This is a genomic window from Fundidesulfovibrio putealis DSM 16056 (assembly GCF_000429325.1).
Lineage (GTDB): Bacteria > Desulfobacterota > Desulfovibrionia > Desulfovibrionales > Desulfovibrionaceae > Fundidesulfovibrio > Fundidesulfovibrio putealis.
Genome location: NZ_AUBQ01000005.1, coordinates 1 through 57,671 on the forward strand (window position 1 = coordinate 1; position 57,671 = coordinate 57,671).

The following is a 57,671-nucleotide window of genomic DNA, read 5'->3' on the forward strand; positions in this document are numbered from 1 at the left end:
AGTAGCCCTGGCGGACTGGGCGGAACAACGTGGTGTGGTGTTGGAATTCATCCAGCCCGGCAAGCCAACGCAGAACTCGTACATCGAGAGATTCAACCGCACCTTCAGACACGAGGTGCTGGATTTCTACGTGTTCAGCAGGCTGAGCGAAGTCAGGGAGATCGTGGAGGACTGGGTGAAGCAGTACAATGAACAGAGGCCCCATGAGTCGCTCGGAGATCTCACGCCCTCCGAGTACCTCGTCTTCAACTCACCGGAGGTCTCAACTTTCGACTGGCACTAACCAGGGGAGGTTTACACGATTATGTTCTGGATGCTCCTGAATGACCGTGACGAAGACCGAGGGAAGTGAATTTCAGTGCCGACTTGTGCGGACTATTTGCTGGGATAAATAGTAATGAAATTCATGGCTGCGTTTCGTAAGGAAACATCGTGAAGTGTGCAAGAAGATATTGATTTGAATTTGGCGCGCAAAAATCAAGATTGATATCTATTACAAAATCAATTTCAAACAAAAAACTTTAAGCACACATCACGAAACCGCCGGATGCGGGAAAACCGCTTGTCCGGAAGTAACTGGGCGCTGGTGCCGGTGACGGACATCTTCGACCCCACACGAGCAGCTCTGGCAGGAGCGGAGTAAATCCAAACCTGTTGGGGCTGTTAGTCCTGTATATGAAGGAGATCGGCTGCATTTGCGGCTGGTCTCCTCTTTTTACGTCAACTTAATGCATTATTTCAGACATTTGAATGTCTTCAGGGTCCGGCATCAGCGTCCCGGGGAGACCTTGCCCCATATCTGCCCCCAGACCAATCTTAGGGGGGGTGCGAGGGGTTTCCCTTCCCCGTGACCTTGGGGGCGTCCTAGGGCAAATATGGACCAAAGACTGTTTTTACACAGAAAATCAACTGCTTATGCTGATGACTTTCTTCGTTTATTCGTTCTTTCGCGCGATTTTACGCAATAAATTGAACTTTCAGCGCGATAATAGAGAAATATCATCATTAGATTCAAATCTTCATAACATGGAGTGTAACATGGGCAAGAGAAAGAACACTGAAGACGGTGAAGGATCAACAGGGATTCCAGAGTCTCGTTACGATGCAAGAGCGCTTCGTCATCTCATAAACGCTGGAGACAGCGCGAGCGAGATCATGGAGAAGCTTTCCATCAAACACAAGCAGACTTTGCGTCAGCACGTTTTGAAGCTTATCAATGATGATAAGCAATTCTACGAAGTGCGTGGCTTGTACATGAAGACGTCATCGAGGCCGAAGGTCAAGAAGAATGGAGTCCTGTGCATCAACCTGAAGGGAGTTAAGTTCGATGGCCGAGAGGTTGTCGAAGGCGATGAGTTCGTGGTGAACATCGAAGATGATCACATCATGCTTCGGATGTCGTGATGATTTGAATAGTGACGGGGTACGTTTAATCACGTGCCCCTTTTCTTTTGCAAGTGATGTTTCGCGACTTTCATATTCATCATTTTCATAGAGAAATCATCATAACAGGAAAGTACGTTTTTACATAAAAACGTGCATTCAGAATTATTGAGGCTGCTAGTCCACGTATTTCAACGAGTTAACTGCCGAGCCCGTGTTGGGCAGGCAGGCGGAGCTGTTTTGAAAGTACGTTTTCGGTAGTTTTACCAATAGAAACATTCTTCGGAGGTCATGATGAAGGTCGAACCATTCATAGACTTGAAGGACGTGAAGAGCATCAGGAAGTTGCTCAAGGACAATCCGCGAGATCGGTTGCTCTTCATCATGGGAATCAATTCAGGGTTGCGAGTTCAAGACCTACTTGAACTCAAAGTCGCAGACGTCCTTGGCGTGAAGGTCGGAGACCGGATCACCGTGAAGGAGAAGAAGACCGGCAAGGAGAATGTCCTGATAATCAACAAGGAGATCATGGACGCTATCACCGGCTACGTGGCCGCAGTGGCTCCAGAGCCTGAACACTACCTGTTCAAGTCCCGCAAAGGGAAGAACTACCCGCTCACGACCTTTGCGGTCACCAAGGCTGTGAAGACCTGGGCGGCGGCGCTGAACCTCAAGGGCAACTTCGGCGCGCATACCCTTCGGAAGACGTGGTGCTATCACCAGCGCAAGACCTTCGGGGTGTCGTGGGAGGTCATCGCGAAGCGGTTGAACCATTCCAGTCCGGCCATTACCCGGCGCTACCTCGGAATCCAAGAGGAAGAAGTAGAGGAAATTCTGATGAATACCATCTAGTCCAAGGGCCGCGAGGCCCTTTTCTTTGCTGATCGCTTGACGAAGTGGGCGGCAAGAACTAGAAAGATATCACCTTCCGATTGGCCGACGTGGCCGCCAGATTACCCCCGCATTAGAAGCCATATTGTAAACCCTACTGGGGATTTATATGGTTTTTTCTTCGTTCCTGACGACGGCCCAGGCTGCCGCTTACCTCGGCTATGGCCTCCGCGCCTTTCGCGACCTCCACAAGAGGTATTTCATCCCGACCTATGGCCCTCGGCGTAACCGCTTTCGCCGGGAGGACCTGGACCTGTTCATGTCCAGCCCCGTGATTTTTCTGGACAAGCCGGTGACTATCCGGCGGGCCAGAAAGTTCATTTCTTAGAGAGGGGGTGTGGCATGGTGCGGTGCAAGGGACACAGCTGGTTCTGTCGGTGGCGCGAGAACGGAGTTCAGCGCCAGAAACACTTTGGCACGGGGCCAGAGGCGAAGATGAAGGCTGAGCTTTACGACGCCGAGATCAAACTCGCCAAGAAGCGCGGCCAGAGCGTTTCGGAGAACAAGCCCAGGACCGGTCTCTACTTCGACGAACTGGGGCAACTCTATGTAGAGCAGCTTCGTGCCTCCGGGCGGTCGACCGGGCACATTCGGAACATGGTCACGCTCCTGAACGGCATCTACGTTCCAGGCCTTCCGGATAAGCCCGTGGCCGAGTTCTCCTTCGAGGACGTCCTGTCCTTCGCGGGCCGCTTCGAAGGCAAGGCTCAGAGCACCAAGAACAGATATATGGACTACCTCAACGCCATTCTCAACTTCGGGGTGTCAGCCAAGTTGATCCCGGCGAACCCCATGTCTGGCTGGAAGAAGCCTCGGGAAGCGAAGCGGGATGTCCAGCTCACAGTTGAGGACCTTGGCCGGATCATCGCTGCCGCCGAACCCCATCTTGCCTTGGCTCTGGACGTGGCTTTCAACACCGGTGTCCGGACCGGCGAGAGCGAACTTCTGGCCCTGAAATGGAGCCAGGTCGACTTCGTCCAAGGGGAGATCAAGGTGTACGCACCCAAGACCAGGACCTGGAGGGTCATCCCTTTGAAGCCGGAGTTCCTGGAGCGGCTGAAGAACATGAAGGCCGAGGCCGCGACGGCCTTCGTGATCGAATTCAAGAGCCGTCCCGTGAAGTCCTTGCGGAGGTCCTTCAAGACCGCGTGTGACAAGGCCGGGATAGATTATCCCGTGCGATTCTATGATGTGCGTCACTTATACTGCACGACACTGTTGAACAACGGCGCGGATTTGGCTGCTGTTAGTAAACTTATGGGGCATTCCACGATCAAGATGACCGCCGATTCCTACTACCATTACAGCCGTATTGAGCAGGCTCGTGCAGTGGGCCTCCTCCCGAACATTTCCAGACGGTCCTAAGGAGGACGCCATGCTTAACTGGGAGTTTTACACCGGAAGTACTCGCGCAAAGAAGGCTGCTGAGCTTGTCATGACGATCAGCAAGGGTGGAATTATCTACCTTGGAAAGGGGCCTCTGGAGCAGTTCGGCATCTCACCGGGGTATATCATGATGGGCATCAGCAAGGAGGCGGGGACGATCGGGTTCAAGATGGTGGACAAGAGTGCTCCTGGCGCATTTGAACTCAAAGCTGTTATGTCTGATGGGGAGATGACTGCCTGTAACGCGTCGATATCGAGCTTCCTCAGGAGGCACGGCCTGAAGTTCTCCGCCGTCACCAAGTTCGCTCTCCACGAGGATCAGGCCAGCGGTGTTTACTACGCCTACCTTGACTCCGGGGTTGCTGCTTCGCGCAAGCAGAAGTCCACGGCCTCCGACGAGGTCAAGAAGGTTCTTGATGCCAGTGCGGCTAGCCCCGAGTCCGACAACGAAGGGGCCGAGGAAGTCGGCGCGTAGGACGCTTGGCAGGGTATCCGTAACCGGGGCCGGGGGGGAACCTCCGGCCCTTTCTTTTTCCGCTGGCTGGCACCGGAAGTTGTATTCATAAATACTATGTCATGGTTTTCTGGGTGTTTGGCCAAGTAGCCTCACATTGTTTGGGGGAAATTGTCTTGAGCCATTGCCATAATTGGGCGGCCTTGGTATTTGAATGACCAATCAGTCAAGGATGGGTTATGGCAGAGCACACTGTCGAGAACATCATTGAAGCAGCTACCGCCCTTTTCGCTCGGCGTGGGGCCGAGGGCGTCACTGTGCTTGATATCGCCAAGCGGTGTAATGTTGCGTCCGGCACGGTGATCTATCACTTTAAGTCCAAGGACAACTTGCTGTTCATGGTCTCACGCAACATATTCGTGAGGCTACACCGTGACGCCCAGCAAGCAATGCTTCAAACGTGTACTCCCCTCGAAGCCATTCATGCATTCATTGATGCGTTCTTCTCTTTGGCGGATCAGAACCGTGACTGCGTCGTTTTCCTCGCGAGATTCGATCCGTTCACCCGGCTCGACCTCGGCTGTTTTCCCAATACAGACCTGCTCATGCTCAAGGAACAGTATCTTGGATTGTTTGAGAACTGCGTGAAGACGGGAGTCGCCGAGCGGAGTTTCAATCCTGTGGATCCAAGCACACTTCGAATGTTGATATGGGCGACATTACAAGGACTCTGCCATAAGTATTGCCAGATTTCTTCGCTCCAGGATCTCTCCCAGGAGTTGAAGCGCATGATCACGTTTAGACTGACGGGTTCACTGGGTGGTGCGCAGTTCTGCCCCCCGAGTGCAGGAACACTTTAACCAAGGGTGTTGCGATGAAAAACTTGAAGCTTGGAATGAAGATCGGCCTTGGCTTTGGTATTCTCATCCTAATTGCAGCACTGCTTGGTGGCATGGCCATGGTGAACATGCTCTCCGTAGGTACTCAAGCAGAACGCCTGGCCCAGGAGATCGCCCCCGAGGTGGCCATCGCCAACGAGGTGGAGCGAAGCGCCCTGCACACCATGTACGCCATGCGGGGCTACGCCTACACCGGCGACGAAAGTTTCTACTCGCAGGCGAGCAAGGAATTGGCCGACGTGGAAAAGGCCCTGCAGCAGGCGAGGGATCTGTACCAGAAGCATCCGAGGCTCGTGAAGCTCAAGGACAACGTGGAGAAGGCCACCGCCGCCGTGGCCGAGTACAAGAAATTGGCCCAACAGACCCATGACCTGGAAAAGGCCATCGACGAGAACCGGAAGGCCATGGATTCCGGCGCCCAGGCCTTCATGAAGAATTCCTACGAGTACATTGAATCGCAAAACAAGGCCCTGCGCGATCTGCTTGTCCAGCCCAACGTCGAGTCCGCCAAGGTCAAGGACCGCACGGACAAGATCGAATGGATGAACGACATCATCGACGCGGGCAACGCCATCCGGCTGGCCAACTTCAGAGGCCAAACCCTGCGCGATATCAAGATCATCCAGGACGGAATGAAGAACTTCGAGACCGTCGCCGCCAGGGAGCAGGCCATCCGGCCCATCACTCGCCAGGAAGCCAACATACGGCAGCTCAATGAAATCCGCAAATCTGGCGACGCCTACCGGGAAGCCATGCAGTCATTCATCAAGAACTACCAGGCGATGGAGGAGACGGGGAAGAAGCGCGGTATAGCGGCCGAAGCGGTGCTCAAGGCCGCCGAGGAGACCTCGCAGTACGGCGTGAAGACCACCGAAGAGCTGACCGCCGAGGCGTCCCACAGCCTGTCTTCCTCATCCACGGTCATGGCCATCGGCCTTGTGGCGGCGCTGATCATCGGCGTGGTCGTAGCCATCTTCATCACCAAGGGCATCACCGGCCCGGTGATCAAGGGCGTCACCTTCGCGCAGCGCATGTCCGAGGGCGACATGACCCTGGACCTGGACGTGGACCAGAAGGACGAGATCGGCGTGCTGGCCGAGGCCCTTCGCGAGATGACCCGCCGCCTGAACGAGGTGATGGGCGAGGTGGTGGAAGGCGCCAACAACGTTGCCTCCGGGTCGCAGCAGCTCTCAGCCACCTCTGAGTCGCTCTCCCAGGGCGCCAGCGAGCAGGCCGCCAGCGTGGAGGAAGTCTCGTCCTCCATGGAGGAAATGGCCTCCAACATCCAGCAAAACGCCGATAACTCCGTGCAGACCGAGTCCATGGCCATGAAGGCCGCCAAGGATGCCGAAGAGGGCGGGCGCGCCGTCTCCCAGACCGTGGGGGCCATGAAGCAGATCGCGGAGAAGATCTCCATCATCGAGGAGATCGCCCGTCAGACCAACCTGCTGGCGCTGAACGCGGCCATCGAGGCTGCTCGCGCGGGCGAACACGGCAAGGGCTTCGCGGTGGTCGCAGCTGAGGTGCGCAAGCTGGCCGAGCGCTCTGGTCACGCGGCTGCGGAAATCTCGTCCTTGTCTTCCGAGTCAGTGGCCGTGGCAGAAAAGGCGGGCAGCATGCTCACAGCCATCGTGCCTGACATCAAGAAGACCGCCGAGTTGGTGCAGGAGATCGCAGCTGGTTCGCGGGAGCAAAATGCAGGAGCCGACCAGATTAACAAGGCCATCCAGCAACTCGACCAAGTCATCCAGCAGAACGCTTCCGCCTCGGAGGAAATGGCCTCCACCTCGGAAGAGCTCTCTAGCCAGGCCGAGCAGTTACTCTCCACAGTGAGCTTCTTCAGGCTCAAGGGCTCTCACGGAAGATCGCGACAAATGGCTCCCAAGGCCCTGCCACAGGGTGGCTCCTTCGCTTCTGCTCACTCTAATGCCAGACCTGCCCTCAAGAAGGCAGGAAAGACCGGTAAGGGAATTGCCCTGAACATGGGGACTGGGGATCATGAAGACGATTTCGAGAAATTCTAGCCCCGGGAGACGTCCATGAGCGAAAGCACAAACCAATACTTGACCTTCACGCTGGGCGATGAGGTGTTCGCCCTGGACATCGCCTCGGTCCGCGAGGTTCTGGAATACACCACCATAACCAAGGTTCCGCGCACCCCGGAGGCCATCCGGGGGGTCATAAACCTGCGAGGACGCGCCGTGCCCGTGGTGGACGTTCGCCTGAAGTTCGGTATGCCCGAAACCCAGCGCACGGTGAACACCTGCATCATCATCGTGGAAGTGAGCCTGGGCGGGGAAGAAACCGTGCTCGGAGCCCTGGCCGATTCGGTGAAGGAAGTCATGGACATCGAACCTAAGGACATCGAGCCCGCGCCCAGGATGGGGACCTCCATCCGCGCAGACTTCATTCAAGGGATCGGCAAACACGGGGATGACTTCATCATCCTTTTGGATATCGACAAGGTGTTCACTGAGGACGAGTTAAGCGTGGCCGAAGCAGTGGCAGAGGACTCCCAGGGCGCTGCCTGATGTGACTATGGGGCGGAGGACAGCGTGTTGCGTACCAATTCTTCCGACAGGCGCTCAAATGTTACTGTTTTTGCGTGTAACATTTCAGGGTACAACGCGGCTGATCATGTGGAAAGCGAATACTAAAGAAGGTGCAGCACAAGGCGTTCCGAAGCGTTAAGTTGGTAGGGCCGGGGGGAAACCTCCGGCCCGTTCAATTTGGTGGAATGAAGCGGATGACGTTGGACCGTCGACAGCTTTTGATACGTAAGCCGATCTTGGGCTGTCAAGAAAGTTCAAGCTCTCGTTAGGTTTCTGCTTCCAGTTTGTCTGTCCTCGAGAATTCACATCAGCCGCGTTTGCTTTTTGGTTGTCCTAGAAAGAGAGCTGCTTGAATGTATGTTGATTTTATATTATAATTATGCCTCGAAAAGATTGCATATATGCATCCTGATTCCGATTTGTGTTGTGTAGATTGCGTTTACAATTTCCATTTTTGTGTTTGCCAATGTCAAGGTGTTTTAAATCAATCTATTTTTTATCTGGGTGAAGTGTGATGTAAATGTTTCGTTTTCCGCATTCAGTCAAGGGAAATCTTATAATCGTCGTTCTCGCTGGAGTAATGCCAGTTATGGCGGTTGTGCTTGGCAACGGGTGGGAAAGGCGACAGCATGAACTGGAACACGCCAAGCAGACAACACTCCGGCTGGCAGAATATTACGCACATCTACACGAAATAGAAGTTGACAGGATCGAAGGCGTGTTGAGGACGCTTGCAAAAAATCAAGTTGTCCTCAATATGAACTCGACTCTCTGTAGCTCTCTTTTCAGGGACTATCTGGGTGCAAATCCGCATTACGTTAATTTCGCTCTAATGGATGGTCACGGCGACGCTGTGGCCTCAGCACTACATTTTACTAAGCAGAACCTGTCAGACCGCAAGGAATTTCAAGATGCCCTGAGGGACGGCTCATTTTCTGTAGGAAAATATTCCATCGGAAAGGTGAGCGGGGTGCAGGTCCTTCCCTTTGCTTACCCAGTCACAGGGGGCGGTGGTCAGGTGTCGGGGGTCCTTGTCGCTACGTTGCGATTGCAGGACATGGCGACGGCTTTCGAGCTGGCCCATCTCCCGACGGATTCTTATGTCGGTCTCGTGGATGCCCGTGGGCGCAGGCTCTATCGTTACCCAGCCCTCGATACCGCGCCTGTCGGCAGTCCGGTGGCTCAGGCAGTGTGGGACCGCATTCAGTCCGTGGATCGTGAACAGATTTTCACTGCGGCCGGGGGCGACGGAGTCAGGAGGGTTTATGCCGTCAGGCGGGTCGCCCTTGCCGGGGGAAAGCCCTACCTGAATATTGTCTTGACCATTCCCGAAGGCGTCATCTTGGCCCAGGCTGATGAGATTACCAGGAATTACCTGTGGTGGTTGGCCGCTTCACTCTTGTTCTCGATTGGCTTGGCGGTTCTGGTCGGGAAGTACGGCATCCTCTCCCGGGTCAATCTTTTGGTAAAGGTTGCCCGCAGGCTTGGGGCGGGTGAACTTTCTGCGCGCACGGGCATATCCACTGCTAAAGGATCATTGGGGCTCCTTGCCAGTGCAATGGACACTATGGCCCAGGCATTGGAGTGTGACCGTGCAGAGCTTGTGCACGCCAGGGCGGCAAGAGACAAGGAGATATTGCGGCATTCAGCCTTAATGGATCTAAGTGGTGACGGGATTGTGGTGATAGATACCGAACACCGCATCGTGGAGGCTAATAGGCGCTTCTGCGAAATGCTAGGCAGGAGCCTGGAAGAGGTCATAGGGCTGTACATCTGGGAATATGAGTCCATGATGAACGAGGCCGACATCAGAAGCAGTTTCATGTTTCCGGAGGAAGTATGCGCGGTTTTTGAGACGTGCCACCGCCGTAAGGACGGGACGATGCTGCCAGTTGAAGTGAACGCCGTGGGCAAGAGGATTTGGGGCGAATCCTTGATCATCTGCGTGGTCCGCGACATCAGTGAACGCAAGAAGAGCGAGGAGGCGCGTCGGCAATCCCTGAACATGATGCAGACCATTATGGATGCCATACCTGCAGACATATACGTCATGGACCCGGCATCATACGAGATCCTTTTCATGAACAAGGGGATGCAGCGGCGATTCCGGAGCGACCTGACCGGGACAGTCTGCTGGAGGGCGTTGCGAGGCAGAAGCTCACCTTGCCCAGACTGTACGCTCTCCAAACTTCTCGGCGAAGATGCCAAGCCGAACAGCATATGGGAAGAGTATGATACGGTAACCGGGCGAAGTTATGTGAACTGCGACACCTTGATAACCTGGACCGACAATCGGCGGGTCATGCTTCAGGTCGCCACGGAAGTGACCGAACTCAAAGAGGCTGAGCTTTTGATTCAGCGATCCCTGGAAGAGAAGACGGTCCTCCTGATGGAGATTCACCACAGGGTCAAGAATAATTTGCAGATCATATCCAGTCTCATCAGTCTCCAGGAGATGGGCGTCACTCACCCGGTCGCGTCGCGGGCCCTGAAGGATTGCCAGGGGCGAATCCTCTCCATGGCGCAAATTCATGAGCAGCTTTATCAATCGCAGGATTTTACGGGAATCAACATTGAGAGTTATGCCAGAACGCTGCTCACGAGGGTTTGCTCCTCTGTAGAAAGCGAGGTTCCGGTCGATGTCGTAGTGGATAGCGACGATATCAAGCTTTCCCTAGAACAAGCAATTCCGCTTGGTCTGATACTCAACGAACTCGCGACGAACGCAATGAAGCACGCCTTCAAAGGCAGATCGCATGGGCAAATGATCGTGAGTGCCAAGATCGATAATGGAATGGTCAAGGTGGTTGTGGAGGATGATGGGATCGGAATGCGGGGGGGAATGGCGTCCGACGCGTTTGGTTCCTTGGGGCTGCAAATCGTGTCTGCGCTTTCGAATCAACTTGGGGGCTCACTTTCATGTAAGTCCAACGACGGAACACGGTTTATGGTGGATTTTCCCTTGAAGCCGTGCCGAGCACTACAGGTTGACAAAAGCATGGCAATGATCGCTGTAGAATCCATGTAAATGCAGCTACATCCGAATGATGCACATTTTTTGGAAATGGTCCCAATGGTGTCCGAAGGTATAATGCTTGAGTAGCGCAATTTGAGTTGTTTGAGAGTGCACACTTATAGCGATGAAGGAGTTTTGCGATGAAAACCAAATGCGCAACTCATTATGCCCCTGGCAAGCGGTTGTCGATCCAAGAAGTCCAAAGCGAGTTCGCTAATCTCTCTGAGCACCTTTGTTCAAAGTATTTTGACTTTTTCCCACTCCCCTTGATGGTCGTAAATTCACATCGCCAAATTGTCTTTAGCAATCAGGCGTTTTTAAATGCTTTCGGGGTTGATACCCTCAGCAGCTTTCTTGCCAAGCGCCCTGGGGAAGCCATGGGCTGTGTTTATTCCGACAAAGAGGAGGGTGGCTGCGGGACATCAATGAATTGCCGAGAGTGTGGAGCGGTTCAGGCTATCATGGAGAGCATCCTTGGGAAGATGCAAACGGAACATGACTGCCAGCTTCTTTTGAAAATTGGCACCGACACAGCTGCAAGGGATTTGCGCGTTTTCGTCTCGCCGTGGAAAGCAGGGAGAGACACATATTACGTTGTCACCCTCATGGATATTGAGGATGAGAAACGCAGACGAATTCTTGAGCGGATATTTTTTCATGACATCCTCAACTCAGCAGGTGGAGCAAGTGGACTTATCGATATGCTTCTCGACGAAGTGCCTCAGGAGTCCAAAGAAGTTGTCGGTATTGTCAAGGCGTCACTGTTTGCGATGGTAGAGGAAATTCAAAAACAAAAGCAACTTCTGTCTATGGAGCGCAAAGAGTTCACAGTATCAAAGATGACGTTGCAAGGGTTGGAGGTCGTTAGGGCAATTGCTGCGGAGTTTCTCTCGCACCCCAAGGCGATAGGGAAAATAATAATTTTAGATGAGAAGGCTGTTAATGTTGCTGTGTATGCTGACTTTGCCCTTCTGCGAAGAGTGATCGTTAACATGCTTATGAACGCGCTTGAGGCGACTCGGGAAGGGGGGTGTGTTACGTTGGGCTTAAAAGAGGAGGATGAGAAAGCTGTTTTCTGGGTCAAGAACAGCACGGTTATGTCCGAATCGGTCAAGCTCCAAGTGTTCAAGAGATCGTTCTCAACTAAGGGGCAGGATCGAGGATTAGGGACGTATTCAATCAAGCTGCTCACAGAGAACTATCTCGGTGGAGAAGTGGGTTTCTCTTCAGATAATTCCGAAGGTACGACCTTCTGGGTCAAACTGGAGCAGTCAGAATCGATACCGGCACGAGTCTCTAATGCATTCTAGAAATGAGTGAAAGGCAAAAGGTCTGAATTTCTTGCGGGATGATTTCGTTCGAACGTGTCAAATCCGTGAGTATTAACTTTGAATGTATAAATTTAACAATAAGTAGGTTTAAAGTGTCAGAGTGTAAAATATCTTCTGGCGAAATTCCTGACGAATTCACTTCGATCGCTCAAGTGGCTCAACAAGACGAAGGACTGTTCCATGCTGTTTTGAGATGTTTGCCGATGCCATATTTGCTTGTAGATGGATGTGAGCGGGTATTGCAGACCAATGCAGCCTTGCTTCAAATGCTTCAAGTCGAGTGTTCTGTAGATGATTGTGTGGGTAAAAAACTTGCTGAAGTTTTCTACGGTGACATAGAGCATGAAACAATCATCAGCAAAAGTATCCAGTATGGCAAAGTTTTTAAAAATATTGAGGTCCCAGTATCTGGCAGGCGTGGGAAAGTCTTGCAAATCATCGCAAATGTATTTCCATTGTACAATCTAGATGGTGTTTGCATTGGTGGGATGTGTATATATGTCGACCATACACAGTACAAGCATGCCAACGATGCCCTTTTAAAGAGCGAGCAGAGAAATTTGCAGCTTATTCATAACCTGAGCTCTGGCGTCGTCGTTCATGCGCCAGATTCAAGTGTAATAATTGCAAACGAACAGGCTTCGAAATTGTTAGATTTAACTTTCGAGCAGATGAAGGGTAAGACTGCCATCGACCCGGCTTGGTGCTTTGTGAAAGAAGATTGCACACAAATGTCCGTGGACGAATACCCAGTATCAAAAGTGCTAGCCACCCTGCAACCCGTCCGAAACTTAACGCTTGGGATTGTCAGCCCACATAGAAATGGTCCTGCATGGGTTTTGGTGGATGCATTCCCTGAGTTTGATTCTGGAAATAAATTGGTCCAAATAGTAGTTACTTTTGTCGACATAACTGAACGTAAGCGGGGTGAGGATGAAGGTCGACTAAATGAGGCACGTCTGTTGAGTCTTGTTAATTTATTACAGCGCCCATTTTCGTCAGCACAGGATTATTTGGATTTCGCGCTAGAAGAAGCTATTAAGCTTACCAATAGTAAGGTTGGATACATTTATCATTATGACGAAGACAATGAGCACTTCATTCTCAATACTTGGTCCAAGGAGGTGATGCAGGAGTGCCGTGTCGCCAAGCCGTTGCAGTGTTATGAATTGGGTAAGACCGGCATATGGGGTGAGGCTGTGCGGCAGCGTAGACCAATAATTGTAAATGATTTCCATGCAATGAATCCACTTAAGAAAGGTTACCCTGAAGGACATGTTAAACTGAAGTCATTCATGACAGCCCCTGTATTTAAAGATGAAAAAATCATTCTTGTCGTTGGCGTCGGCAATAAACCTTCTGAATACACCAGTACGGACGTATATCAATTGACACTAATGATGGACTCCGTTTGGAAAGTCCTTGCGCAAAAGGAATCAGAGCGCGCTTTGAAACACAGTGAAGAGGTGCTCAAATCCGTTATTGATCAAACACCGATTGGTATGCACCTCTACGAGCGGAAAGAAGGACGCCTAGTGTTTGGCAGTGCGAACCAAGCAGCAGACACCATTCTTGGTATCAATCACTTTGAATTGAATGGACAAGAAATTTGTGAAGCATTTCCGATGCTTGTTGAGACAGACATTCCTGCTCGTTATATGGAGGTGTTGGATACGGGAAATAACTGGCATGCAGAACAAATAGGCTATGAAGATGCTAGGATTGCTGGTGTTTTTGAACTGTTATGTTTTCGTTTGTCGTCAGATCAGCTCGCCGTCATGTTTATGGATGTTACGTCGAGGAAGAATGCTGAGAATGAAATGCGACAGGCAAAAGAACTCGCAGAGTCCGCGAACAAGGCGAAATCCGAATTTCTTGCGAACATGTCTCACGAGATCCGCACACCGCTTAACGGAATTCTTGGCATGCTCCAACTGCTTCAGTCTTCTACTCAAGACAGGGAGCAAAAGGAGTACGTCCTGACGGCCATCCGCTCCTCTAAACGGTTGGCCAGTTTGCTCTCGGACATACTTGACCTATCGCGCATCGAAGCGGGCAAGATGAGTCTTCTTGAAGAGCGATTCGAAACGAGACTTCTTAAGGAAGCCGTTCTCGACCTTTTCTCTCTTGCTGCCAAGGACAAGGGACTTGACCTTGGGTTTGTTGTTGACGAGCGACTGCCGCACGTCTTGGTGGGAGACGAAGCAAGGGTCCGGCAGATTCTCTTCAACCTCATCGGCAACGCCATCAAGTTCACCCAGAAAGGACGCGTGCTGACGGAAGTCTCGCCTCTCCAGATATCCCCGGATGGCATCTGTCGTGTATTATTCACGGTGAGCGATACCGGAATCGGTATTGATGACCTCCATGCCAAGAGCATATTTGAGCCCTTCGTTCAGGCGGAGAATAGTTATGTCAGGCGTTACCAAGGAGCTGGCCTTGGACTCTCCATCGTGGCCCGACTGATGAAGTTGCTCGGGGGGGAAATCGCTATCGAAAGTGAAGTCGGTACCGGGACTACGATTTATTTGTCCATCCCATTCAAGATGCCGCCGATGCACGTCCCGACACCAGTGGCACGGACACCGTCAGCCGCCGCAGGAACAAATCTGCGAATTCTCATCACGGAAGACGACGCCGTGACGCGTGTCTCCCTCAAGCGGCTTCTGGAGAAGGCTGGACACAGCGCGAGCGTGGCTGAGCATGGGGCAGAGGCGTTGCGGATTCTTGAACACGAGCAGTTCGACCTGATCCTCATGGACATCCAGATGCCCGTTATGGACGGAGTGGAAGCCACCCGCGCGATCCGCTTCAAAGACCGCTTCGAGGCGATCCGCGACATCCCGATCATCGCCGTCACCGCCTACGCAATGTCGGGAGACCGGGAAAAGGTCCTTGGCGCAGGCATGGATGACTACATCTCCAAGCCTGTGGACATTGAGGCACTGAAGACGGTCATTGCTAGGGTGATGGGTAAGGTCAGCGAGATCCGGGTGGTTTGAAGGGCGCTGACCCGTTTGCTCGAATCAAATCTAGTGCTTGCTTAACATTGTCGTAAGTGTGAGTGAAAGGGCACTAAATTTTGAGTGGTGATTCTAGCTTATAATGAATCTGCGGGCACGGTGAAGTCATGAAGTTCGCTTCCAGGAGTATCCAGACCTACGCCTTTTTAGGCCTGCTTATTGTCTCGGCGTTGCTCTCCTCTTTTGCGTACCGTGCCGTCAACGCTTCATATGTGGCGCTCAGGCATGGGGAGTCTCTCTGGCAGCAGGGACGAGATGAAGACGCGCGTAGAGCTTTTCAGACGGCTGCATCAGCCGACTTCCTTCGTCCCGGCATGGCCCTCAAACTCGCTCGCGCCGCGTTTCTCGCTGGAGATGAGGCCACAGGCAGGGCCGTGCTCGACGCCCTTTTCAACTCAAAGTCCAAGCTGACTCCCTACATGCTTCACACCGCTGCAGGGATCTACGATCAGTTCGGAATGCCGGATAGGGCGATGGAAGTATTGAGCCGTGCCGACGAGTCCATTCTTTTGTCCGAGTCCTCCGCTACTTACCTTGCTGAGCTCAAGGCCCGCTCCGGTGACATGGAGGGGGCGGAAAAGCTCTACCGCAAAGTCATGGTCGCCTATCCCCGCGACAAGGGAGCCTCCCTCGGGCTTGCCCAGCTTCTGGCCTGGAACGGCCGTACTAAGGAAGCTGAGGACATTTGCCTACCAGTTATTGCTCGCGAGCCCGGCAATAAGCAGGCCAGGATAGTCTTGGGCAGGATCCTCACAGCTGCCGGGCGCTTTGAAGAAGCTATCGCCGAATACAGAAAAGCCCTGGAGAAGACTCCATGAAATCCTTGAGATGTTTGGCGTGCCGCACCACCTTTTCGAGCGGCCTACTGCTTGCTATTCTTCTGCTCACTGCCGGTCTTGCTTCAGCGCAGTCTTTCGGCGCCAAGCCCCAGGCGGTCAGAGCTCCCGCCGTTACCCAGCCTTCGGGTGACATCCCGGATTGGATGGCCCGGTTGGAGTTGGCACGTCTTCTAAGCTATGTGAAACGCTATGGCGAATCCGTTGAGGAATACCGCAAAGTTCTGGCCGAAAAACCTGACATGTCGGAAGCCAAAGCGGAAATGGCCAGAGTCCTCATGTGGAGTGGCAAGTCTGATGAGGCCAGGGCCTTGCTGGACACCATCTCCCCCGGAGAGCTTTCCGGCGAGGACAAGATGCTGATGGCGGATCTTTTCGTCATGCGAAAGGATTACCCCAAGGCCGAAGCCATCTACCGGGAGTTGCTCACCGCCACTCCGGAGGATCAGGCCGTCCGACTCCGCCTGGCGGAGGTGCTCAGTTGGACCAAGCGCTATGGGGAGTCCATTCCTCTTTACGAGAAAATTCTCGAGGCTCTACCGGATGATGTTCAGGTGCGACGCAGGTACGCTCAGGTTCTCTCCTGGGCAGGCAAGCAGCAGGACGCGATCCGTGAATACCGGCGAGCCCTCGGGCAATAGAAGCCCGCTAGGCTGGTTGAAATCTACTGGGAAGACGTGAACTACAAAGTATGGCCATATCGTCCTGGGCTTCCAGCTGGTGTGCTGGCAGCCACGTTGTTGCTGCTGGGGTTGTTGTGGTCGCAGGCGCCCGCTCTTGCCCAGGTGCAGAGCATCGTGCCAGCGCGCGACTTCATAGGCGAGACCGATACACGTCTGGAACTAGCCCGGCTGCTTTCGCGCCAGGAATCAACGCTGGGCCAGGCCGAAATCGAATACCGCCGCGTGCTTGCCGATTCTCCCGGAAACTCCAAAGCCCTCTTGGAGCTTGCCGAGATCCTGGTCAGAATGCGTCACTATCAGGATGCCCTCAAGTTGCTGGAACCTCTCACTCTGGGCTCCAACCCTCGCCCCGAGAGCTTGAGCGTCCTTGGTGATATCAGACTCTACTCGGGAGACATGCCGGGTGCCGCCCAAGCTTACAGCAAGGCGTATTCTCTCAAGCCTTCACTGCCAGGCCTCGAACTGAAATTGGTCCAAGCACTCAGCTGGTCCGGAAGACAGCGCGAAGCGTTGACGCTGCTCAGGCGATTGCATGCCACCAAACCCGATGACTCAGGAATCACTCTTCTATTCGCCCAGGCCCTGACCGCAACAGGTAGCCGACAACAAGCCGCTGGTCTGGTTGCCGCGCTGCTGGAGAAAAATCCGACAGATGTGGATTTTCTCATGACCGCAGCAGACATTCAGGCGGGGATGGGACACTCCCGGAATGCCAGGAAGTTGTTCGAACAAGCGGAAAAGGTCGATTCAACCGGAAAAGCCCGGGCGATCCACGGAGACCGCTCCCTGGCCTGGGGAGATTTCTACAGAGCCGAAGATGTCGTGCGTGCAGAAATCGCCACACGGGGAAATGTGCGTGAGCTCGTCCTCAAGCTCGCATCCGTGCTCACTGGGGCACAACGCTACGAGGAAGCGACCGCATTGTATGAAAAGCTCCTCTCGACTGATTCGAACGACATGATAGCCCTGGCCGGACTGGCAAAGCTACGCCTTCAGGAGAAGAACCCTGCAGCCGCTATAGCACTCATGGGACGCATGGCCCAGATAGCCCCAGGCTTTTTGGAGAATCTTCGTTTGGAAGCGCAGGCCAAGGAAGATTTGGGCGACTTGGACGGCGCACTGTCCGCCGCTTCAGCCGCATCCGGGAGGCCCGGAGCCAAGCCAGAGGACTTCAACCGTCTTGGAGACCTGCTCCAGCGAAAGGGACAAAAGGAACAGGCGGTTGAGGCCTACCGAAGGGCGGCTGGGATGGAACCGTCAGATTCCTGGGCAGTCTGGAAGGCCTCCGGCGAGCAGGATTCGACGCTCCCGGCTGACGCTTCGGACCTGACCGATTTTGCATCGGCACTGAAAAACGATGGCCGCTTCGAAGCAGCCGGACGCTTGTATCGAAAAGCGCTGAAACTCGACCCGGAGTTTTTCCCAGCCCAGATGGGCCTAGCAGAACTACTTGCCACAACAGGCTGGCATGGTGAGGCATTGGCCATTCTTGACCAGCTTGCCCAGGATAATCCCGGGACTTTCAAAGTGCTCTTGACTAGGGCCCGGGTACTCGCCTGGGCACGGCGCTACGACGATTCCCTGGCCGCCTATGACGAACTTCATCGCATGAGACCAGAGAACCCAGTCCCACTGCGAGAAGCGGCACGCACGGCCGTATGGGGCAAGAAGCCACTCCAGGCCGCAGCGCTGTATACATCACTGGAGAGCGGCAACTACCCGGAAAGAGTGCGCCAATCGGCCGCTCTTGAACGTACCGCCAAGATGGATGGTTTTGAACGCCGATTCTCAATGGCCAAAGATGCCAACGATAAGTTGCTGTCGATTGAGCCCGGCAACCAGGAAGCCCTCTTCGACAGAGCCCAGGCAGCATGCGCCCTTGGACTGTGCGACGAGGAAGAGGTCACCTATCGGCGTCTTCTGGAGGTCGACCCTCAACACACCATGGCCGGTAAGGCCTTGGACCGTCTGCGCTGGCGCAATGCCACGTCGGTCAAAGCGAGCTTTTCTGCATGGGACGAGGATGGCAAGTCTGGACGTCTGGCTCAGATAAAGCGCTATCGTTGGGACATGGAGGTCAATGTCCCCATCGAAGGCCGTTACTACCTCCGTGCGGCCCAGAACCTCTGGCTGGAAGACCCAAAAACGCCGAAGGAAGCCCAGCAGGGACAGGGCGGGCAAGGACGAACCCGATTACCGGTTCACCGATTCGACGGGTCCTACCTGGCCGAGGGGCAAACCATCGGTGCAGGCGGCAAGGTGAACCAATGGCTTTCGGGAGACTTTTCCTTCACCAACAAGCAGTATTTCGACGCAGCGCTTCGTCCCTTGTATTCCGGTTTGGCGCGCATCGAGGCCAATCTACGCGACGTGGCCAGGCTGGCTGTCTTCTACCAGCGCACGGATGAGATAACCAACGACATGAGCCTCGGCCAAGGAATCCAGATCGACAACTGGGGCGCAAGCCTCCTCCTGCAACCCACCCGGCGCGTGGAGTTTTCACTCCTGGGCCGCTACCAGAATTACAGCGACGGCAACCAGGGAACACATTTAAAGGCCGACGCCGGGATCACTCTCACCGAACATCCGCGCGAACTGAAGCTCACTGCCACAGGCGAGTACCGCGACACTCGTGAGCTCAGCAAGTTCGTCTATGTGGAGGGGGATCTGATCACCATCGTCCATCCCTACTGGACTCCGCAAAGATATTTCTCAGGGGCAATGACACTTGGATGGCGCCATGATTTGGGCAAGGACTATTTCTGTGGTGCCAGACAGCACTTTTACGGTGTGCAGTTCTCAGGCGGGACAGACACCGACCGCAACCCCTTCTGGCGGCTTGAAGCTGAATATGTGAATGATTTCTCTGACCGATGGTCTGTGACCCTCAAAGGATTGGTACACCGTTCCCAGCAATGGGACGCCCTCGGGGCGTGGACCGGTCTGACCTACAGGTTTTAGGGGATAACGTGTCGAAGAAGTCGGCAAATCTCGGCCCAGTTGTGAGCATGGCGTTATTGGCGAGCATGATCGCCACGATCCTCTATCTCATGGTGCGCACAGCGCTCCTCTTGGAGGCTGACTATCTATGGTACGAGAAATCTCTGGCCACTATATTGCTGCTTGCCGAAACATTCACCATGACCCATGCTTTCGGCTACTTTTTGAACCTGTACCATGTGATTTCCAAGCCCTCCGGACCCAAGTATTCCCCTGACGACATCCCCCCCCTGAACGATTATCCTCCTGTAGCCATCATCGTGTCCTCCTTCAAGGAACCCCTTCATATTATTGAGGACACCCTCACCTGTTTTTATAACCTGACCTACCCGAACAAACGCATCTACTTTCTCGACGACACCCGCTACGACCGACCCGGACAGGATCCTGCCGCCATGGCCGCCTACCGCAAAGACGTGGAGGCGCTGTGCGAACGAATCGGGGTCAACATGTTCCGACGGGCATGGCGGGGGGCAAAGGCGGGCATGATCAACGACTTTCTGGCGTTCCTCAAAGGAGAAGAAAGAGAAGGTTTTACCTTCTTCGGCTTCGAAGACGCACCCAAGCACCGCGATGAAAAGTACATCATCATTTTCGACGCGGACCAGAACCCTTTCCCGGATTTCGTCGAACCCCTCGTCGCCTTCATGGAAGCCAATCCCAAACTGGCGTTCATCCAGACTCCCCAATACTACACCAATTTCGAAACCAACCGGGTAGCCAGGGCGGCCGGCCTCCAGCAAGCCGTATTCTATGAATACATTTGCGAGGGCAAAAGTATGCAGGACGCCATGTTCTGCTGCGGAACCAACGTTATCTTTCGCCGCGAGGCTCTTACATCCGTCGGCGGCTTCGAGGAGAGTTCCGTCACCGAAGACTTCGCCACCTCCCTCAAGTTCCATCTCGGGGGCTGGTCATCGGCCTACCTCAACAAAATCTGCGCCTTTGGCATGGGGCCTGAGGATCTGGGCGCCTATTTCAAGCAGCAATTCCGATGGGCACATGGCACGGTCGGCCTGTTCCGGGAGATTCTCTCGGCGTTCTTCAAGAACCCGCGCAGACTCCCCGCAGCAAAGTGGTGGGAGTACTTTCTTTCGGGAACGCATTACTTTGTGGGCTGGGTGCTTTTCACCATGATCCTCTGCCCGGTTCTGTATCTGTTTTTGGAGGTGCCAAGCTACTTTGCACGGCCCGAAATATACTTTCTTTTTTTCTTCCCCTATATCTTGCTTACCTTGTCCCTGTTTATCTTCACCCTCACTCAGCGAAGATACGGGCTATGGGAGATGGGAATAGGCATCGTTCTCCAGGCCGTGGCCTTTCCGGTGTACATGCAGGCATCGCTGCTCGGCATCCTCGGCGTAAAGCGTAGCTTCGGTGTGACGCCAAAAGGAGGAAGCTTCTCGCTGCCGCTGCACGCGTTGTGGCCCCAGGTGCTCACATGCATGGCCGCAGCCGGGGCAGTGGCATACGGGCTCAACCGCGCGTATTATGAACGTGAGCCCATGTACGCCATCCTGGTCAACTGCATGTGGTGTCTGTACCATTTGGCCATCCTCTCCTCCATCCTCTACTTCAACCATCCCGAGGAACGCAGACATGTCTGACCTCTGGGCCAGGGTTGTGTGCGCGGTGGCCATTCTGGCGAGTTCCTTTCCGCTCCTGGCCGAGCCACCCGCAGCATACGCTGCCGGAAAGCCGACTTTCGGTTTTGTCCTGGACGGCTACCCCATCGATGAGACAAGGCTGACAGCCCTGCGCGAACTGACAGGCGTACCCCCCCGCATGGTGACCTTTTTCCTTCAGTGGCCGCAAAATCCGGGCGAATCGCAATTTCCGACAGAAACGCTCACTGCTATCAGCAAGGTCGGTGCCGTGCCATGCCTAACCTGGGAGCCCATGTTTATCCAGGAGGGCAAGGAGGTTGCCATCGACGCCCGGGACATCCTGTCAGGACGCTACGACGTTTTCATCGACCGCTTCGCCAAAGACGCGAAGAAATACAAGAAAGAGTTCATCATACGCTTTGCTCACGAGATGAACCTTGAACGATACCATTGGGGCGGGCCGAAGGAAGCTTTCGGACCCGAGAGCCCCATGCGTTATCGCGAGATGTTCCGGCATGTGGTGAAACGGTTCAGGGCGGCAGGGGCATCAAACGTATTTTTCGCCTTCTGCCCCAATGCGGAGTCACTGCCCCATCCCAAGCGGGACAGCGCCAGTTGGAATGAAGCCAGTGCCTACTATCCCGGGGACGATGTGGTCGATGTTGTCGGCATGGACGGCTATAATTGGGGCACAACCCAGACCAGGGAAAAGCACGGTTGGGACAGTTCGTTCAGGAGTTTCTCGGACATCTTCGGGCCAATCCGTCTTGAATTAACCTCGTTCGCTCCCGGCAAATCAATTATGGTTTTCGAGATGGCTTCCGCCGACCTTGGAGGCGACAAGACCGCCTGGATACGGTCCGCCCTGGAAACTGCCGCATCCTGGAATCTGGTTGCGATCAATTGGTTCGAGGCGGACAAGGAAGTGGATTGGCGGCTTATGACGGGGACGGGGCCATCGGTCTCCTCATTGGTGAGGGAAAAGACAGATCTGGGACCGGCAAACGTCCTCGCGGCGATGAAACTCTCAAGGGTAAAATAAACCGACGTCCTACGAAATGAGGCCCAGGCGTTTACGGGCAAAACAAGTTGAGCAACAAGCAGGCATGTATTCATGGAAATAAGAGAAACGCTCATAGATGGAGTCATTGTGGTGGAGGTGGTCGGTCAGCGCCTTGACGCTGCAACCGCTCCGGTTTTCAAGAACAAGATGATCGACCTGATTAACCAAGGGAACCTCCGGTTTCTCGTTGACTTTTCGCGCTTGGATTTCATGGACAGCAGCGGTCTTGGCTCGCTTATCTCCTGCGTGAAGTCGTTGGGAGACAAGGGGGACCTTGTGCTTTTCGGTCTCCGTGAAAGCGTACGGAAAATTTTTGCTGTTACTCGCTTGGACCGAGGAGTCTTCCGGATTTTCGAGAGCAAGTACGATGCGCTACGATCACTCGGCGGGGACAAGGCATGACTCCGGCCACAGCCAGAATCGTGTCCATCACCATCCCGGCAAGCCTGAAGCACGTCGCACTTGTTGGTCTTTCCGTGCGTGCCATAAGCGGGTTCGAGCTGTTCATTCAAGATGACGCAGTATTGATCGAACTGGCAGTGTGTGAAGCGCTCAACAACGCTATCATCCATTCTCTCAACGAACTCGAAGGGGAATCCATCGATCTCGGAATTGTCGTGTGGCCTGACCGGATCGCGTTCACCATGCGCTACAGGGGGCCTCGCATCGAGGATGGACTGGACGGTGATCAGAAGCGCAACAGGGAACCCCTGGCTACCAGCGGGCGCGGGATGAGCATCATACAAGACGTCATGGATAGAGTTCAGTATGAGAGACAGGGTGAGTACAATGTGATCTCTATGGAAAAAACAACTGCCAACGCTTGCCCGAACATCCCATGAGTGACTTCCAGTCGCGGCGGGAAACCCGTCTTCCCATTGAATCCATAGTCCTCCCCTTTCTAGGCTCAAGGGGGGCGGATTACCAGCCTTTCGACTACATCGTCCAGGATGTGAGTCCGGGAGGGGTGAAGATCGTTATTCCCAGTTGGGTCCTCGGTCGCGAACGGATTCACCAGGGGGAGAGAATCAACCTTCACGTTCCATTCGAGATTGGAGGAAAAGTCCTCTATTCAGGTACTGCCGCCTGGCAAAGATTGGACTTGGACGGGCAGGGGCAGATTGTCGGCGTTGCCATGGACCAGGGCAGACCACTCAGCTATCCGGTGTTCTTCTCGGTAAGTTCCCGTCAACTTGCCATCGATTTTTCTTCTTTCGAGTCGAAGGGGTCGCTTCTGGCCAAGCTCGCCAAAGATCTGTATTTGCTCAAACAAGGATGTCTCATCTACCTCAAGCATCTGTCAGCTTTCTTTTCCCGTATTTCGGACCTGTCATACGAGGAGTACGGTCAGTTTCGGGAATTCGTCTTTGAAGACATCATCGCAAGAACGAAAAAGAACGCCGACTACCTCACGATGTTTCACGAGCGGATGGCCAAGTCCAATGGTTCATTGGAGGAAACTTGCGCTGTCGTGGATCTTGCGGAATTGCGCCAGGCTGTAGAGCCAGAAATGTATATCGAGCTATTCAAAAGCGTGTACACAGACAGCTTTGCCATGCAGTATCTATACGCCATTAAGGAGCTTGAGAATAAGCTGTACATGGGTTACAATACGCTCGTGCTGGTGTACTGTAGCACGCTGTAACTACTTGCCGTCCAGCACCTTTAGGCACAGAAGAGACACGTCATCCGCGTAAGCGTTGTTTCGTCCATGCGCGGTCATTGAGTTGCTCACCTCCCGAACGAGGTCTTCCGCTGTCCCACCACAGGCGCGCTTCATACTTTCCTGCAGCCGTTTATCTCCGAACTGTTCACCTTCCGGATTCATATGCTCAAAGCATCCATCTGTGTAGAGAAGAAGACAGTCCCCCGGAGTGAGGGCGCCATGCCCCAGGGTAAAGTCGCCCTCTCCATTAATGCCGATGATACCCCCGCCTTCATCTAGCAAGGTCAAGCTGCCATCATTCTTCATGCACAAGGGCGGAGGGTGGCCTGCGTTGCAGTATTCGAACTCGCCTGTATTGGTGTCAAATACGAGATAGAACATGGTGAGGAATTTCTCGAATCGCTCGAAGTAGCCTTCATGATTGAGAACCCTCATTACCTCATTAGGGGAGATGATCTCGATGTCGGCCTCTCCGGGAGCGGGGCGCGAAAGGATGCCCACTGTGGGGAGCATCGCCTGATGAACCAAAACGCTGACGAGAGACGATGGAACGCCATGGCCACTGACATCCATGATGTAGACGCCAAGGTGGCTGCCATCGAGTTCTACGATATTGAAGATGTCCCCACCGAGGGTCGCGCTAGGCTCAAACCGCCAGGCCAGATCAAGTCTGCGTTCCCAAGGGAGCGAGATGGGCAGGAGCGCGCGCTGTATCCCGGCGGCAGCTGCCATATCCGCGTCCAGATGTCGTTGTTTTTCCGCCAGGAGAGCGTTGGCTGCCAACAGGTCCTCCCGCGCCTTCACCCTGTCGGTAATGTCCCGAAGAATTCCGGTGAACATCCGTACCTCGCCAAGACGCATCTCGCTTACAGCGAGTTCCAAGGGGATCGTAGAGCCGTCCTTTCGAAGGCCTAGCACTTCCCGCCCGCCCATCCCGATTATCCTTGGCGTCCCAGTGTTAAGGTAATCCATCAGGAATTTTGGATGGTTGCTGCGGTATGGCTCTGGCATGAGCAGGTTTACATTTTGCCCAAGGAGTTCCTCCTGCTCATAGCCGAAGATGCTGAGTGCCGCGCGGTTGAGGGATTCTATGGTTCCGTCGGCCTCGATGGTGATGATGCCATCCACGGCGGTGTTTACCACCGCGTGCAATTTCGCTTCGCTGTATTGAAGTTGCTGCTCGGCCTGAAGCCTCTTGGTGATGACCTCCGTCATCATAAGTATGCCACCCACCAGGCCAGGAGCCTCGTACCATGGCAAGATTTCCCATCGGAGAAACTCTATTGAACCATCTTGGCGCAGGAATATGTCTCGCTCGTTCTGTAGGGTTTCACCCTGGAGACAGCGTCGATGAAGAGCCATCCATTCCTTCGGAATGTCTGGGAACACCTCATAATGGGTCTTGCCGATGATGTCCTGGCCTTCAAGGCTATAATCCTTAAGCCACCTTTGGCTGACAAGAAGGTAGCGCATGTTGCGGTCGAGCATGGCCACTGCGGCCGGAGTATGCTCGACGAACAGGCGGAGTTTGGCCTCACTTTGGCGCAAGGAGTTCTCCGCGCTTTTGCGATCAGAGATGTCGACAGCAATCCCCAAAAAACCTGTGAAATTGCCCTGCCCATTCGGTATGCCCGTGACCGTGAGGAGGACCGGGACGTGCGTACCGTCCTTGCGAACATAGGTCCATTCGCGGGCCTCATAGCTGCCTTGCCTGGCCATCTCCACAAATACATCGAAGCCCTCAATCCGTCGTCCGAAACGCTTTGAGAGGTATCGGCCATGTGCAATGACTTCGGATTTCAAGTGAAATGCGTTAGGAGTTTTAAGCCCGACCATCTCCTCGGAGCGGAAATTGAGAATGTTTTCAGCTCCAACATTGAAGAGGGTGATTATTCCGGTTTGATCCGTGGCAATTATGGATACGTGAGTGGCAGCACTGATGACACTGAACAGATGGTCGGAGAGGCTGGTTTCCAGAGGGAATTGCATCGTTTGCCCTTAAGTTCGGCACAATTTCACGATAACCGTCGGGGCTTTACTATCAGATACGAGGGTGGAAAGAAAACCGCTTTTTGAATTGCTTTCGGGACAGGACAGACACAGACTGCTCAATGACGAGATACGATCCCGAATCAGCTCCAACGTCGTGGTGACCAAGAAATTCTCCGAGTGCCAGTGCGGGCTAGTCCCGAGGCCGAGGACGAAGGGGCCGAGGAAGACGCCTCGTAGGGCGCCAGGCAGCGTATCCGTAGACGGGGCCGGGGGGGGGGGCTCCGGCTCTTTTTCATGTGCACGAGTTAGAGGGGGTAAATCACTATACATGGGCTGCGATGGACCATTTATCAGCTGTCAGCAAGGCAGTCGTCACCTAAACATCTCCAGTAAACGTCTTGATTCTTTATTCCTTTTGGTCTAAAAATTTAAATACTCTGGTGAAAGTGTCATGTCGTCACTTGATGATGTTTGTCTCTGTGCCGTGTAGGGTGATTGTAAGGTGTTGTTTGTGGACAAATAAGATATTTTATATGCGTCTACTTGTCACGGTTTGCCTGTAAGCGTGGCGACTATTTATAATTGCGGAGGGTGCAATGCTTCAGAATGCCAAATTAAAGACAAAGATCATCGGTGTTGTGTGCGCCTTGCTAGCGGTTGTCTGTGTCGGATTTGGCATGGCAGCGTACCGTACATCTGCTTCCGCAATTGAAAAGAGAGTCCAAGAATCGCTCCCTCAAATAGCTGAGGATTCTGGCAAGCTCATTAACGCCACGCTGGGCGTGTACTTCCTCGGGGTTGATGGCGTCGCCAACCGACTTGTCATAAGGAGCATGGACTGGGACAAACAGCTTCCGGCTCTTAAAGAGGAAATCGCCAGGCAGGGATTCTTGGAAATGGGCGTCGCCACTCCTGACGGGAAGACGCGGTACACTGACGGTTCTGTAGCCGAGCTTGGGGACAGAGACTATTTCAAGAACGCACTTGGCGGAAAAGTGACCATGTCGGATGTGGTCATCAGCCGGGTCACGGGCAAACCGGTCATCATGTTGGCTGCTCCAATCACTGAGGGGGGGAAGAGTGCCGGAGTCCTGCTTGCTAGGCTCGATGGTCAGCTCCTCTCGAACATAACCGACAAGGTGAAGTTTGGCACGATCGGGTATTCCTACATCATCAACGCCAAAGGCGCTTTGATCGCCCATGAAAAGCGCGAGTTCGTCACCGATGCCCGCAACTTCCTAGAGGAAGGAAAGACAAAGCCGGAATTCAAGGACCTCTCAAACATGATGCAGCGCATGGTGAGGGGGGAGAAAGGCTTTGACGATTACGACTTTGCTGGGGCGGAGCGATATTTCGGTTATGCCCCCATTCCCAGCACAGGCTGGTCGATCGCCGTGGGTGCCAACAAAGCCGAGGTACTTGCCGACGTGAATCAGATGAAGATGACCTTTACCCTGCTGTCCCTCGGTTTTCTCCTGGCTGGCGCGTTTGTGGCCCTCGGACTCGCTCAATCGATCGCTGTACCCGTCAAGAAACTCGTGTCCGCCGCCCTCAGTATATCGAATGGCGACCTCAGTGCTACGTCCGGGCTTAATCAGAAGGACGAGATCGGCGTTCTTGATGGTGCGATCAAGAACATGGTCGCTGCTTTGATAGCCAAGATGAATGAGGCCGACGAGCAGGCGAATATCGCCCAGCAGGAAACGGAGAAGGCTCGACAGGCTACGCTCGAGGCGGAAGCCGCCAAAGAACAAGCAGAACGTGCAAAAGCGGAAGGCATGCTTCAGGCTGCTCATCAGCTAGAAGAAGTCGTCGAGGTTGTCACTTCTGCCTCCGAAGAACTTTCAGCACAGATCGAACAGTCGAGTCGTGGTTCCGAGGAACAATCGAACCGAGTAAGTGAAACCGCAACCGCCATGGAAGAGATGAACGCGACGGTCCTTGAAGTTGCAAGAAACGCTTCCCAGGCTGCTGAAACTGCCGACAAAGCCAAACGTCAAGCTGAAGATGGTTCGCAAGTTGTTGCCCAAGTGGTCAAGGGGATCGGAGAAGTTCAATCGTCTGCTATTGAGCTCAAAACAGATATGACTTCGCTCGGCAAGCAGGCCGAAGGGATAGGACAGGTACTCAACGTCATTTCGGATGTTGCGGATCAGACTAACCTGCTTGCACTGAACGCAGCCATCGAAGCTGCCCGGGCTGGTGATGCTGGGCGTGGCTTCGCTGTTGTCGCTGATGAAGTACGTAAGCTTGCTGAAAAGACGATGACCGCCACCAAGGAAGTCGGCGACGCGATCCGAGGGATTCAAGAGGGGGCGCGTAAAAACATATCCAACGTTGAGCACGCGGTTTCAAAAATCGACGCTGCGACGGGCTTGGCGGGCAAATCTGGTGACGCCTTGAACGAGATCGTATCCTTGGTTGATCTGACCACTGATCAAGTCCGTTCGATTGCCACCGCGTCCGAGCAGCAATCGGCAGCCAGTGAGGAGATCAACCGAAGCATCGAGGATGTTAACCGCATCTCCTCTGAAACCTCAGATGCCATGCGCCAGTCGGCTCAGGCGGTGGGTGAACTTGCTCATCAAGCGCAGGTGCTCAAGAGCTTGATCGACCAGATGAAGGACGAAGGAGGTGCAGGGGCTGGACCTGGGAAGGCACTTGGTGGTAGGAGTAAGCTGGACCTAGCTCGACGGTAAGGTGATTTTCGATGGAAGTTGATCACTTAACGGGGCAGGCGAATGACCTTCTTCAACTCGTAACTTTCGATATTTCTGAAGAAGGATTCGGCATAGATATCCAGTATGCTGGTCGCTAATATATGAAGGCAAAGCACGTACTTTTTGTCATTTCATTGGTTGCGTTTCCTCTGTTTGATGCAATGGGTCAGCAGGCATTCGATGTTATATACATCGAATACCCTCCTTATTATTTCACTAACAACGGAAAGCCAGATGGCTACCTATTGAGCCGGGTGTCTTCTGTTTTTAACTGCGCCCGTATAGACTATCGCCTGATGGTGTATCCGTCAAACCGTGCATTGCACGAGGTAAGAACCGCTTCAAATACAATTTCTATCGGATGGTTCAAAACGCAAGATCGTGAGCAATTTGCGAATTACTCTCTTCCTCTTTGCCAAGCGCGACCCCAAGTCGCAGTCTACTTGAAAAAAAATGAAGATAAATTCGCAGAGTTCAGGAGCTTGAAGGATTTGCTTTCTAAATCAAACTTAAAGATCGGTGCAATAAAGGGACACTCTGAAGGAGAGACTGTTGACTCAATCATTCGCAATAGCAGTGACAACGTCATCTTGGTTGGAGCAGAGCAAATTAATCTGATAGCTATGCTTGGCGCAGAGCGCTTTGAATTTATACTCTTGCCTCCGGAAGAAGTTCAGCATCTTCTTGCCTCTTCCGGGATGAATCCTCGTGATTTTGAGATGAAAACACTCGATGACATCCCGCCAGGGAACAAGAGGTATTTAATATTTTCTAAAGACATCAGCGACGAGACTATTCATTCAATTAACACGTGTATTGCTAAATCACACTTTGAAAGGTGATATGTACGTCCAGCGAATCCTGACATGCCGGAGGCCGTTGGAACACAGATGTCACCTCTTTTCTGCACTTATTGCCGCGTTTTGCCGGGTGACGGGTGACACCGAACTGGAGAAGCTGTTTTATGTTATGTGGTTATCTCGGCGGACTCCATTCATGGCATTCAAGAGGTCGTCGGTTCGATTCCGTCCAGCTCCACCACACATTTCAAGGGGTTAGATCGAAAGATCTAACCCCTTCTGCTTTTGTCGGGCTGGCGTCCTCAGTCACAATTGTTGGACCCGCAAGCTGAGACGGCCCGCGAAGCACAATCACACCTATTTCGGCGTCGAAACAACGAAACGCTTGGGGCATCCAAGGGCTTCCCAACTGTGCTTCTGTAAACCTCCCATGTTTAGCGCCAGTCGAAAGTTGAGACCCCCGGCGAGTTGACTGCGAGAGATGCCGAGGATTGCCAGCATAATCTCCCGGAACTCTTATGCTCCCACCGTCAGTGTGATGGCCGTATCCGGCGCGCCATAAATGAGTAGGTAGGCGCCACCGTCGACTGCGCCAACAACTGTTTTTCCCCCTATGCCCCAGTCCTTGAGGTCGAATTCGGCGTTATACAGATACCAGGATCGCGCGCCGGTCAGTGTGAGAGGGGAAGTCGCCGACCATCGAAACCACTCGCCCAGCCCATCGGGGCCGATCGTTACCGTGTTGTGCACTGGTTCAAGCGCGGGGACGGTCTCAAGCGGGCGGTACCGGGTGCCGCACCAGACGAGGCATTCCTCGCCCTCCCGCTCCTCGATCACCAGGTCGCTGAGGCCCCAGCCGTTGTCGACGGGAATTTTGAGACACATACGGGCGACATGATCACTCTCTCCCGGATAGACGATTTGCATCAAGTCAAATCCCGCTGTGCGGAGCGATACGGCGAGGTAGCCTTCCAACCCCTGGACCTTTGCCAGTTTGATCAGGGGGGGCTGCCGCCCCAGGGCCAGAAAGGCGCTGTAAGGTTCATTAGTCGTCAGCCAGCGTCTGCCGATGCGTGTCTGCCATCGGGCCGACAGGGGGGGAGCAGGGGGGAGTTCATGGCCGACGGGGAGTTCCATGTTGTAGTGCCCCATTCCGGAGGGGATACGCACAGCGAGATAACGGCGCCCGCCTGCGACAAATCCACGGTAGGACGTGGCGGGACAGCTGTCGGCCACGAAGCGGCCATCCTGACGGAGCCTGAGTCCATCGAGGGTGGGTTGCCATTGATCGTTGATGAAACTGGAGATGGTCAGCGTATGGTCCGCACAGGCATCCAGCCGTTGCAAGCCATAGCTGCTGGCGTAGATTCCGGTGACGGCAGCCAGTTCACGGTCGCTCGCCGGGATGGCTGGAAGATTGGCTGGTTCCAGCGGCACCGGGACATGGGTGATGCTCCCCCGCTCGGCTAAGGCGTGGAGCAGGATCCGTTCGGCCAGGGGGATGGCAATGCTCCCTATTCCCATGCGGTTGGTGACCATGACCACGACCGCGAGGCGCTCATCGGGGGCGACGATGAAATAGCTGTGGTAATGATCTGCGTCACCCGCCTTGTGCCATGCCTTCACCCCTGCCGCCGCAAGCCCCCCTTGATGAACGCCGTCCCACCCCAAGCCAAAATGGGCATGGTGATCCGTGATCGGGTTGAACGGCAGGTTCACGGTTTGGTCTCGACCCATCTCGGCCACGGCTGCTTCAGAGAGGATCCGCCGGTCCCCCAGGCGTCCACCATTAATGAACATCATTGCCAATCTTCCAAGATCGCCCGGCGTCGAAAATAGTCCGCTTGAATAGATGTTGGCATATTCCTGGGATTCAGGGCGCCCTGTTTCATCCAGGGCGGGTGCGAAGTCGCCGGGGGGGAAGGGGGCCTGGGCGAAGCGGCTGTGGCCCATCTCGAGGGGCTCCAGGATTTCCTGCTCGACAAACCCGGTATAGGTCTGGCCGGTGAGTGCGGTGATCAGCAGTTCGATCAGCATAAAGCCATCGCTGCCGTACACCGCCATTTCCCCCGGCGCGTGCTTGAGGCGCTCGGCGGCCAGCATGTCCCGAACTTGGGCGGCATAGCCTGGGCACGGCATAGCGGTGAGGACGTCAGGAAAATGGACGCCGGGGAGCCCGGACGAGTGGTTGAGCAGCATCCGCACGGTGATGTCCCGCCAGGGTTCGCCGTCGGCCATGCGGTAATCGGCCATGTAGCGGACCAGGGGGGCGTCAAGTTCCATCACCCCTCGATCAACCAGGATCATCGCTGCAGTTGCGGCTATCACCTTGCTGCAGGAGGCGCTGCAGAAGAGGGTTTGCGTGGTGGGCATCACGCCACGGGGCCGGTCGATGGAGCCGAACGCCTCAGCCCAGAGGATGCGCTCTTCATCGACGAGGGCGACAGAAACCGCCGTCGTCCTGCTCTCGCTCCCGTTCAGCTCCTTCAGAATCTCGGCGCGGGATGCGGAGATCGTGTCAGCATAGGTGACCGTGCTACTGGGCTGGGAGTACAGGTGAGGGCCGGGGATGGAGTTGCTCGTCATGGCTGTCTCCTCTGCAGATACCGGTGCGGGTGCTTGGGTACGTTTCCTGGAATGGCTTTCCCCACAGAGTGAGTCCCGAGGTTTTGATTATAACGGATCTTGTCCGCATTAAAAGGGCTGAAAAGCAGGACCAGCCACAAACCCTTCTGCTTTTGTCGGGCTGGCTTCCGCAGTCAAAAATGTTGGACCCGCAAGCTGAGACGGCCCGCGAAGCACAATCATCCCTGGTCGAGCATTTCGGAAGATGGTCTCTCGGGGCTTGCCACCCATGATGTCACCCCCCGCAGTGTGGCAGCGTCATCGTTGGGGCCAGAATGCTACGGGGGAAGTGGTTGGGACGTGCCTCAGGCAGGAATATAATCAGTTCAGCTTGTTGTGCGAGCCTGATTTCAGGTGCAGCCCGCGTCTGTGTTCATCGAGTGGGGAAAAAACACCTAGGGTTTGATTTTGATAATCATAATCGATTAAGCCGGGCCATCCCAACGAGGAACACCAGGACCAAAGGAGCTGACATGTACATCCCAAACGATCTCGCCCCAGGCGCATGCGCGAGCCAGGTGATGCTGAACGGTCGTCCGGCCAGGCGCGTGGCTCTGCATACGATTCAGTTCACCATGCAGGGTATGATTCTGATCGGCCAGGGCATGCTGGCCTTGTCGGAGCGCTACGGCCTGCCGGTGCAGCTGCTGCGCGACAGGATGAAATTCAATCTCTTCACCGTGCCGCCGAGTGAATCCGTGTATTTTCTCTTCCATGTGCCGGAACTTGATGCGGACATGCATGTGGAGATACCGGCGGCTCATTGGCGCTTTGTGGTGTAATCCCGGCCCGCTATCCCCAAGGCGGACCACAAGGGGGCGGTTGCGTTCAGCCGCCCCACCCCTCGCCAATCAGTTGAAGTTGACAATGGTTTTCAATTTCAATAGTCAGGGCTGCGCCGACACCGGCCCGGCGGCAGCGCCGCCCAGACCACACCCTGACCGCACCCAGACCGTAAAGGAGCTTCCGTGACCCCCTCCCGCGCCGCACAGGCCCTGGCAACGCTTTTGGCCATCCGCCAACCCGTCTTCCTCTGGGGGCCGCCCGGCGTGGGCAAGAGCCAGGTGGTGGCCCAGGTGGCCGCTGGCCTGGACATGGAGCTCCTGGATATCCGCGCCGTGCTGCTGGACCCGGTGGACCTGCGCGGCCTGCCCAAAATCGGCAGCGACGACCGCGCGCACTGGTGTCCGCCCTCGTTTCTGCCAACTTCCGGGCGCGGGGTGCTGTTCCTGGACGAGCTCAACGCTGCGCCGCCGCTGGTGCAGGCCGCCTGTTACCAGCTGATACTGGACCGCAGGCTGGGCGAGTACGTGCTGCCCGAAGGGTGGAGTGTGGCCGGGGCGGGCAACCGGGAGCAGGACCGCGCCGTGGTGTACCGGATGCCCTCGGCCCTGGCCAACCGGCTGGTCCATCTCGATTTCGAAGCCGACCTGGACGACTGGACCGCCTGGGCTGCGCGCTCAGGCATCTGCCCCGAGGTGGTGGCTTTCCTGCGCTTTCGTCCGGCCCTGCTCCAGGGATTCGAGCCGGGATCGCAGGCGCGGGCCTTCCCGTCGCCGCGCTCCTGGGCCTTCGTGTCCTCAATCGTGCAGGCGTCCCCGGACCCTGCCGTGGAGATGGAACTCTACCAGGGAACCGTGGGCGAAGCGGCGGCCCTGGAATTCGCAGGGTTTCTGCGCGTCTGGCGCGAACTCCCGGACACCGACCACGTGCTGCGAAGCCCGTCCCAGGCCCCGGTTCCGCAGGAGCCAGCCGCCGTGTACGCCATCTGCGAGGCCCTGGCCCGCAAGGCCGCCGCAGACACCATCGGCGCGCTGGCCAGTTATGCGAAGCGCCTGCCCCTGGAATTCGGCGTGCTCCTGATGCGCGACGCCGTGCGCCACGACAACGCCGTGGCTCACACGGACGCCTTTGCCGGATGGGCGCGCGAAAACGCCCACATCCTGGTCTGAGCCCGTGACCCCACAGGAGCGCATGACCCGCGCCCGGTCGCAGTTGGTGCTGGGCCAGCCCTTTTTCGGAGCCCTGGCCCTTGGCCTGACCCTGCGCGAAGACGCAAACTGCCAGGGCATGTGGACCGACGGCGTGAGCCTTGGCTACAACCCCGGCGCAGTGGCGGCCCTGCCGGACGCCCAGGTGCTTGGCATGCAGGCCCACGAGGTGATGCACCTGGCCTGCAAGCACCACCTGCGGCGCAATGGGCGCGACAAGGAGCTGTGGAACCGCGCCTGCGACCTGGCCGTGAACGCCATCCTGGTGGAGGCCGGGTTCTCCCTACCCAAAAATTCCCTCCAGGATTCCCGCTACAAGGACATGGCCGCCGAGGACATCTATCTGGCCCTGGCGGCAGTGCAGCACTCCAAGGGGGGCGCTGAGAATACGTCCGGCCAGGAACAGGACGTGGATCAGGCCGACGCTCCCGGTGGCGCGCAGCCCTTGGGAGACGGCCAGGAGGCTCCTGCCCGGCCCGAAGGGGTAACTCCCGGCGACAGGCGCGACCCCGGAGAGCAGCGCGTGACGCCTGGATCAGGACGCGCGGCCGACCCGCACAGCCCCCTGGCCGACCCTTCGCAGCTGGGAGAGGTGCGCGACCATCCGGGGCTGGAGGGTCCGGACAGCGGCAGGGACAATACGCTTCAGGAGATGGAGCGGCAGGCGGACATCGACGTGAGCCGAGCTGCCAGACAGGCCAGCGGCATGGGCGCGCTGCCCGGCGCGGTGGCCCGGCTGGTGCGCTTCCAGCCTCCTCCGGAGCTTGACTGGCGGGCGCTGTTGCGCCGCTTCGTCATCCGGGCCAGCTCCAGCGACTACTCCTGGAGCCCCCCCAGCCGCCGCCACGTGCACATGGGCCTGCACCTGCCATCTCCGCGCTGCGAGACCCTCTCCGACATGGTGGTGGCCGTGGACTGCTCCGGCTCCGTTGACCAGAACGCGCTGGACGCCTTCTGCGCGGAGCTGTCCGCCATCCTGGAGGCCTACGACACCCGGCTCACGGCAATCTTCTGCGACTGCGCCGTGCGCGACGCCCGTCAGCTCACCCGGATGGACCTGCCCCTGCGCCTGGAGGTCCGCTCCGGCGGCGGCACGGACTACCGCCCGGTTTTCCAATGCGTGCAGGACCTGTGCATCCTGCCCGCCTGCCTTGTGTACCTGACGGACCTGGAGTGCGGCCTGTTCGGCCCGGAGCCGCCCTATCCGGTGCTCTGGGCGGCCAGAGGCCCCCGTAAGGAGCCGCCGCCCTTCGGCGAGCTGATCCGTCTGGAATAGTTCTTCCCAGCACCCGCACCGAGAGGACGCCATGCGCATAACCTGGACCATAGAGAAAAAACGCGGCAACCATCGCCCAACCCTGACCTACGAGATCGTGCTGGACGAGCACGAGCTGGATCTGGCCATGCCTCCGGTACGCGTGGAATCAAGCATCGAGGAGCCGACAGCGTCCTGGCAGGGGCACTGCCATCCGGGCGAGAACGAGCGCTCTGGCTCGCCCTGCGCCAAACGCTATTTCCTGGAGACGCCGGGCCACAAGAGCCGCAAGTGTTCGGCCAGCCTGCGCCTGCCCTGGCGCGACGACAACGAGTACCCCGAGGTGGAAGAGTCCTTGGCGGCCCTGCGCGCAGCCTTCGAGGAGCAACTGGCACTCAGCCACGCCAGCGAGCCCATGAGCCAGCGCGGGGAGTTGCGCGGAACCCTGGCCTCCCGGCGCGGCGTGGCCGCCAGCGCCCTGGCGGGCCAGATGCTGCGGCTGGCTGGCTGATTCAAGGGAGCCGGGACCATGCCCGGCGAGGATTGGTGTCTGGATGCGAAGGGCTTGGGCAGGCAAAGGCTGGACTTCAGGTGTTCCTGACGTGACTGCGTCAATCCGGTGCGCGACGTCACCGCCGCGCACCGCTAGGCTGTCCAGGGGGAGAGACCGTCAAATTAGTGGATCACGATACCGAGTTTCCCGATGTTGTCACGGGCCGCCAGCACGCTCCAGTCATGGCCGCAGCTCTTGGAGAAATGGAGCAGGGCGGCGAAATCGTCCCTGGAATTGAAGTCGTCGAACACCACGACCGTGCCGCGCTTGATGAGCGGGTTCAGGGTCATGAGCACAAACAGGGTGGAGGAGAACAGGTCCGCATCCATATGCAGGACCAGCTGGTTTTCCGGCTTGAAGTCCTGAAGGAAGGGCACCAGGGACTGGTTGAACCAGCCTTTCACGAAGGTGACGCGCGGATCGTCGATCAAGGGTGTCTCGCCGTTGGTGGTGAACGCCCCCTTTTCCTTCTGCCCGGTGACCCAGTTCTCGGGCAGACCCTCGAAGCTGTCGAAGCCGTAGAACCGCGATTTGGGGTGGGTGTTTATCGACGTCCACTTCCTCATGCTGTCGCCCTGGAAAACGCCGAATTCCAGGTAGTCGATGGGCTTGCTCCCGATCATCTTCTCGTGGACGGCCCTGTAGAGCACGTCCCTGCGCTCGTACTCGTAGGAGAGCAGCTCGATCCCCTGCAGCTTCTCGCTCATGGTCTTGTTGAAGAGCAGGTCGTAGTAGCCCTGTTCCCAGACGTCGACGTTGCCGGAAAGAATGAGCTTCACCGCAGCCTGGACGTTGTCCTTGGAGAACATCTGCAATCCTCGCTTGTTGTCGGTAGTGGCCTGGCCCGTACAAGGCAGGCTGTCGTTTCTGTTCCTGACGGTTCCGGGCGTCCGGAGGCGGTCAGGTGGCAAAACGTTCATGTCTTGGCATGCGCATCGACCAGAGCACATTTCATGCCAGGTGTCCGCTTGGGCAGGACTTTCCGCCCAATTGAGGAAAGTCCTGCAAAGGGTCGCGGTTCATCCCTGCTCCAGGCTGCGCGCCAGGCTGCCTCCGGCCTCGCTGCGGCGCGGATTCACGATCCACGGGCGTCTAGAATGCGATCACCTGCTTGCCCACCATGGTCCCGGTGAGCTGGCTCAGGTGGGCGTTGCGCACGGATTCGACCGTCAGGCCGCTGTGGGTGCGGCTCAGGGTGGTGCGCAGGCGTCCCTGGTCCACCAGACTGGCGATGCGCTCCAGTATGTCGCCCTGGCGGCCCATGTCCGGGGTCCGGAACAGGGAGCGCGTGAACATGAACTCCCAGCAGATGCGCGCGCTCTTCTGCTTGAAGAGCCTGATGTCCAGGGGGCCTTCGGGGTCGTCGATCAGGCAGATCCCCCCTTGTGGGGCCAGCACCTTGGCCATGGCCGCCCAGTGTTCCTCGGCGTGGGTGGTGCAGAAGATCGCATCGACGGTCTCGATTCCTTCCGCTGCCAGGCGTGCGGGCAGGTCATCCCTGCCGACAACCACCGAGGCCCCAAGCTCCCGGCACCATGCGGCGGATTCCGGGCGGCCCGCCGTGGCCGCGACCCTGATTCCAGCCCAGGCCGCCAGTTGGATGATCATGGAGCCCACTCCGCCAGCACCGCCGACAACCAGCAGCGTGCGGCCCTGGTTCGCGTTTTCGTCGGGGGTGAAGTTCAGGCGGTCGAAGACACCCTCCCAGGCTGTCATGCCCGTGAGCGGCAGGCTGGCGGCCTCTGCCTGGGTGAGGCTGGACGGGGCCGCAGCCGCAAGGCGTTCGTCCACCAGCTGGTATTGGGCGTTGCTGCCGTCGCGGGTCAGATCGCCTGCGTAGTACACGGTCTGGCCGGGGGTGAAGCGCCTGACCTCAGGTCCGACCGCGTCCACGATTCCTACGGCGTCCCAGCCCAGGATGGCCTGCTTGCCCGGTGCGAGCCGGGCGAACACCTTGGTGTCCACGGGGTTGACCCCGGCGGCCTGGATTTTCACCAGGATGTCGCGGCCTTCGGGCCTGGGAACGCCCCGCTCCTCCTCACGGAATGCCAGGGGATCGCTGGGTGCGTATCCGCCTGTGGCGATGATCGCTTTCATGATTCTCTCCTGCTGCGTGTTGGTGTTGAACGGATGCTCGCGCCGGTCCGTGACCACGGGGCGATCCCTCTGCCTCGCCCTGTGCTTGGGGCCACGCTGGCCTATACATCCGTTGCCGCTTTGGCTGCAATCTCCGGGAGGGTTTGCGCGCTCTTTCGGCAGACGTTGGCAGACGTTGGCGCGCGTGCAGTTTCCGGCGTGGGATGCTCCTGATCCCCATATAGGCAGGGGTGATTGAAAAGAGAAATTAATTGTTGTTGTCTGATTGATTAGGCTTCGTTATCGATCGTGCATGAAGCAACCTGACCTGGAAATCGACCTGCTGCGCACCTTCATCACCGTGTCCGAGACCGGGAGCTTCACCGCCGCCGGAGACATCCTGGGCCGGACCCAGTCCGCCGTGAGCCAGCAGGTGCGCCGCCTTGAGGACATCGCGGGCAAGGCTTTGTTTGCGCGCACCAGCCGAAGCGTGAGCCTGACCAGCGACGGCGAGCTGTTGCTGGCCCACGCGCACGCCATCCTCGCGCAGAACGACGAGGCCATGCGCCGCCTGAAGGCCCCGCCGGTGGAGGGCGCCCTGCGTCTGGGCGTGTCGGAGGACTTCATCCCCCGCCAGTTGCCGGTGCTGCTTTCGCGTTTCGGCAAGGCCCACCCCGGCGTGCGCCTGGAACTCATGACCGGGCTCAGCACGCTGCTGGTGGGCGCGCTGAACGATGGCGCGCTCGATCTTGTGATCGCCAAGCGCGATGCCCAGCCGCAGTCCGGGCGGGTGATCTGGCGGGAGAAGCTGGTGTGGATCGCCTCGGCGGAGTACGCCCCGGACCGGGACGCAACCCTGTCCCTGGTGGCCCTGCCCGCGCCGTGCTCCTACCGGCGGGTGATGCTGGACGTGCTGCGCGGGTCGGAGCGTCCCTGGCGCGTGGCCTGCACGGCGCACAGCATCATGGGGCTTCAGGCTGCGGTGCTCGGCGGGCTCGGGGTGTCGATCCTGGGGAGGTCGTTTCTGGGATGGGACCTGTCCGAGGCCCCCCCAACGCTTGGGCTGCCGCCGCTGCCCGACACCGAGATCGCCGTGTTCGGGGAGGAGGGCGCGCGGGTGGAGCTGGCGGACTGCCTGGTGGGCTTTCTCACCGACGCGCTGGGGCGCATGGCTCCGGGCATTCCCGCAGGGCGGACGGGAAGTGGACAGACTGCGCAAAGCATGGGAAACTTTCTCATCTCAGGGAGGCGACCATGCAACACGTGACGCGCTATGTTCTGTTCCTCTTGCTCATGCTCTTGCCGCAGCAGGGATGGGCCGACGAAACATATTTCATAACCCGCGAGCAGATCAACCTGTCCGCGCTGCTGGCGCCTCCCCCAGCTGTCGGCTCCCGGGAGCAACAGCAGGAAATGGCGGTGCTCCTGAATTTTCAAAATACCAGGACCCCCGCCCAGGTGGCCTTCGCCAGGGCCGACATGGATCGCTCCGTTTTCCGGTTCCAGGACGTCATGGGCGAGAACTTCACCGCCCAGAAGCTGCCCCAGGTGGCGGCATTGTTCGCCAAGATTAAAAAGAGCGCCGACCACATACTTGCCCCGGCGAAAGCACATTGGGACCGTCCACGGCCCTACACGAGCAATCCGGATATCCACCCCTGCGTGGACAAGCCCGACAATGCGTCGTACCCCAGCGGGCATTCGACGTTCGGGACGGTTTCCGCGATCATCCTGGCCAACATGGTGCCGGAAAAGCAGACGGCGCTCTTCGAGCGCGCCGAGCTCTACAGGCTCAACAGGGAAATCGGCGGCGCTCACTATCCCAGCGACGTGCTCGCGGGACGCATTTCCGGGACCGTCATCGCCGCATTCCTGCTCCGCAGTCCGGAGTTCCAGGCGGAGTTCGCCGCAGCCAGGAGTGAGCTCCGCACCGTACTGGGGCTCCCGGCTCTCTAGTGTTGCGTCTTTATAATCCGTCCATAACCATTTATTTTAATTTTGAAAAACATATTCATGTTTTTCAAAATTGCGACACGAGAGGCGCTCTGCCTTCTCCGCTCCTGCGATGGTCACACGAAAAGGGACCGCCTGAAGATGTTCAGGCGGTCCCTCTTGGTTTTGACTATTGGATAGAGGCTATTCGGGCAACGGGGTGACGCTCAACCGGCAACCTGACGAGCGCCTGTCATCCCTGCCTGCGCGGGCCACAGGCGCACCGCCAGCGCGCCCAGGGCGGTGAGCGTGGCCAGGGCCGACACCGCCATCCAGCCCCACTGCGCCTGCAACACGCTGCCCAGCGCCGAGCCCGTGGCCATGCCGATGAACATGCCCACGAACATGATGGCGTTCAGTCTGCTGCGCGCGCTGTGGTCGATGCCGTAGATGATGGCCTGATGGGCGATCAGCGTGGCCTGGACGCCAAGGTCGAAGCCGATGGCGCTGGCCGCCAGCAGCCACAGCTGCGCCTGCGGCGACACGAACGGCATGAGGAACAGGGCCGAAAAAGACAGGGCCACCAGCCCCGCGCCAAGCCGAGTCACCCGGCCCGGCCCCTTGCGGTCGGAGATGCGCCCCGCGATGGGAGCGGCCAGCGCGCCTGCTGCTCCGGCCAGTCCGAAGGCTCCGGCCACCTCGCTGCCCAGATGGAAAGGCGCGGCGTAGAGCATCACGGCCAGGGTGGACCAGAAGGCGCTGAATCCGATGGACAACAAGCCCTGGGAGAGCGTGGCCCTGCGCAATTCGCCGTGGCGGCGCCAGAGCTGCGCCAGCGACCCCAGCAGTTCGCCGTAGCTGTGGTGGATGGCGGGCGTGAAGCGCGGCAGGGTGCGCCAGGCCTGGACTCCCACCAGGGCGATGCTGGCCGCCGCGCCGAAGAAGACGACCCGCCAGCCGAAGTGCGCCGCCACCACGCCGCTCGCCACGCGTGAGAGCACGATGCCAAGCAGAAGGCCGGTCATCACCGTGCCCACCACATTGCCGCGCTGGGAATCCGGGGCCAGATGGGCGGCGGAGGGTACGATGTCCTGGGCCAGCGTGGCTGACAGGCCGATCATCAGGCTGGCCGCCAGCAGGAACCAGATGGACGGCGCGAGCGCCGCGAAAAAGAGCGCCAGGATGAGCACCGCAGCCTTGGTCAGGATGATGCTCCGCCGGTCGTAGCGGTCCCCCAGCGGGGCCAGGAGCAGGATGCCCAGCGCGTAGCCGATCTGCGTCATGGTGGGCACCCAGCCCACCATGTGGCCCGAGGCCCCTATGTCGCCGCCGAGAACCCCCAGCAGGGGCTGGCTGTAGTACAGCGTGGCCACGGACAGGCCCGCCCCCGCCGCAAGGAAGAAAACCAGCGACTGGGGCAGCTTCCCTGGTGCGGCCTGGGGGGACGCGGCTGTCGCGCCGTGAAGGGGCGCTTTGGGGCCGTGATTGGTCGTCATGATGGAATGTCCTTATGTGGATTCGGTTGGTTGGTCGATTGGGCATCACGGGCCGGGTTCTGGCTCCCGGAGTTCCGCTCCCTTCGATTCAACAGCTAAGGACGTTCAGCATATTTGTGAAATATATTATTCTTGTCAGACTGATAGTCTAAACTTATTATTGGAGCATGGAGCTACGACATCTTCGCTACTTCGTGGCCGTGGCCTCGGAACTGAACTTCACAAAGGCGGCTGAGAAGCTCTTCGTGGCACAACCGGCGCTCAGCACCCAGATCGCCGATCTGGAGCGGGAGCTGGGCATCCAGCTTCTTATCCGCAACACGCGCGTCGTCCAGCTCACGGCGGCGGGCAAGGCCTACCTGGAGGACGCCCGGTCCATCCTGGCCGAAGTGGAGCGCGCCACCAGCAAAGCCTTGCGCGTCTCGCGCGGGGAAGTGGGCGAGCTGTCCATCGGGTTCTTTGCCGCGCCCACCATGTTCTTCCTGCCGGATCTGATCCGGCGCTACCGCGCGAGCTCTCCGGACGTCACCATTCGCATGCACGAACTGACGCCGGACAGGCAACTGGCCGCCTTCACGTCGGGGGAGATCGACCTCGGGTTCACCCGCCCGTTGCCGCCCGGGCACGCGAACCTGGCTGTCCGGGTGCTGTTTCGCGAGCGGTTCCTGGCGGTGGTGGCCGAGACGCACCACCTGGCGTCGCGCTCGCAAGTCAGCCTGCCGGAGCTTGCGCCTGAGCCGCTGGTGCTGCTTGAGCGTTCAGTGGCCATCAGCCTGTACGATCAGGTGATCGCCGCCTGCCAGGGGGCCGGGTTCTCGCCCCAGGTGGTCAACAGCCCTGACCTGATGGCCACGGTGCTGACCATGGTGGCAGCGGAACAAGGGATCAGCATCGTGCCGGAAGGGGTCCAGAACCTCCGGAGCAGGCAGGTGGCGTTCGTGCCGATAGTCCCGGCGCTGGAGCCGATCCCGCTGGTGATGTGCTGGAACACGAACCAGGATTCGCCTGCGAGAGATGCGTTTGTGCAGCTCGTCCTGGAGCGGGAGGAGGATATCCGGAAGGGGTTCAGGTAGGTTGGGGCAGTAGGGCGGCGGGCCGCCGGAGTGCACGGCGAAGGCGCGAGAAGGTTATCAGGGACGTTGGGGCGACGGGTGAAAACAGGGCTGGCAACCGCACTCCGACCGCCAGCCTCCACGCGGCCCCCGCTAGTGCCGCACTCTCTCGAAGAACTTCCGGTCTTCCACCTGGATGTGGTCCACCAGCCAGCGCAGCAGATACCTGAGCACCTCGTGCGAGGCCTGGGCGACGTCCTCCTTGACCTGGACTTCCAGGTCTCCTGCCTTCCACAGGAATTCGGCGTGCAGCCCTTCGTGCCTGTCCAGGCCGTCCCAGTCGGCCTCTTCCATCAGCTCTTCCTCGTCCTCGAAGTGGGTGGCCGCGTAGGCCAGCATGCCCTGCAGCGCGTCCAGCACGCCCTGGCGATGCTCCCCGGCCTCCATCTGCTCGCCGAGTTCGCGGATCATGTGGATGAGCAACCGGTGTTGCTCGTCGATTTCGGCATTGCCCATTGTCAGCGAGGAGGACCAGTCCGGGGTGTTCATGGGGTACGTCCTATTCCTGGAGTGCTCGGTCTTGGAAACGGACCGGGCCAGGGGCGGCAACCCCGTGGCCCGGCAGTCCGGAATAACTACAGCTTCACCGTGACCAGCGACGCCGTGCGGATGGCCTTCTCTTTGGCCTCGTCCACGTCCTTGCCCAGGGCCAGGGCCACGCCCATGCGGCGCAGGCCGCGCACCTCGGGCTTGCCGAACAGGCGGATGGCCGTGTCCGGCTCGGCCAGGGCTTCGGGCGCGATCTGGTAGCTGGGGGAGTCGGAGTCGCCCTCGGCCAGGATGACGCGGGAGGCGGCAGGCCCGTAGAGGCGGATGGCCGGGATGGGCAGACCCAGGATGGCCCGCACGTGCAGCGCGAACTCGGACAGGTCCTGGGAAATCAGGGTGACCATGCCCGTGTCGTGGGGCCGGGGCGACACCTCGGAGAACAGCACCTGGTCGCCCTTGATGAACAGCTCCACGCCAAAAAGCCCGCGTCCGCCCAGGGCGGCGGTGACGGTGGCCGCCATGCGCTGGGCCTCGTCCAGGGCCTTCGCGCTCATGGGGTGGGGCTGCCAGGATTCGCGGTAGTCCCCTTTCTCCTGGCGGTGGCCGATGGGCGGGCAGAACGAGGTGCCGTCCGCGTGGCGCACGGTCAGCAGCGTGATCTCGTAATCGAACTCCACGAACCCTTCCACGATGACCCGTCCGGCCCCGGCGCGTCCGGCGGTCTGGGCGTACTCCCAGGAGGCCTCGGCCGAGGCCGCGTCGCGGGCCACGCTCTGGCCCTTGCCCGAGGAGGACATCACCGGCTTTACCACGCAGGGGAAGCCCACGGCCTCGCACGCGGCCAGGAATTCCTCTTTGGTGTCGGCGAAACGGTAGGGCGAGGTGGCAAGGCCCAGCTCCTCGGCGGCCAGACGGCGGATGCCCTCTCGGTCCATGGTCAGCCGGGCGGCCCTGGCCGTGGGGACCACGGTGACGCCTTCGGCTTCCAGGGCCAGGAGCTCCTCGGTGGCGATGGCTTCGATCTCCGGCACGACGAAGTCGGGCTTTTCCGCCTCGATGATGCTGCGCAGGGCGGCGGCGTCCAGCATGCTCACCACGTGGGAGCGGTGCGCCACCTGCATGGCCGGGGCGTTGGGATAACGGTCCACGGCGATGACCTCGACGCCGAGGCGCTGGGCCTCGATGGCGACTTCCTTGCCGAGTTCGCCGGAGCCGAGCAGCAGGATTTTGGTGGCGGATGACGTGAGCGGCGTGCCGATGGTCGCCATGAAGACCTCCTTGAGCAGGGACGTAAAAGTGAGTGAACAGGCTACAGAGAAGCCCTGGCGAGGACAAGGGGTTTGTCGGCAACGAGCAGGCGCGGAGCGCGCCCTGGTGGCGGGGTGGAAAAACAGCGGGCGCGTCATCCGGCCGATGAAGCGCCCGCAGGAAGTGCTTGCAGAAGGACGGCTCAGGCCGGGAACAGGTTGTTGATCTTGCAGGCCGCGCAGGCCGCGCCGAAGCCGTTGTCGATGTTCACCACGGTCACGCCGCTGGCGCAGGAGGTGAGCATGCCAAGCAGCGCCGAGAGCCCGGACAGCGACGCGCCGTACCCCACCGAGGTGGGCACGCCCACGATGGGCTGCGACACCAGCCCCCCGATGACGCTGGCCAGCGCCCCTTCCATGCCCGCCACCACGATGATCACCCGCGCCTTGCGGATGACCGAGAGCCGGTCCAGCAGGCGGTGTATGCCCGCCACGCCGACGTCGGAGATCACCGAGGCCCGGCTGCCCAGCATCCCGCAGGTCACGCGCGCCTCCTCGGCCACAGGCAGGTCCGACGTTCCAGCGGTGACGATGGCGATCTCCCCTTCCTTCCAGGCGATCTCGCCCCGCGTGAGGGTCAGGGTGCGGCCCAGGGCGTTGTACTCCGCATCCGGGCAGACGGACTGCACGTGCCTGGCCATCTCGGGCGAAACCCGCGTGGCCAGCACGTTGGCGTGCTCGCGCATGCGCGTGAATATCTCGCCCACCTGCTCCGGGGTCTTGCCCTCGCCGTAGATCACCTCGGGGAAGCCGTTGCGCAGGGAGCGGTGCAGGTCGATCTTGGTGTGGCCCATGTCCATGAAGGGGAAGTCGCGCAGCTGCTGCATCCCCTGTTCCACGTCCAGGCTGCCGTTCTTGATGCCGGTCAGCAGTTGCTTCAGTGTCTCTTGCGTGTCCATGATCTTCTATCGTGTCTCGGTTACGAGGTTTTTACGTTCAGGCTGCCCATGCGGTAGCCTGCCAGATCCACGGCGACGTGGCGGTAGCCCAGGCTTTTGAGCCGGGCGTCGATGCCGCTGCGCTTGTCCGCCTCGATCAGGTCGGCAATCTGTTCACGCGGGACTTCTATGCGGGCCAGCTCACCATGGCTGCGCAGGCGCACCGCCGCGAACCCCAGCTCCTTCAAAAATTGCTCGGCCTGGTCGATGCGCCGAAGTTCCGCGTCATCGATGCGCGTGCCGTGTGGAATGCGCGAGAGAAGGCACGCCGCCGCCGGTTTGCCCCAGGAGGCCAGGCCGTGCTCCCTGGAGAGGTCCCGGATGTCCTTCTTGGTCAGGCCCGCCGTGAGCAGCGGGCTTTTGACGCCGAGCTCTCCCAGCGCTTTGAGGCCGGGGCGGTAGTCGTCCAGGTCGTCCAGGTTGGTTCCGTCCAGGACGTGCTCGATGTTATCGGCTGCGGCCACCTGCCCGAGCAGGGTGAAGAGGGCCTTCTTGCAGAGGTAGCAGCGCTCGGGCGGATTGTCGCGCAGCAGTTCCGGAAAGGGGACGTCCAGTACCCGGTGGGCGGCCTGCATGGCCAGGGCCGCGCCCGAAGCCTCTTCGACCTCGGCTTGCGCCATGTACGGCGTGGAGATGGTCACGGCCAGCACGCCGTCACCCATGGCCTGGCGGGCGGCGTACAGCAGGAAGGTGCTGTCCAGCCCGCCCGAGAACGCCACCACGGCCCGCTGCATGGAGCGCAGTCCGTCCAGCAGGTTCCGGTACTTTTCGTCTTTGGTGGGTTGCGACATACGCTCCGCTACTTCCTGTGCCTTCCGATGAGGGTGTACACGTCGCCAAGGGGCAGGCCGTGTTTGCGCGCCAACTCCCGGCAGTCTTCCAGCTCCGGTTTGGAGCGGATCACTTTTCCGTCCCGGATGGCGTTCTTCATGGTCACCGGCCCAAGCGGCGTGTCCAGGCGCTCGAAGGAGATCTCCAGCACGGTCTTGTCGATGGGGATGCTCTTCACCCCGAGCGTTGTGGTGTGGCGGAACAGCAGGTCCTTGAAGCGCTCCTCGTCGGCGGCGGAGCACAACAGCGACACGCAGGTGGCGGGGCGGTTCTTCTTCATGACGATGGGCGTGAAGTGCACGTCCATGGCCCCGTTCTCCATCAGCACGTCCATGGCCACGCCCAGCATCTCGCCGGTCATGTCGTCGATGTTGCATTGCAGCAGCCGGGCCGCCTGCACAGACGCGCCGCATCCGGAGTGCGCCGGGCGGGCCAGCTGGACCCGCAGCACGTTGGGGATGGCCACCTCCCGGTGGCCGACTCCGTAGGCGGTCTTTTCCGAAATGAGCGCCGGGGTGGCGGTGAACTGGTCCGCCAAGGCCGCCAGGATGGCCGCGCCCGTGGGGGTGGTGGCTTCGTGGTTCACCGCGCCGCGCGTGGTGGGGACCCCCTGGAGGATCTCCACCGTGGCCGGGGCCGGAACCGGGATCAGGCCGTGGGCGCAGCGCACGAAGCCCGCGCCGAGCTCCACCGGGGAGGCCCACACCGCGTCCACGCCCAGGCGGTGATAACAGATGGCCGCGCCTACGATGTCCACGATGGAGTCGGTGGCGCCCACCTCGTGGAAGTGGACTTCACGGAGCGCCTTGCCGTGGACCTTGGCCTCGGCCTGGGCCACTTTCAGGAAGATGGCCAGGCTGGTCTGCTTGACCGCGTCCGAAAGGGTGCTGCCCATGATGATGGCCTCGATGTCCGCGAGGTTGCGGTGCGCGGCATGGCCGTGATGGGCATGCGGGGCGGCATCATGAGCGTGCTCGTTCTCGTGATGCTGGCCGTGCGGGGTGTCTTCGTGGTCATGGCCGTGATGGCTTCCGTGCGCTGCATGGGAGCCTGAATGGTCATGATGGTGCCCGTGATGAGGCTCGCCGTGGTCATGCCCATGTCCGTGCGATGAACCCTCGCGGTTTCCGTCGTGAGCATGATGATGGCCGTGCCCCTCGCCTGCATGGGCCAGGGCCTGCCCGTGCTGATGCGCCTTGCCGTTTTTCAGCACCACCTCCACCTGCGTGCCGTGGATGTCGCTTCGGGAACTTTGGCTGACGCGCAGCTCGAACTCATGGTCCAGGCCGAGCCTTCCGAGTTCGGCCCGCAGGTATTCGGGCTCGACCCCGAGGTCGATCATGGCGGCCAGGTTCATGTCGCCGCTTATTCCGGCGAAGCAGTCATAGTAGAGTATTTTCATGGCTCGATGCGCCTTGAGCGCCTGTTTCCGGTTCGCGCCCGCGCGCGGCAGACAAACCGCCGTATTCGTTCACGGGGCGGCGCGGCAGCGCGCCGCCCCGTGGGATAAGTCGTACCATCGGAGTGCTGTGATGAAAACATGAGGCGCATGCGCCATTGTTTCAGCACGGCGACGGGGCCAACTACTTGAGCCCGGTCTTGAAGTGTTCCTTGATCCCGGCCACGCGCGCCTGGAAGTCCGGTCCTTCCATCTCTGCGGCGACCCGCTCCATCATCTCCGGGATGGCGATGTGCTGCGGGCATTTGTCCAGGCACTCGCCGCAGGCCACGCACTGGGAGGCGAAGCCGGGCTCGCCCGAACCCGTGATGCCGCTCACGAACGCGATGTACATGAATTTGGCCTCTTCGACGTTCCCGAACATGTGCATCTTGTTGAAGAAGTCGAAGCAGATGGGGATCTTGACCCCTGCCGGGCAGGGCATGCAGTACGCGCAGCCCGTGCAGCCCACCTGCATCAGTTCCTGATATTTCTTCCCGGCGCGCTCTACGAGTTCAAGCTCTTCCACGGTCAGGGAGCCTGCGTGGGCCTCGCCTGCGATGGCCAGGTTCTGTGCGATGTGGGTTTCCTCGTTCATGCCCGACAGGACCACCGTGACCTCCGGGTGGTTCCACACCCAGCGAAGCGCCCATTCCACCGGAGTGCGCCTGGTTTTGGCCTCGTCCCAGATGGCGGCCACGGCCGGGGGCGCTGCGGCCAGCCCCAGGTTGCCCCCGCGCAGGGGCTCCATGATCACCACGCCCAGGCCCTTGGATGCGGCGTATTGCAGGCCGGCGGTCCCGGCCTGGTACTGCTGGTCCAGGTAGTTGTACTGGATCTGGCAGAAGACCCAGGGGTATCCGTCCACGATGCGGCTGAAGTCCTCGGGCAGCCCGTGGAAGGAAAAACCGGCGTTGACGATGCGCCCGTCCTTTTTGGCCTGGTCCAGGAACTCGCAGATTCCCTGGGCCTTGATGGCGTCCCAGGCCGGGCCGTCCAGGGCGTGGACCAGGTAGTAGTCGATGTGGTCGGTGCCAAGGCGTTCAAGCTGGGCGTTCAGGTAGCGGTCCATGTCCTCGCGGGTGTTGATCAGCCACGTGGGCAGCTTGGTGGCGATCCTGACCCGCTCCCGGTAGCCGTCCTGCAGCGCCCTGCCGAGCAGGGGCTCGCTCGCACCCCCGTGATAGGGCCAGGCGGTGTCCACGTAGTTGACCCCGCTGTCGATGGCGCTCCTGATCTGGGCGATGGCCCGGGGCTCGTCGATCTGCCCGTCCGCCATGGGCAGGCGCATGCAGCCGAAACCGAGAATGGAGAGCTCGTCTCCGGTCTTGGGCATTTTTCTGTACAGCATGGTGAGTCTCCTTTGTCGTTGATGTACTCTTATCGGGGCCGGGATGTCCCCGGAAGCGGGCTACAGCTCCCGTCGCCTGAGACGCAGCAGCATCTCGCTTAAGTCCAGCGCACCCGGCTGGCTCATGATGAGGGGGGCAACCCGTGCGAACGGGCCGGAACAAGCCTGGAATTCGTCGCGCGGCCTGTGTGTTCCTCCGTCCATGCCTGGGTCAGCCGCGTTGACGGCTTCGTGTGTCGACCGTGTTTGTTCATTCATCGGAATTGTCCCTCCGTCACTCACTATTTCGTTCAGGGCGCTAGGACTTCAGGCCGAGCTTGCGCAGCCACGCCGCCACGTCATCCTGGGCTGACTTCGCGCTTTTGCCCCGCACGGCCAGCCCCTCCAGGATGTTGGCCTTGGGGCACAGCTTCCCGATGTCGGCGGCGCTTCGTCCCAGGGCGCTTCCTTCATGCGTGATGAACGGCGCGATGGTCTTTCCGGAGAGGTCGTGCTCCGTGAGAAATGTCATGACCGGGGTGGCGATGGTGCCCCACCAGTTGGGGGAGCCCACGAACACCACGTCATAGGAGGCGATGTCCGCGATCTTCGTCGTGATCGGCGGCTTGAAGCCGGATTCGAGTTCCTGCTTGGCCTGGGTGGTCGTCTCCTTGTAGTCGGCGGGGTAGGGACTCACGGTCTGGATCTCCACGATGTCGCCGCCAAGGGCCTGATGAATCTGGCTGGCGACCTCGCGCGTGTTGCCTGAGCGCGAATAGTAGACAACAAGCACCTTTCTGCCTGTTGCGGGAGCCGCTCCCTGTGCCCAAGACTGATGCGAAAACGCCGGGATGGCCACGCTTGCCAGCAGCCCTGCGACAGAGAGTTTCAGGAAGGAGCGCCGGGACGGGTCGGCGAGGGGCTGGGTATCTATGGTGTCGTTCATGAGGTGTTCCATTATTTGGTTGTGGTGCTGGAAGGGTCGGCACGCCAGCACGATGCGCCGCTGCCCCTGTCCAGGCCCTTTTCATTCATGGCCGTATAGGACTGGCTGAGCCTGAACAGTAGACACGATCCTCTCCAATTCTTGCCTGATTCTCTCGACGCCCTATCCAGGGCAGAGGGTTTGCTTTATCTATTCACAGGGCGGGATGCGTGAGCTTCCACGAAAAAATAATCATGACAGGTGGTTGGAAAAATGAGCCGCAGCGGATCATCAGAGTTGGACCGGGGCAATGACCTGCTGAAAGAGAAATTGCTGCACCGGATGCCCGCGCCTGGGGTGTATCCGACCGATATCGAGGGGTTGAAAATGTCCCGGCGCGACGAGACCAACAAAGTGGAGAACTGCTTTTCCGAGCCCATCGTCGCGTTGATCGTCCAGGGGTTCAAGCGGTCCGTGATCGGCTCCGAGGAGTACCGCTACGGCGAGAACCAGTGTCTGGTTGCCGGGGTGGACATGCCCAGTTCCTCCTGCGTGGTGGACGTCTCGCAGGACCGGCCCTTCCTGGCGGTGGCCCTGGAGCTGGACAAGCAGCTGATCACCCGGCTGGCCGCCGAGACTCCGCTGCCTGCGGCGTCCGGGACGGTCTCCCACAAGGGAATATTCGTCGCGGATGTCGATCCCGACGTGCTGGACGCCTTCCTGCGTCTGGTGGAGCTCCTCGACAAGCCGCAACAGATACCCGCCCTCGCGCCGCTCATCATCCGCGAAATCCACTACCGTCTGCTGGTGGGGCCGCAGGGAGAGCACCTGCGCAGGCTCAACACGCTCGGCTCGCAAAGCCACCAGATCGCCCGGGCAATCACCTGGCTGCGGGAAAACTACAGGGAGCCGCTGCACGTGGACGAACTGGCCCGGGCGGTGAACATGGCGACCTCCACGTTCCATCGCCACTTCAAGGAAGTGACGTCGCTTAGTCCGTTGCAGTACCACAAACGGCTGCGCCTGTATGAAGCCCAGCGGCTGATGCTGTCTGAAAGCGAGAACGCCACCAGCGCGGGGCTGGCAGTGGGCTATGAAAGCCCCACGCAGTTCAGCCGGGAATACAAGCGGCTTTTCGGGGAGCCGCCCTATCGGGACGTCCGGCAGGCGCGCTAGGCTGCTGCGGGCGGAGGTCCGCTCTGTATTTTGGATGTGGATGAAGGGTCATTCAGGAATGGATGGCCCTTTGTCTTTGACACTGTCCGGGGCAGTGGTGCTGCGTCTTGCAGGGTGATTCGACGTGTTGGGTAAGACATGTAGAGAATGTGTGGTGATGCGAACAACAGGATTTCGCTGCATGCATTGGGATGCATTTGGGCATTTGTGGAATAAATTTGTGGTCTGGTGTGTATTTGTACGGGTGATGGTTTGGCGTAAGCACATTGTGATGCAGCAAGGAAATTCCTGTGACTTTTCCCTCCGGCTGTTCTGGCCAGCCTGCCGTCAAATACAGTAATTGCAAGTGATGGCCCGTACTTGCACATGGATACAGTATGGTTTAGCGTCCATACCTTGCAGCCTGGGGCTGCCCAGGGGCGTCGGGTCGCTTCAAACAGCCTCCCTCCTTTTGCGTGATGATTCGAGGGCCTCTGGGAAAAGCATGCCTGTAGTTGTTGGAGAGATCCTCTGCGCGTGCCTGGGAAAGCATGTACCATCCATGCGGCAAAGGTGTTCCTCCCGGAAAGGTAGGTTCTGATATGGTCATGTCATTGCGGTCCCGGCTGCTGCTGATGGCGTTTCTGTGCGTCCTGCCAGTGTGGCTGGGATACGGCTGCATCATATATTTCAGCTACGACGCCAAGCGCTCTGAACTGATCGGGCACGCCCAGGACACGGCCAGGGCGCTGCGCCAGGCAGTGGAGACGAAACTGGCGGGCGTCGACTCCGCGCTCGTGGCCCTCGGCACGTCGGGATCGCTTGCTTCCGGCGACTTCGCGGCCTTCCACACCCAGACCCGGACCCTGCTGCGGGAGTTCGAAGGAGCGGATATCATCCTCGCCGCGCCGGACGGGCAGCAGGTCGTGAATTCCTACCGGGAGTTCGGAGACCCCTTGCCCAAGCGCAAGAACATCGACGTGCTGCGCAAGGTGTACGACACGGGCAGGTCGCAGCTCTCCGGGCCTTTCAAGGGCGCGATCACGGGGCGCTGGCTCGTCGGCATCGACCAGCCGGTCTGGAGTGGCGCGACCATCGCCTACTCGCTGGGCATGACCTTCCCGGTGGACAGCTTCGAGAAGCTGCTGGTGGATCAGAGCCTCCCCGCAGGCTGGGTGGCCACCATCCTGAGCGCAGAACGGGTGGTGCTGGCCAGGTCGTTCAATTCCCAGGTGCACGTCGGAAAACACGTCGACGAGACAATCGTCGTCGCAGAAGCCTATCAGGGCGTCGAAGTCGCTTCCGAGAGCACGAACCTGGACGGCAACCGGATGCTGAACGCCTACAGCATGTCGCCGACCTATGGCTGGGTGGTTTTGGTCGGCATGCCCATGAGCGAGCTGGAAGCCCCCCTCAGGCGCTGGCTGATATGGGCGGCAGTGCTTTCTGCGCTTTTGGCCCTGTCCGTGTTCGGCATCGCCCGGATCAACAGCATGGCCATATCGCGCGAATTCACGAGCCTGCTCACCTCCATAGGCAGGTTCCGCCGAAACGACCCGGTGGATATGGGAAGCTTCAATCTTCGGGAGGCCCGCGACCTGGGCGGCGTCCTGGAGGCGACCTTCAGGCAGATAGACGTGGAGGCCGCAGGGCGCATGGCCGCGCAAAAGGCGCTTGAGCGGCACAAGGAAAATCTTGAGGAGCTTGTCGATGCGCGCACCGGGGAGCTCCGCAGGGCCAATCTGTACATCCGCAACATCATCGACTCCATGCCCTCCGTGCTGGTCTGCGTTGACCGTGACATGAACATCACCCAGATCAACGACCATGCCGCGAAGATGATAGGCATGACCCGCGAGGAATGCGAGGGCCGCCCCCTGCATGAGCTGTTCCCGCACTTCGAGCTGTCCGCCGACAACGTCTCCCGCGTCATCTTCGAACGCAGGCCGGACCACTCCGTCCATCAGGAGGTCTCCCAGGACGGCGAGAAGAGGCACGTGGACATCGTCATCTACCCGCTGGTGACCAACTGCGTGGACGGCGCAGTGGTCCGGGTGGACGACGTGACCGACCGCGTGCGCCTGGAATTCATGATGATGCAGGCGGAAAAGATGATGTCCCTGGGTGGGATGGCCGCCGGGATCGCCCATGAGGTCAACAACCCGCTGAGCATCATCCTGCAATCGGTGCAGATCGCGCAGCGGCGCGTCTCGCCGGAGCTGGAAGCCAACGGCCAGGCGGCACGGGACGCCGGAACGGACCTCGAGGCCGTTCGCCGCTACCTGGAAGATAGGGGAATCCTGACAAGCCTGGAGGACATCCGGGAAGCGGCGGGGCGTGCGGCCAACATCGTCAAGACCATGCTCACCTTTTCGCGCAAGGACGACTCGCCCAAAGCCGCGTGCGACATGGCTGCCGTGGCCGAGTCTGCCGTCGCCGACGTGCAAAACGATGTTCACCTCCGGCAGAACCATGGACTGGGTGATGTGTCCATCCGCATCGAGCATGACGGCCTCGGCCATCCCACGCTCTGTTCCGAAAGCCTGATGCACCAGGTGTTCGTGAACATCCTGCGCAATGCGGTGTACGCGCTGGATTCGCAGGAGGAGAAAGTCCGGCGTCCGGAGATCGTGGTCAAGGTCTGGAAGGCGGACGGGCAGGTCAACGTCTCGGTCAGCGACACTGGGCCTGGCATGTCGCCCATTGTGGCGAGGCGCGTGTTCGAGCCGTTCTTCACCACCAAGAAGGTCGGGGACGGCACGGGCCTGGGGATGTCCATATCCTACTTCATCGTCACCAAGATTCACGGCGGAAGCATCTCGGTGGATTCGAGCCCGGAAAGCGGCACCACATTCACCGTGAGCCTGCCCCTTTCCTGCGCCTTCCCCCGGACCACAGTCTGAGGGAGCGCGCCGCGAGATCGTTTTCATCCGATTCTTCCAACGAATCGTTCAGGGCCGCCCGGAAATGGGCGGCCCTTTTTCATTCCGGTTTCGCGAATGTGGGGCGGATGCAGGCCGGAGGGCGACGCGGCATACCCGATGGAGCCGCCGTGTATTTCCAGTTTCTTCAGCAGGGCTGGCCTGCGCTTGTTGACGCACATCCGATCCCGGTGTGTCGTGCCTCCATGCAGAACTGCGCCGATCCCCCCGGATCTGGCGCGTTCCCTCTGGGTATCTCCGGAGTAGCCTCTTCAAGTGATCAGGGATATATATCCGGGCAAGAGCAGGGAAAACCGGCGCGGACAGGTTTTCCCCTCCAGGTCGTTTCCGGCGCCCCCAAATGAGGAGAGATCATGACCCTGTCAGTCAGACATTTCATGGCGTGCATGGCCCTGGTCGCCGCGCTGTTCTCCGGGACGGCCCTCGCAGCCGGGATTCCGGGAACGGGCAAGGCCGCCAAGCAGCCCCCGGCGAGCGTGGCCGAGCCTCGCGACGCCCAGGACGTGGACGCCTTCATGGCCTCGTTGTCCGACGTCCAGGCCCGCAAACTCCTGCACGACAAGCTCACGGCCCAGACCGCCAGGGAAAAGCCGGATGGGGGCGACGCCCAGGACGGGGGCGCTCTGGCGAAGCTGTTCCTTGGCTGGGAGTCACGTGTACGCTCGGGATACGCCAGGCAGGAGGAACTGCTGGACAAGGCCCGGCAGGATCTTTCCGGCGGGGCCATCATGGCCAACCTGACGGGCGGCGGCGGGGTGCAGGAATTCGCCCGGTCGTTTCTCCTGCTGGCGGCGGTCTGCGCCGGGGCCTTCGCCGCAGCCGCCGGAGCCGGGAGGCTGTGCGACTCCGTGATGCGGCGCGCTTCGCAGGGCCTGGGCGCCCCGAACTTCGGGCGCGCGGGCGTGATCCTTTCGAACGTGGCCCTGCGCCTTCTCGGGGTCGTTCTGTTCTTCCTGACGGCCTTTGTCCTCTTCGTCGTGTTTGTTCCCGCCTCCGGTCCCACGCGGGCCATGGGGGTCATCGTCCTGGTGTCGCTCTCCTACGGCTTGCTGATCCAGGCGTTCGCCCGGATTCTTCTCTCACCCGGCCATGAGGCCGCACGCCCCATACCCATGCGCGACGAGGACGCCCGGACGTTGTATCGCTGGCTCATGGGCGTCACGGCTGCGTCAGTAGCGGTTGCCGCAGCCAGCATCATCCTGAAGCAGGTGGGGCAGGCCCAGGCCCTCGGGCATCTGGTGTACGCCCAGGCTGGCCCGTTGGTGGGACTCATCCTCTGCGCCATGATCCTGGCCAACCGCGAGCGGGTGGCCGCCATGATACGCGGCGGCTGCGGACACGCATCCGGCGGCGCGCGCGCCCTGACGGCGCGCTACTGGCACTACCCGGCCATGTTCTATTCCCTGTGCATAGGCTTCTTCTGGAGCGCCCAGGCGATATCCGGCGAGGCGACCATCCTGTTGCTGGTGCTCAGCCTGTTCCTCATACCGGGGTGCATCGGGGTGGACATGTGGATGGGCAAGCTGCTGACCGTGGCGTCCGGGCAGGACCGGGAAATCATCCACATCGACCAGGAACACGCCGCGCCGCAGGCCGGTGGAGACCCCTGCCAGGACAAGCGCGCCTTCCGCTATTACATCCCGCTGATACGCAAGACCATGCGGGTGGTCCTGGTTGTGTTCACCGCCTTCGCCATGCTGAAGACCTGGGGCGTGGAAATCCCCCTGGGCTGGCTGTTCGCCCGCAACGTGCTGAGCGTGCTGATGGTGGCCGTGGGCGCGCTGCTGCTGTGGGAGGTCATCCGCATCCGCATCGACCGCAAGCTCAGCGAGGAAAGCTCCATGCCGGGCGAGGAGGCCGAGGAGGGCGGCGGCGCTGGCGGATCGCGCAGCGCCACGCTGCTCATGCTTCTGCGCAAGTTCCTGCTGTGCGTCATCGTGGTGATGGGCTCGCTCATCGCGCTGTCCTCCATGGGGGTGGACATCGGGCCGCTCATCGCAGGCGCCGGCGTGGTCGGCCTGGCCATCGGTTTCGGCGCGCAGACCCTGGTGAAGGACATCATCTCCGGGGTGTTCTTCCTGGTGGACGACGCCTTCCGGGTGGGCGACTACGTCGAAGCCGGGACCGCCAAGGGCACCGTGGAGCAGATATCGCTGCGTTCCATGAAACTGCGCCACCCGCGCGGCATGGTGTTCACCATCCCATACGGGGGGCTCAAGATCCTTCAGAACTACAGCCGGGACTACATCATCTCGAAGCTTGATTTCCGGGTCCGTTACGACGCCGACATCGAGAAGATCAGGAAGATCATAAAGCGCATCAACAAGGAGCTGATGGCCAACGAGGAAATCAGCAAGGGCATGCTGAGCGACATAAAATCCATGGGCGTGCGCAAGATGGAAGATTCAGCCATGATCCTGCGCATCAAGTTCAAGACCATCCCGGGGCACCAGTTCCTGGTGGAAAAGGAGCTGTACCGCCGCGTGCAGCAGGCCTTCATGGACAACGGGATCGAGTTCGCCCACCGCAACGTGACGGTCTACCTTCCGCCGGAGCTTCGCTCCCTGGCCGCCGGGGAGAAGCAATTGGACGGGGCGGCGCAGCAGGCCATCGGCGCAGCCGCCGCCGAGGTGCTGGCCGAGGAAGAGGAACGGCTCGAGGCCCTGGCGGCAAAGAAAAAGCCAAAAGACGAGTGACGGGCAGATCCTGGCCGCGCCCGCCGGAATGTGCAGGCCAGCCGGGGCGGACCGCCGCAGGCTGGCTGTACGGCGCATCGGACGACGCGCGGGACACGCACTTTCGCCGCGTCCTTGAAACACATGAGCATGTATTTCAAGGATGAAATACTACTTTGCGATTATTATCTTCAAAATGAATGTATATGCATTTTGAAGATGACACATCATGCCCGAAGAGACCGGGAGCGTGATTTCCATCTTCGGGAGTTGACGCGGGTGAACCGTGGCGGTATGAATTATGTACTAGGACAAATCACCCTGAGGTTCCCGTGGATAAATCAGACCGTCTCGCCGCGTTCCTGGAACGCATGAAGCGCAAAGGCAAGCGCCTTACCCCGCAGCGCCTGGCAATCGTCCAGGCGGTCCTGGCCCACGGCGGGCACCCCACGGTGGAGCAGATTCACCACGAGATCCTGGCCGCCTACCCCACCACCAGCCTGGCCACCGTCTACAAGACCGTCAGCCTGCTCAAGGAAGAGAAGGAAATACTGGAACTGGAGTTCGGCGAGCGGGGAAACCGCTACGACGCGATCAGGCCCAGGCCGCACCCGCACATGGTCTGCACCCGCTGCGGCACGATCCTTGACCTGGAACTGGCCGGACTCGACGCCGACGTGGCCCGCCTGGCCCAGGAGACCGGGTTCGAGGTGGAATCCCACCGCTTCGACATCTTCGGGATTTGCCCCGCCTGCAGAAACATGGGATAATTTTTTTTGAGCCGTTGACAAGAATTATTCTTTTTAGATAAACATTCTCCAGGCGCTCGTGAAATCAGACGAGACGGGTAATGCGCCCCCCGGCCTGATGGCCGGATGAATGACGACGACGGCGGCAGTGCCGCCGCCCCTCAAATACACAAGAAGGAGACGACCTCATGGCCAGCTTGAAAGGAACAAAGACCGAGGAGAACCTGCTGAAATCCTTTGCCGGCGAGAGCCAGGCGCGCAACAGGTACACCTATTTCGCCGCTGTCGCCCGCAAGGAGTGCTTCGTCCAGATCGCGGACATTTTCGAGGAGACCGCCAACCAGGAGAAGGAGCACGCCAAGCGCTTCTTCAAGTTCCTGGAGGGCGGCGACCTGGAGATCACGGCCACCTTCCCGGCCGGGAAGATCGGCACCACTGCGGAGAACCTCCTGGCCTCGGCCATGGGCGAGCACGAAGAGCACAGCGACATGTACCCGGCCTTTGCGGAAGTGGCCCGCGCCGAAGGCTTCCCCGAGATCGCGGCTGTCTG

General features: G+C 58.9%; 47 protein-coding genes (1 of these 47 running past the window's edge). 34 read left to right on the forward strand and 13 right to left on the reverse strand.

Annotation, left to right across the window (positions count from 1 at the left end):
* The 20 genes from G453_RS22515 to G453_RS0105510 form a co-directional block, all read left to right on the forward strand.
* A partial coding sequence (locus tag G453_RS22515) for an integrase core domain-containing protein (protein WP_043644647.1) occupies nt 1–283 on the forward strand: 283 nt, incomplete at its 5' end.
* 755 nt (nt 284–1,038) lie between these two features.
* Nucleotides 1,039–1,404, forward strand: a complete 366-nt coding sequence (locus G453_RS0105415) for a hypothetical protein (RefSeq protein ID WP_027190227.1) — start codon at nt 1,039–1,041, stop codon at nt 1,402–1,404.
* A gap of 273 nt (nt 1,405–1,677) precedes the next feature.
* Nucleotides 1,678–2,235 carry a tyrosine-type recombinase/integrase gene (locus tag G453_RS0105420; protein WP_027190228.1) on the forward strand — a complete coding sequence of 186 codons (558 nt, stop codon included), beginning with the start codon at nt 1,678–1,680 and terminating at the stop codon, nt 2,233–2,235.
* 148 nt (nt 2,236–2,383) lie between these two features.
* Nucleotides 2,384–2,602 (forward strand): helix-turn-helix domain-containing protein, encoded by a 219-nt coding sequence (locus tag G453_RS0105425; RefSeq protein WP_027190229.1) that lies wholly within the window; start codon nt 2,384–2,386, stop codon nt 2,600–2,602.
* Nucleotides 2,603–2,709: 107 nt separating this feature from the next.
* Nucleotides 2,710–3,639, forward strand: coding sequence for a tyrosine-type recombinase/integrase (locus G453_RS22520; RefSeq protein WP_169725290.1), 930 nt, complete (start codon nt 2,710–2,712; stop codon nt 3,637–3,639).
* Between the two features lie 10 nt (nt 3,640–3,649).
* Nucleotides 3,650–4,135, forward strand: coding sequence for a hypothetical protein (locus G453_RS0105435; protein ID WP_027190230.1), 486 nt, complete (start codon nt 3,650–3,652; stop codon nt 4,133–4,135).
* Nucleotides 4,136–4,353: 218 nt separating this feature from the next.
* Nucleotides 4,354–4,974 carry a TetR/AcrR family transcriptional regulator gene (locus G453_RS0105440; protein ID WP_027190231.1) on the forward strand — a complete coding sequence of 207 codons (621 nt, stop codon included), beginning with the start codon at nt 4,354–4,356 and terminating at the stop codon, nt 4,972–4,974.
* 14 nt (nt 4,975–4,988) lie between these two features.
* A complete protein-coding gene (locus tag G453_RS0105445; protein ID WP_027190232.1) occupies nt 4,989–7,037 on the forward strand; it encodes a HAMP domain-containing methyl-accepting chemotaxis protein in 2,049 nt (682 codons plus the stop codon).
* A gap of 15 nt (nt 7,038–7,052) precedes the next feature.
* Entirely contained in the window at nt 7,053–7,544 is a 492-nt protein-coding gene (locus G453_RS0105450) for a chemotaxis protein CheW (RefSeq protein WP_027190233.1), read from the forward strand.
* Nucleotides 7,545–8,154: 610 nt separating this feature from the next.
* Nucleotides 8,155–10,593, forward strand: a complete 2,439-nt coding sequence (locus tag G453_RS0105455) for a sensor histidine kinase (RefSeq protein WP_027190234.1) — start codon at nt 8,155–8,157, stop codon at nt 10,591–10,593.
* 128 nt (nt 10,594–10,721) lie between these two features.
* A complete protein-coding gene (locus G453_RS0105460) occupies nt 10,722–11,891 on the forward strand; it encodes a sensor histidine kinase (protein ID WP_027190235.1) in 1,170 nt (389 codons plus the stop codon).
* Nucleotides 11,892–12,004: 113 nt separating this feature from the next.
* Nucleotides 12,005–14,914, forward strand: coding sequence for a response regulator (locus G453_RS26030; RefSeq protein WP_169725291.1), 2,910 nt, complete (start codon nt 12,005–12,007; stop codon nt 14,912–14,914).
* Nucleotides 14,915–15,042: 128 nt separating this feature from the next.
* On the forward strand, nt 15,043–15,753 hold the full coding sequence (locus G453_RS0105475) for a tetratricopeptide repeat protein (protein WP_027190237.1): 711 nt from the start codon (nt 15,043–15,045) through the stop codon (nt 15,751–15,753).
* Complete coding sequence (locus G453_RS0105480; protein ID WP_027190238.1) at nt 15,750–16,412, forward strand: tetratricopeptide repeat protein; 663 nt, start codon at nt 15,750–15,752, stop codon at nt 16,410–16,412. The genes G453_RS0105475 and G453_RS0105480 overlap by 4 nt, the downstream gene beginning before the upstream one ends.
* A 36-nt stretch (nt 16,413–16,448) precedes the next feature.
* Nucleotides 16,449–19,415 carry a tetratricopeptide repeat protein gene (locus tag G453_RS0105485; RefSeq protein WP_156920811.1) on the forward strand — a complete coding sequence of 989 codons (2,967 nt, stop codon included), beginning with the start codon at nt 16,449–16,451 and terminating at the stop codon, nt 19,413–19,415.
* A gap of 8 nt (nt 19,416–19,423) precedes the next feature.
* A complete protein-coding gene (locus G453_RS0105490) occupies nt 19,424–21,061 on the forward strand; it encodes a glycosyltransferase family 2 protein (protein ID WP_027190240.1) in 1,638 nt (545 codons plus the stop codon).
* The gene (locus tag G453_RS0105495) at nt 21,054–22,103 is read left to right on the forward strand and encodes a glycoside hydrolase family 26 protein (RefSeq protein ID WP_027190241.1); all 1,050 of its coding nucleotides are present in this window, start codon (nt 21,054–21,056) and stop codon (nt 22,101–22,103) included. The genes G453_RS0105490 and G453_RS0105495 overlap by 8 nt, the downstream gene beginning before the upstream one ends.
* Nucleotides 22,104–22,175: 72 nt before the next feature.
* The gene (locus tag G453_RS0105500; RefSeq protein ID WP_027190242.1) at nt 22,176–22,526 is read left to right on the forward strand and encodes an STAS domain-containing protein; all 351 of its coding nucleotides are present in this window, start codon (nt 22,176–22,178) and stop codon (nt 22,524–22,526) included.
* Nucleotides 22,527–22,546: 20 nt separating this feature from the next.
* Nucleotides 22,547–22,966: an ATP-binding protein gene (locus G453_RS0105505; RefSeq protein WP_169725292.1), complete on the forward strand. Its 420-nt coding sequence runs from the start codon at nt 22,547–22,549 to the stop codon at nt 22,964–22,966.
* The gene (locus G453_RS0105510) at nt 22,963–23,769 is read left to right on the forward strand and encodes a PilZ domain-containing protein (protein ID WP_043644650.1); all 807 of its coding nucleotides are present in this window, start codon (nt 22,963–22,965) and stop codon (nt 23,767–23,769) included. The genes G453_RS0105505 and G453_RS0105510 overlap by 4 nt, the downstream gene beginning before the upstream one ends.
* On the opposite strand, the gene G453_RS26035 is transcribed toward G453_RS0105510, so the two are convergent.
* Nucleotides 23,770–25,779 carry a SpoIIE family protein phosphatase gene (locus G453_RS26035; protein ID WP_051271780.1) on the reverse strand — a complete coding sequence of 670 codons (2,010 nt, stop codon included), beginning with the start codon at nt 25,777–25,779 and terminating at the stop codon, nt 23,770–23,772. It lies immediately after the preceding gene.
* Between the two features lie 599 nt (nt 25,780–26,378).
* Between G453_RS26035 and G453_RS0105520 the strand changes: the two genes are divergently transcribed.
* Both G453_RS0105520 and G453_RS27055 read left to right on the forward strand, forming a co-directional pair.
* Nucleotides 26,379–28,481: a methyl-accepting chemotaxis protein gene (locus tag G453_RS0105520; protein WP_027190245.1), complete on the forward strand. Its 2,103-nt coding sequence runs from the start codon at nt 26,379–26,381 to the stop codon at nt 28,479–28,481.
* Nucleotides 28,482–28,603: 122 nt separating this feature from the next.
* Entirely contained in the window at nt 28,604–29,344 is a 741-nt protein-coding gene (locus G453_RS27055) for a type 2 periplasmic-binding domain-containing protein (RefSeq protein WP_084502125.1), read from the forward strand.
* A 474-nt stretch (nt 29,345–29,818) separates the two neighbouring features.
* On the opposite strand, the gene G453_RS22540 is transcribed toward G453_RS27055, so the two are convergent.
* Nucleotides 29,819–31,888: a serine hydrolase domain-containing protein gene (locus G453_RS22540; RefSeq protein WP_051271783.1), complete on the reverse strand. Its 2,070-nt coding sequence runs from the start codon at nt 31,886–31,888 to the stop codon at nt 29,819–29,821.
* 512 nt (nt 31,889–32,400) lie between these two features.
* Here G453_RS22540 and G453_RS0105535 point away from each other — a divergent pair.
* The 4 genes from G453_RS0105535 to G453_RS0105550 all read left to right on the forward strand — a co-directional run bounded on the left by G453_RS0105535 (nt 32,401) and on the right by G453_RS0105550 (nt 35,684).
* Complete coding sequence (locus G453_RS0105535; protein ID WP_027190246.1) at nt 32,401–32,709, forward strand: hypothetical protein; 309 nt, start codon at nt 32,401–32,403, stop codon at nt 32,707–32,709.
* Nucleotides 32,710–32,895: 186 nt separating this feature from the next.
* Nucleotides 32,896–33,879, forward strand: a complete 984-nt coding sequence (locus G453_RS0105540; RefSeq protein ID WP_027190247.1) for an AAA family ATPase — start codon at nt 32,896–32,898, stop codon at nt 33,877–33,879.
* 22 nt (nt 33,880–33,901) lie between these two features.
* Nucleotides 33,902–35,194: a vWA domain-containing protein gene (locus G453_RS0105545; RefSeq protein ID WP_043644658.1), complete on the forward strand. Its 1,293-nt coding sequence runs from the start codon at nt 33,902–33,904 to the stop codon at nt 35,192–35,194.
* Between the two features lie 31 nt (nt 35,195–35,225).
* Nucleotides 35,226–35,684: a hypothetical protein gene (locus G453_RS0105550; RefSeq protein ID WP_027190249.1), complete on the forward strand. Its 459-nt coding sequence runs from the start codon at nt 35,226–35,228 to the stop codon at nt 35,682–35,684.
* Between the two features lie 164 nt (nt 35,685–35,848).
* Here the strand turns inward: G453_RS0105550 and G453_RS0105555 are convergent, their stop codons facing one another.
* Both G453_RS0105555 and G453_RS0105560 read right to left on the reverse strand, forming a co-directional pair.
* On the reverse strand, nt 35,849–36,535 hold the full coding sequence (locus tag G453_RS0105555) for a TylF/MycF/NovP-related O-methyltransferase (protein WP_043644661.1): 687 nt from the start codon (nt 36,533–36,535) through the stop codon (nt 35,849–35,851).
* 283 nt (nt 36,536–36,818) lie between these two features.
* A complete protein-coding gene (locus G453_RS0105560) occupies nt 36,819–37,823 on the reverse strand; it encodes a zinc-binding alcohol dehydrogenase family protein (RefSeq protein ID WP_027190251.1) in 1,005 nt (334 codons plus the stop codon).
* A gap of 292 nt (nt 37,824–38,115) precedes the next feature.
* Between G453_RS0105560 and G453_RS22545 the strand changes: the two genes are divergently transcribed.
* The gene (locus G453_RS22545) at nt 38,116–39,069 is read left to right on the forward strand and encodes a LysR substrate-binding domain-containing protein (RefSeq protein WP_084502126.1); all 954 of its coding nucleotides are present in this window, start codon (nt 38,116–38,118) and stop codon (nt 39,067–39,069) included.
* Nucleotides 39,057–39,758 (forward strand): acid phosphatase, encoded by a 702-nt coding sequence (locus tag G453_RS0105570; protein WP_027190252.1) that lies wholly within the window; start codon nt 39,057–39,059, stop codon nt 39,756–39,758. The genes G453_RS22545 and G453_RS0105570 overlap by 13 nt, the downstream gene beginning before the upstream one ends.
* Before the next feature lie 203 nt (nt 39,759–39,961).
* Here G453_RS0105570 and G453_RS22550 read toward each other — a convergent pair whose 3' ends face one another.
* Nucleotides 39,962–41,230, reverse strand: a complete 1,269-nt coding sequence (locus G453_RS22550) for an MFS transporter (protein ID WP_043644664.1) — start codon at nt 41,228–41,230, stop codon at nt 39,962–39,964.
* 167 nt (nt 41,231–41,397) lie between these two features.
* Between G453_RS22550 and G453_RS22555 the strand changes: the two genes are divergently transcribed.
* Nucleotides 41,398–42,303, forward strand: a complete 906-nt coding sequence (locus G453_RS22555) for a LysR family transcriptional regulator (protein ID WP_084502127.1) — start codon at nt 41,398–41,400, stop codon at nt 42,301–42,303.
* 132 nt (nt 42,304–42,435) lie between these two features.
* On the opposite strand, the gene G453_RS0105585 is transcribed toward G453_RS22555, so the two are convergent.
* The 8 genes from G453_RS0105585 to G453_RS0105620 all read right to left on the reverse strand — a co-directional run bounded on the left by G453_RS0105585 (nt 42,436) and on the right by G453_RS0105620 (nt 49,621).
* Nucleotides 42,436–42,831, reverse strand: coding sequence for a bacteriohemerythrin (locus tag G453_RS0105585; protein WP_027190253.1), 396 nt, complete (start codon nt 42,829–42,831; stop codon nt 42,436–42,438).
* Between the two features lie 86 nt (nt 42,832–42,917).
* Nucleotides 42,918–44,099, reverse strand: a complete 1,182-nt coding sequence (gene purT, locus G453_RS0105590) for a formate-dependent phosphoribosylglycinamide formyltransferase (protein WP_027190254.1) — start codon at nt 44,097–44,099, stop codon at nt 42,918–42,920.
* A 182-nt stretch (nt 44,100–44,281) separates the two neighbouring features.
* Nucleotides 44,282–45,037 (reverse strand): nickel pincer cofactor biosynthesis protein LarB, encoded by a 756-nt coding sequence (gene larB, locus G453_RS0105595; RefSeq protein WP_027190255.1) that lies wholly within the window; start codon nt 45,035–45,037, stop codon nt 44,282–44,284.
* Between the two features lie 20 nt (nt 45,038–45,057).
* On the reverse strand, nt 45,058–45,867 hold the full coding sequence (larE, locus tag G453_RS0105600; RefSeq protein ID WP_027190256.1) for an ATP-dependent sacrificial sulfur transferase LarE: 810 nt from the start codon (nt 45,865–45,867) through the stop codon (nt 45,058–45,060).
* An 8-nt stretch (nt 45,868–45,875) separates the two neighbouring features.
* On the reverse strand, nt 45,876–47,309 hold the full coding sequence (gene larC / locus G453_RS0105605; RefSeq protein ID WP_027190257.1) for a nickel pincer cofactor biosynthesis protein LarC: 1,434 nt from the start codon (nt 47,307–47,309) through the stop codon (nt 45,876–45,878).
* A gap of 181 nt (nt 47,310–47,490) precedes the next feature.
* Nucleotides 47,491–48,696, reverse strand: a complete 1,206-nt coding sequence (locus G453_RS0105610) for an aldo/keto reductase (RefSeq protein ID WP_027190258.1) — start codon at nt 48,694–48,696, stop codon at nt 47,491–47,493.
* Nucleotides 48,697–48,756: 60 nt separating this feature from the next.
* Nucleotides 48,757–48,954, reverse strand: coding sequence for a hypothetical protein (locus tag G453_RS0105615; protein ID WP_027190259.1), 198 nt, complete (start codon nt 48,952–48,954; stop codon nt 48,757–48,759).
* 40 nt (nt 48,955–48,994) lie between these two features.
* Entirely contained in the window at nt 48,995–49,621 is a 627-nt protein-coding gene (locus G453_RS0105620; RefSeq protein ID WP_027190260.1) for a flavodoxin, read from the reverse strand.
* A 252-nt stretch (nt 49,622–49,873) separates the two neighbouring features.
* On the opposite strand from G453_RS0105620, the gene G453_RS0105625 reads away from it, so the two are divergent.
* The 5 genes from G453_RS0105625 to rbr form a co-directional block, all read left to right on the forward strand.
* Nucleotides 49,874–50,776 carry an AraC family transcriptional regulator gene (locus G453_RS0105625; protein WP_027190261.1) on the forward strand — a complete coding sequence of 301 codons (903 nt, stop codon included), beginning with the start codon at nt 49,874–49,876 and terminating at the stop codon, nt 50,774–50,776.
* Between the two features lie 587 nt (nt 50,777–51,363).
* Nucleotides 51,364–53,658: a sensor histidine kinase gene (locus G453_RS26040; RefSeq protein WP_169725293.1), complete on the forward strand. Its 2,295-nt coding sequence runs from the start codon at nt 51,364–51,366 to the stop codon at nt 53,656–53,658.
* A gap of 392 nt (nt 53,659–54,050) precedes the next feature.
* On the forward strand, nt 54,051–56,393 hold the full coding sequence (locus tag G453_RS0105640) for a mechanosensitive ion channel family protein (protein ID WP_027190262.1): 2,343 nt from the start codon (nt 54,051–54,053) through the stop codon (nt 56,391–56,393).
* A 311-nt stretch (nt 56,394–56,704) separates the two neighbouring features.
* A complete protein-coding gene (locus G453_RS0105645; RefSeq protein ID WP_027190263.1) occupies nt 56,705–57,142 on the forward strand; it encodes a Fur family transcriptional regulator in 438 nt (145 codons plus the stop codon).
* 167 nt (nt 57,143–57,309) lie between these two features.
* Nucleotides 57,310–57,671, forward strand: the 5' portion of a protein-coding gene (rbr, locus tag G453_RS0105650) for a rubrerythrin (RefSeq protein ID WP_027190264.1). Its footprint extends 214 nt past the window's final position; the window shows 362 of its 576 coding nt (coding positions 1–362); its start codon is at nt 57,310–57,312; its stop codon lies off the right edge, out of view.

What these genes read in the sequence shown, in the direction of transcription:
- G453_RS0105625 (WP_027190261.1), top strand. Translation starts at nt 49,874, where the DNA reads ATGAGCCGCAGCGGATCATCAGAGTTGGACCGGGGCAATGACCTGCTG.
- G453_RS26035 (WP_051271780.1), bottom strand. Translation starts at nt 25,779, where the DNA reads ATGCAATTCCCTCTGGAAACCAGCCTCTCCGACCATCTGTTCAGTGTC.
- G453_RS0105435 (WP_027190230.1), top strand. Translation starts at nt 3,650, where the DNA reads ATGCTTAACTGGGAGTTTTACACCGGAAGTACTCGCGCAAAGAAGGCT.
- G453_RS0105535 (WP_027190246.1), top strand. Translation starts at nt 32,401, where the DNA reads ATGTACATCCCAAACGATCTCGCCCCAGGCGCATGCGCGAGCCAGGTG.
- G453_RS22520 (WP_169725290.1), top strand. Translation starts at nt 2,710, where the DNA reads ATGAAGGCTGAGCTTTACGACGCCGAGATCAAACTCGCCAAGAAGCGC.
- G453_RS0105480 (WP_027190238.1), top strand. Translation starts at nt 15,750, where the DNA reads ATGAAATCCTTGAGATGTTTGGCGTGCCGCACCACCTTTTCGAGCGGC.
- G453_RS0105460 (WP_027190235.1), top strand. Translation starts at nt 10,722, where the DNA reads ATGAAAACCAAATGCGCAACTCATTATGCCCCTGGCAAGCGGTTGTCG.
- G453_RS0105415 (WP_027190227.1), top strand. Translation starts at nt 1,039, where the DNA reads ATGGGCAAGAGAAAGAACACTGAAGACGGTGAAGGATCAACAGGGATT.
- G453_RS22550 (WP_043644664.1), bottom strand. Translation starts at nt 41,230, where the DNA reads ATGACGACCAATCACGGCCCCAAAGCGCCCCTTCACGGCGCGACAGCC.
- G453_RS22555 (WP_084502127.1), top strand. Translation starts at nt 41,398, where the DNA reads ATGGAGCTACGACATCTTCGCTACTTCGTGGCCGTGGCCTCGGAACTG.
- G453_RS0105545 (WP_043644658.1), top strand. Translation starts at nt 33,902, where the DNA reads ATGACCCGCGCCCGGTCGCAGTTGGTGCTGGGCCAGCCCTTTTTCGGA.
- G453_RS0105550 (WP_027190249.1), top strand. Translation starts at nt 35,226, where the DNA reads ATGCGCATAACCTGGACCATAGAGAAAAAACGCGGCAACCATCGCCCA.
- G453_RS0105510 (WP_043644650.1), top strand. Translation starts at nt 22,963, where the DNA reads ATGAGTGACTTCCAGTCGCGGCGGGAAACCCGTCTTCCCATTGAATCC.
- G453_RS0105455 (WP_027190234.1), top strand. Translation starts at nt 8,155, where the DNA reads ATGGCGGTTGTGCTTGGCAACGGGTGGGAAAGGCGACAGCATGAACTG.
- purT (WP_027190254.1), bottom strand. Translation starts at nt 44,099, where the DNA reads ATGGCGACCATCGGCACGCCGCTCACGTCATCCGCCACCAAAATCCTG.
- larE (WP_027190256.1), bottom strand. Translation starts at nt 45,867, where the DNA reads ATGTCGCAACCCACCAAAGACGAAAAGTACCGGAACCTGCTGGACGGA.
- G453_RS0105615 (WP_027190259.1), bottom strand. Translation starts at nt 48,954, where the DNA reads ATGAATGAACAAACACGGTCGACACACGAAGCCGTCAACGCGGCTGAC.
- G453_RS0105445 (WP_027190232.1), top strand. Translation starts at nt 4,989, where the DNA reads ATGAAAAACTTGAAGCTTGGAATGAAGATCGGCCTTGGCTTTGGTATT.
- G453_RS0105610 (WP_027190258.1), bottom strand. Translation starts at nt 48,696, where the DNA reads ATGCTGTACAGAAAAATGCCCAAGACCGGAGACGAGCTCTCCATTCTC.
- G453_RS26040 (WP_169725293.1), top strand. Translation starts at nt 51,364, where the DNA reads ATGTCATTGCGGTCCCGGCTGCTGCTGATGGCGTTTCTGTGCGTCCTG.
- larC (WP_027190257.1), bottom strand. Translation starts at nt 47,309, where the DNA reads ATGAAAATACTCTACTATGACTGCTTCGCCGGAATAAGCGGCGACATG.
- G453_RS27055 (WP_084502125.1), top strand. Translation starts at nt 28,604, where the DNA reads ATGAAGGCAAAGCACGTACTTTTTGTCATTTCATTGGTTGCGTTTCCT.
- G453_RS0105440 (WP_027190231.1), top strand. Translation starts at nt 4,354, where the DNA reads ATGGCAGAGCACACTGTCGAGAACATCATTGAAGCAGCTACCGCCCTT.
- G453_RS0105555 (WP_043644661.1), bottom strand. Translation starts at nt 36,535, where the DNA reads ATGTTCTCCAAGGACAACGTCCAGGCTGCGGTGAAGCTCATTCTTTCC.
- G453_RS0105450 (WP_027190233.1), top strand. Translation starts at nt 7,053, where the DNA reads ATGAGCGAAAGCACAAACCAATACTTGACCTTCACGCTGGGCGATGAG.
- larB (WP_027190255.1), bottom strand. Translation starts at nt 45,037, where the DNA reads ATGGACACGCAAGAGACACTGAAGCAACTGCTGACCGGCATCAAGAAC.
- G453_RS0105425 (WP_027190229.1), top strand. Translation starts at nt 2,384, where the DNA reads ATGGTTTTTTCTTCGTTCCTGACGACGGCCCAGGCTGCCGCTTACCTC.
- G453_RS0105570 (WP_027190252.1), top strand. Translation starts at nt 39,057, where the DNA reads ATGCAACACGTGACGCGCTATGTTCTGTTCCTCTTGCTCATGCTCTTG.
- G453_RS0105585 (WP_027190253.1), bottom strand. Translation starts at nt 42,831, where the DNA reads ATGAACACCCCGGACTGGTCCTCCTCGCTGACAATGGGCAATGCCGAA.
- G453_RS0105640 (WP_027190262.1), top strand. Translation starts at nt 54,051, where the DNA reads ATGACCCTGTCAGTCAGACATTTCATGGCGTGCATGGCCCTGGTCGCC.
- G453_RS0105420 (WP_027190228.1), top strand. Translation starts at nt 1,678, where the DNA reads ATGAAGGTCGAACCATTCATAGACTTGAAGGACGTGAAGAGCATCAGG.
- G453_RS0105520 (WP_027190245.1), top strand. Translation starts at nt 26,379, where the DNA reads ATGCTTCAGAATGCCAAATTAAAGACAAAGATCATCGGTGTTGTGTGC.
- G453_RS0105500 (WP_027190242.1), top strand. Translation starts at nt 22,176, where the DNA reads ATGGAAATAAGAGAAACGCTCATAGATGGAGTCATTGTGGTGGAGGTG.
- G453_RS0105620 (WP_027190260.1), bottom strand. Translation starts at nt 49,621, where the DNA reads ATGAACGACACCATAGATACCCAGCCCCTCGCCGACCCGTCCCGGCGC.
- G453_RS22540 (WP_051271783.1), bottom strand. Translation starts at nt 31,888, where the DNA reads ATGACGAGCAACTCCATCCCCGGCCCTCACCTGTACTCCCAGCCCAGT.
- G453_RS0105475 (WP_027190237.1), top strand. Translation starts at nt 15,043, where the DNA reads ATGAAGTTCGCTTCCAGGAGTATCCAGACCTACGCCTTTTTAGGCCTG.
- G453_RS0105560 (WP_027190251.1), bottom strand. Translation starts at nt 37,823, where the DNA reads ATGAAAGCGATCATCGCCACAGGCGGATACGCACCCAGCGATCCCCTG.
- G453_RS22545 (WP_084502126.1), top strand. Translation starts at nt 38,116, where the DNA reads ATGAAGCAACCTGACCTGGAAATCGACCTGCTGCGCACCTTCATCACC.
- G453_RS0105495 (WP_027190241.1), top strand. Translation starts at nt 21,054, where the DNA reads ATGTCTGACCTCTGGGCCAGGGTTGTGTGCGCGGTGGCCATTCTGGCG.